Annotated in this window: 50 protein-coding genes, 2 pseudogenes and 1 riboswitch (1 of these 53 only partly in view); of the genes and pseudogenes, 33 read left to right on the forward strand and 19 right to left on the reverse strand. The window is 36.3% G+C overall.

Features of this window, described 5'->3' with window-relative positions; genetic code table 11:
* The 20 genes from Q0252_RS11985 to Q0252_RS12080 all read left to right on the forward strand — a co-directional run.
* A protein-coding gene (locus tag Q0252_RS11985; RefSeq protein WP_297986657.1) for a helix-turn-helix domain-containing protein crosses the window boundary here: on the forward strand, positions 1 to 155 show its final stretch. It extends 187 nt beyond the left edge of the window; the window shows 155 of its 342 coding nt (coding positions 188–342); the start codon falls outside the window, past its left edge; it ends in the stop codon at positions 153 to 155.
* Positions 156 to 160: 5 nt separating this feature from the next.
* The gene (locus Q0252_RS11990; RefSeq protein ID WP_297986658.1) at positions 161 to 1,330 is read left to right on the forward strand and encodes a VapE domain-containing protein; all 1,170 of its coding nucleotides are present in this window, start codon (positions 161 to 163) and stop codon (positions 1,328 to 1,330) included.
* Positions 1,331 to 1,465: 135 nt separating this feature from the next.
* Positions 1,466 to 2,587, forward strand: coding sequence for a toprim domain-containing protein (locus tag Q0252_RS11995; protein WP_297986660.1), 1,122 nt, complete (start codon positions 1,466 to 1,468; stop codon positions 2,585 to 2,587).
* Between the two features lie 259 nt (positions 2,588 to 2,846).
* Positions 2,847 to 3,320, forward strand: coding sequence for a special sigma factor (locus Q0252_RS12000; protein WP_297986663.1), 474 nt, complete (start codon positions 2,847 to 2,849; stop codon positions 3,318 to 3,320).
* The gene (locus Q0252_RS12005) at positions 3,313 to 4,224 is read left to right on the forward strand and encodes a relaxase/mobilization nuclease domain-containing protein (protein WP_297986665.1); all 912 of its coding nucleotides are present in this window, start codon (positions 3,313 to 3,315) and stop codon (positions 4,222 to 4,224) included. The genes Q0252_RS12000 and Q0252_RS12005 overlap by 8 nt, the downstream gene beginning before the upstream one ends.
* Position 4,225: 1 nt before the next feature.
* Positions 4,226 to 4,825, forward strand: a complete 600-nt coding sequence (locus Q0252_RS12010) for a hypothetical protein (protein ID WP_185241959.1) — start codon at positions 4,226 to 4,228, stop codon at positions 4,823 to 4,825.
* Positions 4,826 to 5,060: 235 nt separating this feature from the next.
* A complete protein-coding gene (locus Q0252_RS12015; RefSeq protein WP_297986668.1) occupies positions 5,061 to 5,621 on the forward strand; it encodes a restriction endonuclease subunit S in 561 nt (186 codons plus the stop codon).
* 6 nt (positions 5,622 to 5,627) lie between these two features.
* A complete protein-coding gene (locus Q0252_RS12020; RefSeq protein WP_297986670.1) occupies positions 5,628 to 7,160 on the forward strand; it encodes a type I restriction-modification system subunit M in 1,533 nt (510 codons plus the stop codon).
* Positions 7,161 to 7,162: 2 nt separating this feature from the next.
* Entirely contained in the window at positions 7,163 to 8,488 is a 1,326-nt protein-coding gene (locus Q0252_RS12025) for a Fic family protein (RefSeq protein WP_297986672.1), read from the forward strand.
* Positions 8,488 to 9,648: a restriction endonuclease subunit S gene (locus tag Q0252_RS12030; RefSeq protein ID WP_297986674.1), complete on the forward strand. Its 1,161-nt coding sequence runs from the start codon at positions 8,488 to 8,490 to the stop codon at positions 9,646 to 9,648. The genes Q0252_RS12025 and Q0252_RS12030 overlap by 1 nt, the downstream gene beginning before the upstream one ends.
* Before the next feature lie 18 nt (positions 9,649 to 9,666).
* Entirely contained in the window at positions 9,667 to 10,617 is a 951-nt protein-coding gene (locus Q0252_RS12035; protein ID WP_297986677.1) for a hypothetical protein, read from the forward strand.
* A 1-nt stretch (position 10,618) separates the two neighbouring features.
* Positions 10,619 to 10,855 carry a DUF2188 domain-containing protein gene (locus Q0252_RS12040; protein WP_297986680.1) on the forward strand — a complete coding sequence of 79 codons (237 nt, stop codon included), beginning with the start codon at positions 10,619 to 10,621 and terminating at the stop codon, positions 10,853 to 10,855.
* Positions 10,856 to 10,860: 5 nt separating this feature from the next.
* A complete protein-coding gene (locus tag Q0252_RS12045; RefSeq protein WP_297986681.1) occupies positions 10,861 to 11,553 on the forward strand; it encodes a DUF3800 domain-containing protein in 693 nt (230 codons plus the stop codon).
* A complete protein-coding gene (locus tag Q0252_RS12050) occupies positions 11,543 to 12,079 on the forward strand; it encodes a hypothetical protein (RefSeq protein WP_297986684.1) in 537 nt (178 codons plus the stop codon). The genes Q0252_RS12045 and Q0252_RS12050 overlap by 11 nt, the downstream gene beginning before the upstream one ends.
* Positions 12,080 to 12,489: 410 nt before the next feature.
* Positions 12,490 to 15,717 (forward strand): HsdR family type I site-specific deoxyribonuclease, encoded by a 3,228-nt coding sequence (locus tag Q0252_RS12055; RefSeq protein WP_297986685.1) that lies wholly within the window; start codon positions 12,490 to 12,492, stop codon positions 15,715 to 15,717.
* Positions 15,718 to 15,722: 5 nt separating this feature from the next.
* The gene (locus Q0252_RS12060; protein WP_297986687.1) at positions 15,723 to 16,427 is read left to right on the forward strand and encodes a M48 family metallopeptidase; all 705 of its coding nucleotides are present in this window, start codon (positions 15,723 to 15,725) and stop codon (positions 16,425 to 16,427) included.
* Positions 16,428 to 16,463: 36 nt separating this feature from the next.
* Positions 16,464 to 17,672 (forward strand): exonuclease subunit SbcD, encoded by a 1,209-nt coding sequence (locus Q0252_RS12065; protein ID WP_297986689.1) that lies wholly within the window; start codon positions 16,464 to 16,466, stop codon positions 17,670 to 17,672.
* A gap of 2 nt (positions 17,673 to 17,674) precedes the next feature.
* The gene (locus Q0252_RS12070) at positions 17,675 to 20,716 is read left to right on the forward strand and encodes an SbcC/MukB-like Walker B domain-containing protein (RefSeq protein WP_297986690.1); all 3,042 of its coding nucleotides are present in this window, start codon (positions 17,675 to 17,677) and stop codon (positions 20,714 to 20,716) included.
* A 207-nt stretch (positions 20,717 to 20,923) separates the two neighbouring features.
* Positions 20,924 to 25,285 carry a DUF4011 domain-containing protein gene (locus Q0252_RS12075; RefSeq protein ID WP_297986692.1) on the forward strand — a complete coding sequence of 1,454 codons (4,362 nt, stop codon included), beginning with the start codon at positions 20,924 to 20,926 and terminating at the stop codon, positions 25,283 to 25,285.
* Positions 25,286 to 25,315: 30 nt separating this feature from the next.
* Complete coding sequence (locus tag Q0252_RS12080; protein ID WP_297986694.1) at positions 25,316 to 26,605, forward strand: DUF3320 domain-containing protein; 1,290 nt, start codon at positions 25,316 to 25,318, stop codon at positions 26,603 to 26,605.
* 786 nt (positions 26,606 to 27,391) lie between these two features.
* On the opposite strand, the gene Q0252_RS12085 is transcribed toward Q0252_RS12080, so the two are convergent.
* From Q0252_RS12085 to Q0252_RS12095, 3 genes are all read right to left on the reverse strand, one after another.
* Positions 27,392 to 28,771 carry a hypothetical protein gene (locus tag Q0252_RS12085; RefSeq protein ID WP_297986697.1) on the reverse strand — a complete coding sequence of 460 codons (1,380 nt, stop codon included), beginning with the start codon at positions 28,769 to 28,771 and terminating at the stop codon, positions 27,392 to 27,394.
* A 6-nt stretch (positions 28,772 to 28,777) separates the two neighbouring features.
* Positions 28,778 to 29,056 carry a hypothetical protein gene (locus Q0252_RS12090; protein ID WP_297986700.1) on the reverse strand — a complete coding sequence of 93 codons (279 nt, stop codon included), beginning with the start codon at positions 29,054 to 29,056 and terminating at the stop codon, positions 28,778 to 28,780.
* A 544-nt stretch (positions 29,057 to 29,600) separates the two neighbouring features.
* A complete protein-coding gene (locus Q0252_RS12095) occupies positions 29,601 to 30,599 on the reverse strand; it encodes an LLM class flavin-dependent oxidoreductase (RefSeq protein WP_297986704.1) in 999 nt (332 codons plus the stop codon).
* 169 nt (positions 30,600 to 30,768) lie between these two features.
* Here Q0252_RS12095 and Q0252_RS12100 point away from each other — a divergent pair.
* A pseudogene (locus tag Q0252_RS12100) lies at positions 30,769 to 31,785 on the forward strand (nucleoid-associated protein).
* 106 nt (positions 31,786 to 31,891) lie between these two features.
* Here Q0252_RS12100 and cysK read toward each other — a convergent pair.
* On the reverse strand, positions 31,892 to 32,824 hold the full coding sequence (gene cysK / locus Q0252_RS12105; protein WP_297986707.1) for a cysteine synthase A: 933 nt from the start codon (positions 32,822 to 32,824) through the stop codon (positions 31,892 to 31,894).
* Between the two features lie 142 nt (positions 32,825 to 32,966).
* Positions 32,967 to 33,794: a serine O-acetyltransferase EpsC gene (gene epsC, locus Q0252_RS12110; RefSeq protein WP_297986710.1), complete on the reverse strand. Its 828-nt coding sequence runs from the start codon at positions 33,792 to 33,794 to the stop codon at positions 32,967 to 32,969.
* Positions 33,795 to 34,007: 213 nt separating this feature from the next.
* Between epsC and Q0252_RS12115 the strand changes: the two genes are divergently transcribed.
* Positions 34,008 to 34,934, forward strand: coding sequence for a malate dehydrogenase (locus Q0252_RS12115; protein ID WP_297986712.1), 927 nt, complete (start codon positions 34,008 to 34,010; stop codon positions 34,932 to 34,934).
* A gap of 276 nt (positions 34,935 to 35,210) precedes the next feature.
* Entirely contained in the window at positions 35,211 to 36,857 is a 1,647-nt protein-coding gene (pafA, locus tag Q0252_RS12120; protein ID WP_297986715.1) for an alkaline phosphatase PafA, read from the forward strand.
* 241 nt (positions 36,858 to 37,098) lie between these two features.
* Here pafA and Q0252_RS12125 read toward each other — a convergent pair whose 3' ends face one another.
* Positions 37,099 to 37,629, reverse strand: a complete 531-nt coding sequence (locus Q0252_RS12125; protein WP_297986717.1) for a DUF4136 domain-containing protein — start codon at positions 37,627 to 37,629, stop codon at positions 37,099 to 37,101.
* A gap of 6 nt (positions 37,630 to 37,635) precedes the next feature.
* Positions 37,636 to 37,815 (reverse strand): DUF5522 domain-containing protein, encoded by a 180-nt coding sequence (locus Q0252_RS12130; RefSeq protein WP_297986719.1) that lies wholly within the window; start codon positions 37,813 to 37,815, stop codon positions 37,636 to 37,638.
* Positions 37,816 to 37,854: 39 nt separating this feature from the next.
* Between Q0252_RS12130 and Q0252_RS12135 the strand changes: the two genes are divergently transcribed.
* The 3 genes from Q0252_RS12135 (at position 37,855) to rpoN (ending at position 41,427) form a co-directional block, all read left to right on the forward strand.
* Positions 37,855 to 38,187 (forward strand): hypothetical protein, encoded by a 333-nt coding sequence (locus tag Q0252_RS12135; protein ID WP_297986721.1) that lies wholly within the window; start codon positions 37,855 to 37,857, stop codon positions 38,185 to 38,187.
* 215 nt (positions 38,188 to 38,402) lie between these two features.
* On the forward strand, positions 38,403 to 39,851 hold the full coding sequence (asnS, locus tag Q0252_RS12140) for an asparagine--tRNA ligase (RefSeq protein ID WP_297986723.1): 1,449 nt from the start codon (positions 38,403 to 38,405) through the stop codon (positions 39,849 to 39,851).
* 97 nt (positions 39,852 to 39,948) lie between these two features.
* On the forward strand, positions 39,949 to 41,427 hold the full coding sequence (gene rpoN, locus Q0252_RS12145) for an RNA polymerase factor sigma-54 (RefSeq protein WP_297986725.1): 1,479 nt from the start codon (positions 39,949 to 39,951) through the stop codon (positions 41,425 to 41,427).
* A 105-nt stretch (positions 41,428 to 41,532) separates the two neighbouring features.
* On the opposite strand, the gene Q0252_RS12150 is transcribed toward rpoN, so the two are convergent.
* Together Q0252_RS12150 and Q0252_RS12155 are read right to left on the reverse strand one after the other, a co-directional pair.
* Entirely contained in the window at positions 41,533 to 42,204 is a 672-nt protein-coding gene (locus tag Q0252_RS12150) for a beta-carotene 15,15'-monooxygenase (RefSeq protein WP_297986728.1), read from the reverse strand.
* Positions 42,197 to 42,736 (reverse strand): sigma-70 family RNA polymerase sigma factor, encoded by a 540-nt coding sequence (locus Q0252_RS12155; protein ID WP_297986731.1) that lies wholly within the window; start codon positions 42,734 to 42,736, stop codon positions 42,197 to 42,199. Before Q0252_RS12155 ends, Q0252_RS12150 begins: the two co-directional genes overlap by 8 nt.
* Positions 42,737 to 42,814: 78 nt before the next feature.
* On the opposite strand from Q0252_RS12155, the gene Q0252_RS12160 reads away from it, so the two are divergent.
* The 3 genes from Q0252_RS12160 (at position 42,815) to hemL (ending at position 46,132) form a co-directional block, all read left to right on the forward strand.
* Entirely contained in the window at positions 42,815 to 43,726 is a 912-nt protein-coding gene (locus tag Q0252_RS12160; protein WP_297986735.1) for a 1-aminocyclopropane-1-carboxylate deaminase/D-cysteine desulfhydrase, read from the forward strand.
* Between the two features lie 5 nt (positions 43,727 to 43,731).
* On the forward strand, positions 43,732 to 44,781 hold the full coding sequence (locus tag Q0252_RS12165; RefSeq protein WP_297986737.1) for a glucosaminidase domain-containing protein: 1,050 nt from the start codon (positions 43,732 to 43,734) through the stop codon (positions 44,779 to 44,781).
* A 67-nt stretch (positions 44,782 to 44,848) separates the two neighbouring features.
* Positions 44,849 to 46,132 (forward strand): glutamate-1-semialdehyde 2,1-aminomutase, encoded by a 1,284-nt coding sequence (gene hemL, locus Q0252_RS12170; RefSeq protein WP_297986739.1) that lies wholly within the window; start codon positions 44,849 to 44,851, stop codon positions 46,130 to 46,132.
* A gap of 49 nt (positions 46,133 to 46,181) precedes the next feature.
* Here hemL and Q0252_RS12175 read toward each other — a convergent pair whose 3' ends face one another.
* Together Q0252_RS12175 and Q0252_RS12180 are read right to left on the reverse strand one after the other, a co-directional pair.
* Complete coding sequence (locus Q0252_RS12175) at positions 46,182 to 46,511, reverse strand: CCC motif membrane protein (protein ID WP_297986742.1); 330 nt, start codon at positions 46,509 to 46,511, stop codon at positions 46,182 to 46,184.
* Positions 46,512 to 46,535: 24 nt separating this feature from the next.
* Entirely contained in the window at positions 46,536 to 46,814 is a 279-nt protein-coding gene (locus tag Q0252_RS12180) for a DUF2752 domain-containing protein (protein ID WP_297986745.1), read from the reverse strand.
* Positions 46,815 to 46,945: 131 nt separating this feature from the next.
* Between Q0252_RS12180 and cdd the strand changes: the two genes are divergently transcribed.
* Both cdd and Q0252_RS12190 read left to right on the forward strand, forming a co-directional pair.
* Complete coding sequence (gene cdd, locus Q0252_RS12185) at positions 46,946 to 47,425, forward strand: cytidine deaminase (RefSeq protein WP_297986747.1); 480 nt, start codon at positions 46,946 to 46,948, stop codon at positions 47,423 to 47,425.
* Positions 47,426 to 47,462: 37 nt separating this feature from the next.
* Positions 47,463 to 47,709: riboswitch (cobalamin riboswitch) on the forward strand.
* Between the two features lie 101 nt (positions 47,710 to 47,810).
* The gene (locus tag Q0252_RS12190; protein WP_297986749.1) at positions 47,811 to 49,724 is read left to right on the forward strand and encodes a TonB-dependent siderophore receptor; all 1,914 of its coding nucleotides are present in this window, start codon (positions 47,811 to 47,813) and stop codon (positions 49,722 to 49,724) included.
* 114 nt (positions 49,725 to 49,838) lie between these two features.
* Here the strand turns inward: Q0252_RS12190 and Q0252_RS12195 are convergent, their stop codons facing one another.
* The 8 genes from Q0252_RS12195 to Q0252_RS12230 form a co-directional block, all read right to left on the reverse strand.
* Entirely contained in the window at positions 49,839 to 51,260 is a 1,422-nt protein-coding gene (locus Q0252_RS12195) for an HD domain-containing protein (protein WP_297986751.1), read from the reverse strand.
* A gap of 101 nt (positions 51,261 to 51,361) precedes the next feature.
* Complete coding sequence (locus Q0252_RS12200; protein WP_297986754.1) at positions 51,362 to 51,910, reverse strand: L-threonylcarbamoyladenylate synthase; 549 nt, start codon at positions 51,908 to 51,910, stop codon at positions 51,362 to 51,364.
* Positions 51,910 to 52,362: a GNAT family N-acetyltransferase gene (locus Q0252_RS12205; protein ID WP_297986757.1), complete on the reverse strand. Its 453-nt coding sequence runs from the start codon at positions 52,360 to 52,362 to the stop codon at positions 51,910 to 51,912. Before Q0252_RS12205 ends, Q0252_RS12200 begins: the two co-directional genes overlap by 1 nt.
* Before the next feature lie 67 nt (positions 52,363 to 52,429).
* Positions 52,430 to 52,864, reverse strand: a complete 435-nt coding sequence (gene tnpA, locus Q0252_RS12210) for an IS200/IS605 family transposase (RefSeq protein ID WP_297986760.1) — start codon at positions 52,862 to 52,864, stop codon at positions 52,430 to 52,432.
* Positions 52,865 to 52,968: 104 nt separating this feature from the next.
* Positions 52,969 to 53,403, reverse strand: a complete 435-nt coding sequence (locus tag Q0252_RS12215; RefSeq protein ID WP_297986764.1) for a DinB family protein — start codon at positions 53,401 to 53,403, stop codon at positions 52,969 to 52,971.
* 111 nt (positions 53,404 to 53,514) lie between these two features.
* Positions 53,515 to 54,657: a cystathionine gamma-synthase gene (locus tag Q0252_RS12220; protein WP_297986766.1), complete on the reverse strand. Its 1,143-nt coding sequence runs from the start codon at positions 54,655 to 54,657 to the stop codon at positions 53,515 to 53,517.
* A gap of 106 nt (positions 54,658 to 54,763) precedes the next feature.
* Positions 54,764 to 55,090 carry a gliding motility protein GldC gene (gene gldC, locus Q0252_RS12225; RefSeq protein ID WP_297986769.1) on the reverse strand — a complete coding sequence of 109 codons (327 nt, stop codon included), beginning with the start codon at positions 55,088 to 55,090 and terminating at the stop codon, positions 54,764 to 54,766.
* On the reverse strand, positions 55,090 to 56,067 hold the full coding sequence (locus Q0252_RS12230; RefSeq protein ID WP_297986771.1) for a gliding motility protein GldB: 978 nt from the start codon (positions 56,065 to 56,067) through the stop codon (positions 55,090 to 55,092). The genes gldC and Q0252_RS12230 overlap by 1 nt, the downstream gene beginning before the upstream one ends.
* Before the next feature lie 140 nt (positions 56,068 to 56,207).
* On the opposite strand from Q0252_RS12230, the gene Q0252_RS12235 reads away from it, so the two are divergent.
* Positions 56,208 to 56,750: a GNAT family N-acetyltransferase gene (locus Q0252_RS12235; RefSeq protein ID WP_297986773.1), complete on the forward strand. Its 543-nt coding sequence runs from the start codon at positions 56,208 to 56,210 to the stop codon at positions 56,748 to 56,750.
* 3 nt (positions 56,751 to 56,753) lie between these two features.
* Positions 56,754 to 56,978 (forward strand): annotated as a pseudogene (locus tag Q0252_RS12240) (NAD(+) synthase); the annotation flags it as partial.

Genomic DNA, 56,978 nt, shown 5'->3' on the forward strand with positions numbered 1-56,978 from the left:
TAGTGAGAACTCGCCAGATTCCGTGTTACAAAAGTGGAAAGAAACTTTATTTTTTCGAAGATGAATTGCTTGAATGGATTCGCAACGGAAGAAGAAAAACGATGGTTGAAATTGAAGCAGAGGCTGCGAAAAATTTCAGACGAAATAGAGGTTAAAGGCTATGGATACTGAAGTAGAACTCTATAAAAGCAGTAAAGGTTCGGTCACGGTTTTCGACAAAATAATAAAATATATCGGAAAGAAATACCAACTCCGCTTCAACGAAATCGCCTTGGAATTCGAGATAAAGACAGATAATGACGATTGGACTGAGTTGAACTTGAACTCGCTGTACATCGAACTTACTCAGGCGGGAATCAACATCGCTTTCAACAAACTTGAAATACTGATGCGAAGCCATTTGATTCCGGTATTCAATCCATTCGAGAGCTACTTTCAAAACCTTCAAAAATGGGACGGCGAAAACCATATCCAAAGATTGACAAGTTTTGTCAAGACAACAGATACGGAATCTTTCCAAATCCATTTTGAAAAATGGTTGACAAGGTCAGTCTTGTGTGCATTGAAAAGAGGTTACATCAACAAACAATGCTTCGTCCTCTACAATACCAAGCAAAACAGTGGAAAGACAAGTTTTTTGAGATTCCTGATTCCGCCAAGTTTGGAGAAATACTACACAGAAGACATTGGCGTGGACAAAGACGGACTTATTGCGCTCTGCAAAAACTTCATCATCAATATCGATGAACTTTCGGTGATGTCCAAAACGGATGTCAATATTTTGAAGGCGTTTATTTCGAAGAACACGGTGAATGCAAGATTACCCTATGACAGAAAATCATCTTTGATGTTTAGAACTTCGTCTTTCTGCGGTTCAACCAACCGCTCCGATTTCTTGACCGATGAAACAGGAAGTGTGCGATGGATCATTTTTGAAGTCCTGGAAATTGATTTTGGTTATTCCAAAGAAATCGACATTAACCAAGTTTGGGCTCAAGCGTATCACAATGCTTTTGAAAGGAAAGATTACAATCCCGAACTTACTGCGGAAGACCTTATCGAAAATGAAAAACGAAACGAAAAATTCAAACAGGTCAGTTTGGAGCAGGAAATCCTCATCACACATTTTGAAAAATCAGAAAACAAAAACGACTTCCTCACCGCAACCGAAATTATGCTCGCAATGAGCAATGCTTTGGGAGTGAGAATGAACAATGTCAAAATCGGAAAAGCATTGACCGCCTTAAACTTTGAAAGGATAAAGCATTCTAAAAAGCAGGTTTATGGCTACTTAATCAAAAGAAAAATTGAGAACGAAAAAAATGAATGAAAAAATAATCAAAAATCCTCCTGCCTAATTACCTGCTTACCTAAAATTCTTTGAAACCATTATGAATAAACACTTTTATAAGAGGTAAGAATAGATGATAAAACTTACCTAAAGTTACCTAAATATTAAAGATTAATGAGAAGAAAATATCTAAAAAAAGTAGGTAGAAAGGTAAGTCGAGGTAAGTCAGAAAAATCACGCTCAACACTTTCTGCTAAAGGCTTAGGTAAGAAGGTAGGTAAAAACACCAAAAAACTTTATAAAACAAAACACAAACACAAAAATCCCAAAACCAAAAACCCCAACATTATGAACTGCAAACAGGCAAACGAAAATATCAGCATCAGGGAAATATTGGAGAGTTTTTCTCTTTTCCCGAGCAAAGACAACCGTAAAAGCGCCTTTTATTATGCCTTCGACCGAAAAGAAAGGACACCGAGTTTGGTGGTAAACTTTAACCAAAACACTGCTTTCGATTTTGGAACAGGAATGAAGTACGATAATGTTTCCTTGGTTCAAGGCATCAAGAATTGCTCGGTTTCCGAAGCATTGGAATATTTGAAAAGATTTGATAATTCAATTCCAACAACACAGAAAATTAATTCAAATGATTTTCAACCAAAATCAGGATATCAAATTTTGGAAATCAAAGAAGTCGAACACCCTAGTTTGATGGAATACTTAAAATCAAGAAAACTCGAATCGCAAAAATCTGAACTCAAGGAAATCCATTACGAACTCAACGGAAAAAACTATTACGGTTTGGGTTTTAAAAACGATTCGGACGGATATGAAGTCAGGAATCCATACATCAAAATTTGTTTGGGTAAAAAAGACCTCACTTCGATAAAAAATCAGTCCAAAATTTTAAGAATTTTTGAAGGATTTTCAGATTATCTGTCGTTCAAAATTCTGGAAAAACCACTCGAAAAAGAAGCTTCGGGTTACGTCATTTTGAATTCTGTTTCGATGATTTCAAAAGTAAAAAATCAACTTGAAAACTATGAAAATATTGAACTCTATTTGGACAATGACCGGACGGGAGATTCGGTGACGGAAACTCTAAAAAATGAAAATCCAAATGTATCAGACGAGCGGATTTTATTCAAAAATTACAAGGACTTAAATGAGTTTTTAATCAATGGGAACTTGCGCAAAAGAGATACAGGATTGGAAGAAAAAAACCTGCGTAAAATAGATACAGGTATCGAAAGTGAAGACCTGGGTAAAATAACTCCACGCAAAATCGGCAGATAGTTAGTGCAAAAAGTACCCAATGTTTACAATAAGCGTGTCCGCTCATCGTAAAATTGGAACATTTTGGTTTTCTCCTATCGTCGAAAACTTTAAAACAGAACGCAGATTTAGGAAAAAATCAGTCAAAATTTCAGTGGAAATTCAGCGAAATTTTCAATTGAATTTCAAAGAAAATCTCAAACAAAATTCAGACAAAATTCAAAAAATATTAACGGCAAAAAATAGAAATTTTTGCTTCAGAAAAGAAAAAAAATATCAAATGGAAAACAATCAAATAAGACAATTTGCGGAACAAATTTTCAGTGAACAGGAAAAGAAAATTGCGAAAGAAAAACGGAAAAACTACTTCAAAGAAATCGGCAGAAAAGGAGGTTTAAAAAAGAAAACTTCTAATCAATTCACCAAAGTGGTCTCGACGAGATTAACGCAGAAGGAATTTGATGAAGTCACAATAAAGGCAAAACGATTTAAACTTTCAGTTTCAAAATATTTTCGACTTCTGATTACTGAAAAAGAACTTAGAATTAATGAATTTAAAGAAGATGAAACTTTACTCAGTTACGGAAATAATTTCATCAGAATCAAGAATTTATTGAGACATCGGGAATTTTCACAATTGGACTATACAAAAGTAATTTTAAGAGAGGTTGAAACTATTACCAAACTAATATACGATTATCTCTACAATAAAATGAACGCAACAACGGAAGCGGAATTTCAAGAAGATGAATAACAGTGCTACCACAAGACGAATTTCCAAAATCGCTGTGGAATACAACGGAAATGATAAAGGAACTGCGGAATTGGTTTATAGCAATAATCTTTTGAGCGAAGATCCCAAACTACAATTCAAGGAAATGAAAGCCGTCGCCAACAGAAATAAGAATCTGAAAAATTGGGCTTTGACGGGATATATTTCTCCCGAAAAATCCATTGGCGACAAATTGACCAATGAAGAACTGACCGATTTGGCATTAAAGGCTTTAAGAAAAGTTGGCGTTACCGATGACAACCAAATCCGTTTGGATATTCATTCTTCCACGAAGCAAAAGCACATTCATTTCATTGTGAATCGAGTGAACACTTTTGGAGAAAACACGATTACAGCACATAAAATTGGAGAAAGTTTTGGAAAAGCCGTACGTGAAGTCTGTCAGGAACTGAATCTGAAAACCGACATCGAGATTGGAAAAGAGAAGAAACAGATGATGTATTATGCTTTGACAAACTCGCTGAAATACGCCAAAAGCTTCGATGATCTTGTAATGAAAATGCATCTGAAAGGTTATCAGGTAACACTTTCGCAAAATGTGATAGACGGAATTTCGGGAATGCGAATTGTGCGATATGAAGACATCAACCATCAAACCGAGCGACAATATAAACCTGGCTATAAGCTTTCAGAGATTACCAACAAACTGAAAATTGCAGACATAAAATCGACTTTGAACTCCAACTTTGAAAGAGCTGAACATATACAAACCTTACTCGGACAAATGAGGGAAAATGAAGAATCAGAAATCTCAAGAACCAATATTTCCAAAGAGATTGGAAAAACGGTTGATGAATTTTTGAAACCAACTTACACTACTCCCGACGACGAATTATTAAAACGCAAAAAACGAAAATTTAGATAAAATGGAAAATCAAAACACAACACCAAACGAACCACAAAACGATATTTATGAACTTCTTAGAAAGGTGGTTGAAACGAATGAAGAAAACATCAAATCCACGAAACAAACTGAATCAGTTCATTTAGAAGCTCGAAATTTTTATCAATCCGCACAGAATGCGATTATCGGTTCGACCAATATGATGCAGAAAGCGATGCAGCTTGTTAGAACAGAACTTGAATCTATCATAGGTTTCAAAACCTCAATTCCTGAAAGCATTCCTGCAGATTTGTCTGAAAAAACGATCAACTTTTTTGAAAAAATTGAAAAACACATCAAATTTATTTTTCCTGGAAGCATCGGGATTTTGACATTGGCGGCAATCATCTTGTTTGGTTCGGGACATTTTGCTTTCAAATGGTACTCCGAAAGCATCCGCGCCAAAAGTGAAATTCGGCAGGAAATTTTGGATGAAATCAAGAGAGGCGGAAAAGCGGTTTACAAAATTGAAGACTACAATCAGTTGAAGTATAATACTGATTTGATGAATAAATGGATGAATAAGAATCCGAAAGATGGGGAAAAGTTTTTGAAGTTTAAGGAGGGGTTTGAAAGTAAATGAGCCTGAAAAGGTGGATATTTTCTAAATCGTATTGTCTAATTATCAGATAATGAGCGTCTTAATTAAAAGTTTTCCACAAAATTTGTTTTGTAAATTTATCATTTCTACATTAATAAAAACAAATTAATTTAAATAAAATATAAATTTGAATAATTCTACAAAAAAATAAATTTGCATATTTTAGTTATTTTATTTTAATTTGCACTACTTTGTAGAGTACTTACAATACTATTTTATGAAAAAAGTTAAACTAAATGAAGTCTGCTCAATTCAGTTCGGTTCTTATCTAAAGCCGTCTGCAGAAGGTTCTTTGCCATTTCTTCAGGCAAAGAATTTTTCGGAAACCGGTACTTTGTTGGGCAATTTTGATGCTTTTGTTCCGGACAGAGAAAACACTCGCGCTTTTGCTTTGCAGGTGGGAGACATTCTCTTTGCAGGAAAAGGAAGCCGTTTTTTTGCTGCGGAATATGAAGAAAAATGGGGAGAAGTCATTCCTTCCTCATTATTTTATGTGCTTAAGGTGGATGAAAATAAAGTATTGCCGGGCTTTCTGTCAGCAGTGCTGAACCTTTCAAAAAACATTGCCTATTTTCAGCAGGCTGGAGCCGGAAGTAATATTCCTTCACTGCGTAAAAAAGAACTGGCAGATTTTGAGATTGAAATTCCGCCTTTGGAAATACAGAAAAAAATTGTCGCGATGAAAAAACTGCACGATGAAGAAATGAAACTTGCCGACGCTATTAAAGATGAGAAAATACTATTATACCAAACCGCCATTAATAACATTTTAAAATAACTTATAATGCCTGAAAATAAAATTACCCAAAAAGAAATCAACAATATCGTTTGGAAAGCCTGCGATTCCCTGCGTCCTGTTATGGGAAGCGGTTCTTATAAAGATTATGTCCTCAGTTTGCTCTTCGTGAAATACCTTTCTGATGTATGGAAAGATAAACAGGAGCAATACCGCCAAAAATATCCTGGCAACGAAGAAATGGTAAAAAGACAGTTGCAGCGCGAGCGTTTTCAGGTTCCGGAAATCAGCACCTTTGATTATCTTTTTGAAAACCGCAACGAAGCCAATGTGGGCGAAATTATAGATATGGGATTGGCGGCGCTGGAAGATGCCAACCGTGCAAAATTAAATATGGTGTTCCGTTCGGTTTCCTTCAATTCGGAAACGGCTTTTGGTCCTACCAAACAGCGTAACGCCATTTTGAAAAACCTGTTGGTAGATTTTTCTAAACTGGATCTGCAGCCTTCGCATTTGGATGGCAATGATGTAATTGGAGATTCTTACGAATTCCTCATTTCTCTTTTTGCCGGTGAAGCAGGTAAAAAAGCGGGAGAATTCTACACGCCGGCCGAAGTGAGCACATTGTTGGCCAAACTGGTAGATCCGCAACCGGGAAACCGTATTTCCGATCCTACTTGTGGCTCCGGTTCACTATTGATTAAAGTGGCCAAAGAAATTCCGGGAAAAAACTATTCGCTTTACGGACAGGAAAACAACGGAAGCACCTGGGCTTTGTGTAATATGAATATGTTTCTGCACGAGCAGGACAGCGCGACCATAAAATGGGGCGATACCATTAACAATCCTCTGCTTTTGGAGAATGATAATTTGATGAAATTTAATATTGTCGTAGCAAATCCACCATTTTCTCTGGATAAATGGGGGGCCGATAATGCAGCGGCTGATGAATTTGGGCGTTTTCACCGTGGTGTGCCGCCAAAAAGTAAGGGCGATTACGCTTTTATCAGTCATATGATTGAAACCGCCAACGAAACCGACGGTCGTGTTGGCGTAATTGTTCCGCACGGGGTGTTGTTCCGTGGAAGCTCGGAAGGGAAAATTCGTCAGCAACTGATTGAGGAAAACCTGCTGGATGCGGTGATTGGTTTACCGGCAAATCTGTTTTTTGGAACGGGAATTCCTGCGGCTATTCTCATTTTTGATAAAGCGAGAAGCGCTAACAAAGATGTGCTGTTTATCGATGCGAGCAAAGAATTTGAAAGCGGTAAAAACCAGAATGTTCTTCGCGAAAAGGATATTGAGCATATCGTTACCACCTACAAAAATTACAGAAACGGTGAACCTTTGCAGCAGGAAAAAGGCGAAGTGCTGGAAGACAAATACGCTTACCGTGCGACGATAAAGGATATTGAGGAGAACGACTTCAACCTGAATATCCCGCGTTATGTGGACACTTTTGAGGAAGAGGAAGAAGTTGACATAAAAACCGTGCACTCCAATATCCAATCGCTGAAACAGCAGTTAAGCGACGTGGAAGCACAAATGGAGAAATATTTAACAGAATTAAATTTAGTATAACTATGGCCAGCATCTTAGATAAAATTGACCAGCTTTCTTCGGAACTCCAGGCGCTACTTCCTATGAGTGAAGAGAACCAACGAAGATTGGATAAAAAATTCCGGCTTGAGTTTAACTATAATTCCAACCATCTGGAAGGAAACACCCTTACTTACGGCGAAACAGAACTTTTGCTAATTTTTGATGATACCAAAGGCAACCATAACTTCCGCGAATACGAAGAAATGAAAGCTCACGATGTGGCTTTCAATCTGGTAAAGGAATGGGCAGGAGAACCGGAAAGACCACTTACAGAACAGAGTATTAAAAATCTTAATGAAATTATCCTGGTAAGACCTTTCTGGAAAGATGCCATCACTGCAGACGGACAGCCAACACGCCGACAAATAAAAATTGGAAATTATAAAGAATATCCCAATTCTGTAAGGTTGGCCAACGGTGAAATCTTCCATTATGCAACTCCGGCGGAAACACCGCTGAAAATGCAGGAACTTATGGACTGGTATCGTGAGGAAGAAAATGCGTTGCATCCCGTTACACTGGCGGCTATGCTGCACTACAAATTTGTGAGCATCCATCCTTTTGATGACGGTAATGGCAGGATTTCCCGCCTGCTGATGAACTATGTTTTTCTAAAAAATAATCTGCCGCCGATTATCATAAAATCTGCCGACAAGCAAAACTATCTGAATGTGCTGCATCTTGCCGATTTGGGAGATTATGAACCTTTTATCACGTACATTGGCGAGCAATTGGCTTGGTCGCTGGAAGTTTCCATAAAAGCAGCAAAAGGTGAAGATATTTCGGAGGAAACGGATTTCTATAAAGAGATTGAGTTATTACAGAAAAAAATGCAGCAGAAGAAAATGCAACCAAAATTTTCGGAGGCAATGGTGTGGGATATTTTAGAATTTGCTTTCTTTCCGCTATCAGAAAAAATTGCATCGCAATTCTTCAAGGGAAATACTTTCTTTTCGACACAAATGCAATCTAATCTTATTTCTAAAACACAGGAGAGTAAAGGAAGTTTGCACTTGAATAAAGTTGAAAGAAATTCGAGAAATGAACAAGTTCTTGATTTTGTAAAGAACGCAAAATCTATGTGGTTTCTTTATGAAACTTCTGGTCCAAAGAATGAAGGTTTAAAAATTTTTAAATGGGGATACTCTTTTAGGATATTGTTTAATGCCGAAAACTATCAATTAATAACGCCAAGCATAGAAAAATCCTACAACTACGGCGAATTTCCAACCGAGGCAGACCAAAAGGAATTCCTGCAGGAAGCCCAACAGTCTTTCCTAAAAATGCTGAAAGAAAACATACAGTAATGGAACAGACTAAAATACCACAATGCTACAAACAAACTTCCATCGGGATTATTCCCGAAGATTGGGAGGTGAAAAGAATCGATGAAATTGCACCTTTACAAAGAGGGTTTGACTTACCTATGAACAATATAGTTTCTGGTAATCATCCAGTTGTTTTTTCAAATGGCATATTAAAATTTCATAATGAATTTAAAGCAAAAGCACCGGGTATTGTTACAGGACGCTCAGGTACAATTGGAAAAGTATTTTATATAACGGAAGATTATTGGCCACATAATACTTCACTCTGGGTGACAAACTTTATTGGAAGCAAGCCAAAATATGTTTTTTATCTTTTTAATTATTTAAATTTCAACAGATTTGGTTCTGGTTCAGGAGTTCCAACTTTAAATAGGAATGATGTTCATCCTTATAAAATCCCGCTTCCCCCACTTCCCGAGCAGCAAAAAATCGCCGAAATCCTTTCCACCTGGGACAAAGCCATAGAAACCTGCCAAAAAACCATTGAAGAACTTAGGTTGCGCAATAAAGGTCTTGCACAGCAGTTGCTTTCAGGGAAGAAAAGAGTGAAAGGGTTTGAAGAGACGATCTGGAAGACAGTGAAAATGCGAAATATTGGAAAAATTCCCAAAAAAGAAGCAATCACTGATATTGGAAATCATAGAACTCTAACCGTTCGTCTCTATGCAAAAGGTGTTGATTTTAATGACAGTGTGAAAACTGTTATTTCAACAAGTGGAAGACCTTATTATGTGAGATATAAAGATGAAATATTAATAGGCAGACAAAATATTCATAATGGTGGAATTGGAATAGTAAATGAAAAGCAAAGTGGAAATATTTGTTCTAACGCTATTTCAAGTTTTGTGGTAAATGAAAATAATGACTTGAAATTCATTTTTATAAAATTATCAACACCTTTTGTTTATAAAAGAATTGAAAACTTTATGGGTGGAACAGGACAAAAAGAACTTTCTGAAAATGAATGGTTGAAACTCGAAATCAAAATTCCTGAAAAAAGTGAACAAAAAGCCATTTCAAAAATTCTCGACACCGCTTCTTCCGAACTCAAACACTATGAAGAAAAACTCCAAAACCTAAAACTCCAGAAAAAAGGCCTGATGCAGCAGTTGCTTACGGGGAAAGTGAGAACAGTGTAAAAACAAAAAAAAAACAAAATGGATGTAAAGAAACTTATTGAAGATGTAATTAGTCATTTGGCAGAAAACGATTCATTTTCAGTTGTGGTTCCCAAACTGCAGGTAATAGCAAAATTATTGAAGAACGAAAAACTACAATCGTGGATTGAAAGTGAGTTCATTTATGGCTACAAGGATACCCATGGTGTACCAGATTATCGCAAGATTTCTGTTTCAAATGTAAAGGCGAGTTTTTTACATCACCAAGGATTTGGAAAAATTATGCAGTATACAAATTGGGATGTTCCAATTTCCAATTTAGGAATGGAACATTTTGGTGAGTTTATGAATTTGAATGTAAAACAAACCGTTTTTGCAATTGAAAGAATTTTAGATGATAATGAAGGAAATATACATTTAAGTTTGACGGCCTATGAAAAACTTTTAGTCCAGCAGAATATTCTAGATAACTGCGAAATCAGTAATATTCATAAGGTAGTTTCCCGAACCTACTTTCTTGATATTATTACAACTGCAAAAGCAAAACTTTTAGATCTGTTTTTAGAACTAAATGAAAGCATTTTTAATAATGAAATAAACTTCAACGTGATGGAAAAGAAAGAAAAAATTTCACAAATAGTCAATCATACAATTAACACTGGTGTTTACGTTGCGGATGGTTCTACCGCAAATATTCAAAACTCGAATGTGGTTGGTGGTTCACAGAATGAAGTCCATCTATCGGAGGAATTTAAAGATCAGGTTCTTGCTCTTGCGGAAAAAATTGAAGAATTGTCTCAAGATGTTGAAACTGAAAGAGAAGACATCGCATTTGAGATTTCTAAAATAAAACTTGGATTACAGAGAGATGAATCGCCAAAATTTATTAAATCTGCTTTTAATGCCATTAAGGGAATCGCAAGCAGTATTGCAGCAAATGAAATTACAGAAGTGATTAATAATTCATTACAAAACATAAATTTTCAATAAGATGGGAAATAGAAAAGAAAGGCACGTGGTTCCAAACTCTGGAGGGGGCTGGGATTCTAAAAAGAATAATGCGCAGCGTGCTTCAAAACATTTTAATACAAAGGAGGAAGCCATGCAATGGAGCCGTGAAAAAGCAAAGCAGGAAAAATCTGAACTTATCCCTCATAAAAAAGATGGAACAATTCAGAATCCAAACAGTTACGGCAAAGATCCAAATCCGCCAAGAGATAAAAATTGAAAAATATGGAAGCTCAAAATAAAACATTCAATCTTTATTGTGACGAAAGCACCCATTTGGAAAATGACGGGCAGCCATTTATGGTTATTGGTTACGTTAGCACGCCTTACCATCTGCTAAAGATGCACAACGAAAATATTCGGGAGATGAAACGCAAACATTTTCTGCACGGCGAGTTAAAATGGAGTGCATTGTCTAAATCTCAGTATCCATTTTATAATGAACTCATTGATTATTTTTTCAGCAATATCTCTTTGCAGTTTCGAGCGATTATTATTGATAAGTCTCAACTGAACCATACTAAATTTAAGCAGACTCACGATGAATTTTATGATAAAATGTATTACCAATTGTTAAATAAAAAAATTCACCTAAACAATACTTACAATATCTATATGGATATTAAGGACACCTACTCTTATTTAAAAGCAAAAAGTCTAAAAAAATATTTGGAAAGAGATTATACCAACATTCGTAATCTACAGGTAATTAAGTCCTATGAAAGCGAACTAATGCAGTTGGCTGATGTCCTTATTGGTGCAATAAATTACAGAATAAGAGGAATGAACCGCGTAACTGCTAAAAATAATATCATAGAGAAAATTGAGAAGCTTTGTGGTAAGCCATTAACTCAGCATACTCCGAAAGATGAAGAGAAGTTTAATATGTTTTATATTGATTTAAAAAATGGCGACTAATCTGCTTAAGAAATACAACGAATTTTTGGAGATTACACATTTGAATGAGAATCAAAGAACTGAATCCTTGAAAGGAGTTTTTAACAGAGATATTGCAGATAATCTAAATTTCAATTTTAGATCGAAAGTAATAAGACCTCTGAAAAAACAAGGGATAATTGATATGGAAAATCTTTTTGATCATCTTACCAAGAGATCTGAAGAAGTTGTTGATGAAGAAGGAAAAATACTAAAGTCCAGATCAGTATTTGATTATGACCGCTCCAAAAGATTACATTGGATTTGGTATCATATACAGGAAAAAAGAAAAACTAATTTTGAAGTTTTCTCTGTAAAGGAAAGAAAAAATGGTCATGATGTTATTCATACATATCTTTTTGACATAGATGAAGATTATGTGATTGTGTTGGAGCCGCAGCGTTCTAAACAGGACTATTATTTGTTATCTGCTTATTATCTTAATGAAGATTGGGCTAAGAAAAATATGAGAAAAAAACTTAAGAGAAAGTTAGATCAGGTATATTAAACCGCAAAGTCCGGTATGTATCAGGACATATCGGACTTCGAAATTCTTTTCTCCTATAGTGGTAGAATGAACAATGCAAATTTACAAATCAAAAATCATATGACAAAGAGTTCAATGAGAAAATTTAAAACTTTAACATTTTGATATTCAGAAAAGAATATGAATTTTGAATGAGAAAATAAGGAATAGAATGGTCTCTTAAAAAGTAAATTTTAAGAGAGATCTTAAGAGAGATTTTAAGAGAGTTTAAGAGAGAATTTATTAGAGGAAGTAATGTAACTTGTTGTTTTATAAGGGATTATTGCTCTGTTAAATTATAAATATATTAATTGAAATGTGCTAGAGTTTTGTTAGACTTCTCTTAGAGCAATTGTTAAACGACAAAATAGTAAATAGATAAAATAATAAAGATGTCCACACCATCATACATTGAAGATCATATCAGCCAGATTCCCGCTTTGCAGTTGCTGATGAAAATGGGATATACTTACATTTCGCCGGATGAAGCAATGGTTTTGCGTGGCGAAAGAACCGGCAATGTATTGCTGGAACCTATTCTGCGTGATCAGTTGCAAAAAATCAACAGTATTGAGTATAAGGAAAAGACTTTTGAATTTTCAGATGCCAATATATCTTTAGCCATAAACGAATTAAGGGATTTGCCTGTTCAGGATGGATATATCAGTGCCAATGAAGCATTTTATGATTTAATCACATTAGGGAAAAGTTTGGAGCAAAATATTTTGGGCGACAAAAAAAGCTTTTCCTTTAAGTATATTGACTGGAAGAACCCCGTAAATAATGCCTACCACATTACCGAAGAATATTCCGTGTTGCGTTCCGGCAGAAATGACCATTATCGTCCGGATATTGTCCTGTTTGTGAATGGTATTCCAATGGTGGTGATTGAATGTAAATCACCGGCAATTAAAAAACCTTTGGAAGAGGCAGTTTCCCAGCATATGCGCAATCAGCAGGAAGACGGTATTCGCGATTTATATCTTTATTCCAATGTGCTGATGTCATTGGCGGTAAACGAAGCAAGTTACGCAACTACAGGAAGTTCCAAAGAATTCTGGAATGTCTGGAAAGAAATTTTCCGAACAAAAGATCAGGGTGTGGCTTATGCTGATGCTTTGAAGTTACTTAAGAACAGTCCACTTCCTGAAGACGAAAGAACACAAATTTTTAAACAAAGATATTTCAGCGTTCTGCAACACTTTAACAACCTAGAGCAGGAAGATATTTTGGTAACGGAACAGGACAAGTTATTGTTCAGTTTGTGTCAGAAAAGCCGTCTTTTAGACCTTATTTTTAATTTCATTGTGTATGATGACGGTATTAAGAAAATCAGCCGTTACCAACAATTTTTCGCTATTAAAGAAACTTTGAAAAAAATCAGTGTTCAGGACGCTTCCGGAAAAAGGACGGGCGGTGTAATATGGCACACTCAAGGAAGCGGAAAATCACTGACAATGGTAATGTTGGCACAGTTGATAGCGTCTTTAAAATCAGTAAAAAATCACAAGATTATTTTGGTTACAGACCGTATTGATTTGGATGATCAGATTACCAAAACATTCCAAAAATGCCAGGTTCCGGTGGAAAATGCTCAAACAGGAAAACATTTGGTAGAATTAATAAAAGATCCTTCTGATGCGGTCATTACGACGATTATCAACAAGTTTGAAGCGGCAGTTCGCCAGCAGAAAGAGGGATTTCCATCTTCTGAAATTTTCGTACTGATAGACGAAGGTCACAGAAGTCAGTATGGAACTTTCAATGTAAAAATGCAAAAGACATTTCCGAATGCCTGCTTTATTGCCTTTACCGGAACACCTTTAATGAAAAAGGAGAAAAGCACTGCAAGTAAATTTGGTGGAATTATCGGCGATCCGTACACCATAATGGATGCGGTGGAAGATAAGGCGGTTGTTCCGATTCTGTACGAAGGCCGTCATAATCTGATCGAAGTCAACGAAAAACCGCTGGATACTTTCTTTGATAAAGTTTCCGAACCTTTAACGCCTTATGGTAAGGCAAAATTGAAAAAGAAATACAGCACCACAAGCCAGTTGAATAAGGCTGATCAGGTAATTTATGCTCGTGCCTGGGATATTTCGGACCATTTTGTTTCTAATTTTCAGAATACAGGTTTTAAAGGAATGTTGGTTGCACCCAATAAGACCAGCGCAATAAGATACCGAGAATACTTAAAGGAAATAGGAAAAGTTTCCTGCGAAGTTTTGATTTCTCCTGTTGATACACGAGAAGGAAATGATGACGCCTACGAGGAAAAGGAAGAGGTGGTGAAAAAGTTCTACAAATCTATGATGGATAAATATGGAACATCTCAGAAATATGAAAAAGCCATAATTAATTCATTTAAAAAGAAAGAAACTCCCGAAATTATTATTGTAGTGGATAAATTGTTGACGGGTTTTGATGCACCAGTGGCTCAGGTTCTGTATCTAACCAGAGGTCTAAAAGAGCACACTCTATTACAGGCAATTGCAAGAGTAAATCGTGTGGCTCCCGGAAAAGATTATGGCTATATCATTGATTATTTTGGCAATCTTGAAAACCTGGACAGTGCTTTAAATACCTACAGTGGTTTGGAAGGGTTTGATGAAGAAGAACTGGAGGGGACACTGATTAATATTCAGAAAGAAATTGCAAAACTTCCTCAGGCACATTCCGACCTATGGGATTTATTTAAGACCATTAAAAACAAATACGATGTAGAAGCCTATTCTACATTATTGGGTGATGAAAGCATTCGCCACAGTTTTTATGAAAAGTTGTCCTTCTTTGTTCGTTTGTTCAAAATGGCGATGTCCACAGTGGAATTCAACGATGTATCTAATGAAAAACTGATAGACCGTTATAAAAAAGACGCTCATTTCTTCTTGAAATTAAGAGTTGATGTTACCAGAAGATATTATGATGATATCGACTATAGAGAATACGAACCACAAGTGCAGAAACTTATTGACAAGCATATAACAACGGAAGGCGATGTTTTGAAAATCACCCAGTTGGTTAATATTTTTGATAAAGAAGAGCGCGAAACGGAAGTAGAAAAAATTACAGGTAAAGCCGCAAAAGCAGACCATATCGCTTCCCGGACGATTAGTGCCATAAATGTCAAAATGAATGATGATTCTGTGTTCTATAAAAAACTCTCCGAACTTATTAAGCAGGCAATTGAAGATTACCGTCAGCACCGTATTGACGAAGCAGAATATCTGAATAAAGTAAAAGATTATGAAAATCAGTTTTTAAGCGGCAAACAGTTAGGAATTCCTGAGGTTCTGGAACATAAGCCTGTAGCAACCGCGTATTATAATGTGTTGGACGTGGTTGCTAAAGAAGTTTTTGAAAATTTGGAAAATCATAAGGGTGTTGAAGCAGATTTGGCAGTAGAACTTGAAGCAGAAATTAAAGAAGTTATATACGAAGATGACGCACTAATCGTAGACTGGCAGACCAATACCGAACTGGAGAATGAATTAAAAATCAAATTGGATGATTTTCTTTTCGAATCTCAACAAAGGTACAATCTTTCAATTCCTTTTGATAAGATGGATGAAATCATAGAAGAAGTAATCAAAATCGCTAAAAACAGATACAAATAAAGGAAATGAAGGTGATGACGGTGGATTATGGTAAAATTGAAATAAACTTTAATCTGGAGTTTGCTGATAGAAAAACTTTGGGTATAAAGGTGTATCCTGATGCGTCAGTAAAAGTTATTGCTCCTTTGGAAACGAAAAAAGAAGAAGTTGTTGAGAAAGTCAAGTCAAAGGTAAAATGGATACTGAAACAGCAGAAAAAATATGAAAGTTTTCAGCCGGGCATTCCAGCAAGAATCTATAAAAATGGTGAAACACACTTATACCTTGGAAGGCAATATCTCTTAAAAATTGAAAAAGCAGATGTAGTTGCTGTAAAACTTTATCGTGGAAAAATGATGGTGTACACCCCGAAAACGAATTCAGAAACTGTTGAAAAAATAGTTAAAAACTGGTATCGTGAGAAAGCCATATCTTTATTTGACATCGTCTTAGAAAATAAACTGCCGTTATTCAGTAAATATGAAATAATCAAACCGGAAATTGTAGTAAGGTGGATGGAAAAGCGTTGGGGAAGTTGCACCAGGAACGGAAAAATAACTCTGAATCCGGAAATGATTAAAGCACCGAAAGCTTGCATTGATTATGTAATGATTCACGAATTATGTCATTTGGTACATCACAATCACACTCGTGATTTTTACGATTTGCAATCTAAAATATTGCCTGATTGGGAGAGATGGAAAGAGAGACTGGAGATGATTTTGGCTTGATTTCAAAAAAACACTTTAAAAAACTAAAATTAAAAAATGAAAATTCTTCACACCGCCGATTGGCATCTCGGAAAAAAATTAGACCGGTTTTCCCGAATTGAGGAACAGATCGACTTAATGAATGAAATCGTGGAAATTGCCGAATCGGAAAATGTGGATTTGGTGCTGATTGCAGGAGACCTTTTCGATACCTTTCATCCGCCGACAGAAGCAGTAGATTTGTTCTATAAAACACTGAAACGCCTTTCCAAAAATGGAAAGCGCCCTGTAATCGCCATTGCGGGAAATCACGATTCTCCGTCGTTGATTGACGCACCGGATCCTTTGGCAAGGGAATGTGGAATTATCTTGATTGGGCAGCCTAAAGCAGTTGTCGCTCCTTTGATTTTGGAAGATTTCAGAATTTCGAAATCCGATGAAGGTTTTCTGGAACTGGAACTCGAAGAGCATGACTTTCCAATCAGAATTATTCATACCGCATTTGCCAACGAAGTGAGATTGAAAGAATATTTTGGCGAGAATAAAGAAGATGAACTGAATCTGTCTTTGAAAAACAGTTGGAAAAGGACGGCAGAAAAATACTGTGATGAAAATGGTGTGAATATGCTTATGACACATCTCTATATGAACAAGCGAGGTGCTGTTCTTTTGGAAGAACCCGAAGGTGAAAAACCAATCAAAATAGGAAATGCAGATTTGATTTTCTCGGATGCAATTCCGCCGCAAATTCAGTATGTTGCTTTGGGACATCTTCACGGTCATCAAAATATAGGAACGGAAAATTGTCCTATCATATACTCGTCATCGCCTTTGACATACAGTTTTATCGAATGTGGACAACAAAAAGTAGTCACTATTATAGAAGCATTTCCCAATGAAAAAGTGAGTTTTAAAAACATGGAACTCAAAAATGGAAAGCGATTGTTTCGCAAAACTTTTTCTGTAATTGATGAAGCTGAACAATGGTTGCGCGAAAATCCAAATTGCTTGGTTGAACTTACAATGGAAAGCGATACTTATTTGAAAGCAGACGATAATAAACGCATTTTTCAGGCGCATAACGGTATCGTTCATTTAATTCCTAAGGTTAAGACACAAAGTATGTCGCAAAATTCTGCATCGAAATCTATTGATGTCACTGCGGATATCATGGAACTTTTTTCCGATTATTTCAAATCAAAAAATGCAGGACAGGAACCGAACGAAGAAATCATAGAACTGTTCAAGGAAATCCAAAAAAACTAATTATGATTCCATTAAAATTAACCATAGAAGGTCTGTATTCTTATCAGGAAAAGCAGACTATCGATTTCACATCACTCACAGATGCAGGTCTTTTCGGTGTTTTTGGCTCTGTTGGCTCTGGAAAATCGTCGATTTTAGAAGCGATTACTTTTGCACTTTATGGCGAAACCGAACGCATGAACAAAAGAGATAATAGAGCCTACAATATGATGAACCTGAAATCATCGAAATCTTTTATTGAATTTGATTTCATCAATTTTGAAAACAGAATTTTTAGAATTATCAGAGATTTTAGAAGAAACAGCAAAAAATTTGACGATGTAAAAACCCAAACCCCCACTTTTTATGAAAAAATAGATGGTAATTTCATTCCTTTGGCTCATACCGACGCTGCCAGAATCATCAATTTAAGTTATACGAATTTCAAAAGAACCATCATTATTCCGCAAGGTCAGTTTAAAGAATTTATAGAATTGGGCGCAACGGACCGAACCAAAATGATGAAGGAAATTTATCCCGAACTCGAAAAATTCGACTTCTATCACAAAGCAAGTAAATTAAACGATGACAACAAATCTGCTCTTGATGTATTGATGGGAACATTGGCAGGTTTTGAAGGAATTAGTCAGGAAAATATTGATCTTTTGCATGAAGATTTAGATAGGGATAAAAAAAATCTAAAAGAATTTCAGGTTGTTCTCAAACCAATTTCAGAGCATTTTACCAAACTTAAAACTTTGAAAGACGATTTTAATAAGCTTGAAACAAAGCAAAACGAATTGGGTGTTAAGAACGAAGAAAAAATAGCAATAGATGAACTGACGAAAGAAACTGCCGAATACGAGAAAATCCACAAAATATTTTTTCAGAAATTTGAAGACAGAAAGCGGACTAAAAAAGAATATGATGAAAAAAATGGTTTGCTGACTGCTGAAACAGAAAATTTGGGGAATTTAAACAAAGAACTTGAAAAAATAACCATGCAACTTGATGCTTTAAAACAAGATTTCGAAAACCTTCCCACGAAAAGAACAGAGGAGGTGGAATTGCAGAAAATAATCGAAATTAAAAGATTGGAAAAAGAGGAAAGTGATTTAGAGTCCGACAAAAAAGCAAAACTGGAAAATCAACCTGATTTACTTAAAAAGAAAGTAGATTTAGAAAAAAACATTGAAAACACAGAAAGCGAAATCAATGAATTAAACAAAAATATTCTGGATGCCGAACTTTTGCTGGTGATAAACAACTGGTTCAGCGCACGAAATAACTTTCAGGATGATTTGATTAAACTTAAAAACGATGGAAAATCGCGCAAAGATGAAATTCTTCGGCTTAACAGAGAACTCGAAATTCTTGAAATTGATCCCAAAAAAGTGGAAATAAATTTCGATTCGGAAAAAGATAAACTAAAGGAACGTCGGGAAACGATGAATCTTCGCAAATCAAATTTTGATTTGCGAACTCAACTTTCAAAATACGCTGAGCACTTGCACAATGGCGAAGCGTGTCCACTTTGCGGATCCGATGAACACCCGAAAATTATCGAAATAGAAGATTTAACGGCAGAAAAAGCATCTTTGAAAACGGATTTTGAAAATCTGGAAAATGATGAAACAAAATTGGCATATTTGGAAAAGAAAGTGGACAAGATTTTTCATGACCGAAGGTTTTATCAGGAGCAGTTCAATATTGCCAAAGAAAAATATGGCGAAACGGAAAAGGAACTGAATAAACATAAAGAAACCTTTATATGGAAACAGTTTGATGCTGAAAACGAAGACAATTTTATGGCTGCGAGAGATTTATCAAACAATAATCAAAAGGAAATTTCAACCCGACAAAAAGCAATCAAAAAAAACAGAGAAGACCTGAAAGATACAGACATAAAACTTCAGGAAATTACCGATGCTACCAAAGATATTGACATTAAAATTGGTCGAATTCAAGGACAGATTGCACAAAATAGTTCTCAAATTCAACTTCTTAAACTTCAAGATTTCAAAGAAAAAACTTTGGTGGAAGTCCAAGATTTATTCAATCAAAATCTTGCTAAAAACAATCAATTAGAAAAAGATTTGCTCGAACTTGAAAACTCCAAAAAGGAAATTCTACCCAAAATAACGGCTTCCGAAACAAGGAAAAACACTTTGGAAGATGATGTAAAAAGATTTGATGGAGAGAAAACATCAGTTCAAGATCAAATTTTGCAATTAATAAGTGACCATCAAATTGAAAGTGAAGAATTTATTTCAAATACCTTATCAAAAACAACTGATGTAAGCGCCAATAATGAAAAAATCAAAAATTTCAATATCGCGTATGGTATTTTGAAGTCATCTATCGCTGAATTAGAGAAGAAGTTGAAAGATTTGTCATTCAGCGAAGAAGAGTTTTCCGCATCAGAAACGAAATTCAACGAAGCAAGTAAAAATGTAGATGAGGCAAATAGAGTAGTCATTCAAAAAGAAGCCGAATTGAGCCGTCAAAAAGGCGAGTTGCAAAAAATGAAAGAACATCTGGACAAAAAAGAGGCGCTGGAAAAACGGGCATTAAACTTATCCAAAATGATTAATCTCTTCAAAGGTTCTGGATTTGTAGAATATGTTTCTTCCATTTACCTCGGCAATTTGTGCGACAACGCCAATGAACGCTTTCACAAAATGACGAGAAATCAACTCAGTTTGCGTGTCAACGAAAGCAACGATTTCGAAATTATAGATTACTTAAACGACGGTAAATCGCGCAGTGTAAAAACTTTGTCGGGAGGGCAATCTTTTCAGGTTTCGCTTTCGCTTGCCTTGGCTTTGGCTGAAAGTGTGCAGAGTCATGCAAAAGCCGACCGAAATTTCTTTTTTATAGACGAAGGTTTCGGAACCCAAGATCAGGAATCTGTGAATATTGTTTTCGAGACATTAATGAACTTACAGAAAGAAAATCGAATTGTCGGCATCATTTCTCATGTGGAAGAACTGAAGGAAAAAATTCCTGTTTCGCTTTCCATTACCAAAGATGCAGAACGAGGAAGTTTGATTGAAATGGTTTAAGTAATTTCGTATTCCAGCTCTTCAATAACTTTCTCATTCCGCAAAAAAACACTAACTTCAAAAACTAATTTTTCCCGCAAAACTATGACTCAAATTAGTATTAGGAAAGAGCTTTTTCCCTTTCTCAACATTTCTCTTTATCTCAATCAAATCAAGCCGATTCGCTCGATTTTTGTCCTAAATTCATCAGATGAGCCCAAGGAAAACTTGGAATTGAATATCACTTCGGATCTTCCTGTAATGGAGCGGTTCTGTTTTAAGGTAAATGAAATTCCTGCTAATTCAGAAGTGAAAATTCCGTTGGAGCAACTTAAGATAAACAGAGATTTTTTTAATACCATTTCCGAAACGGAAACAGCGATTATAAAAATAGAAATTGTCCAAAATGAAGAAATAATTTTCTCTGAAAACTGGAATTTAGATGTTCATCCTATTGAGTATTTTGGAGGTTTTGAAATTTTGCCGGAACTGATAGCATCTTATATCACGCCAAACCATCCTTATGTTTATAAAATAAAAAGAAAAGCCATAGAAATTCTTGAAAAAGAAGGTTTGTCGACAGCTTTTGAAGGATATCAAAGCAACGATCCGGAGCGAGTATTGCAAATAGTTTCGGCAATTTATACTGCGGTTCAAAATGAGCAAATTGTCTATAGTTCACTACCTCCAGGTTATGAAATCACGGGGCAAAGATTACGGTTGCTCAATACTTTGCAAAACGAAAAATTTGGAAACTGCATCGATTTAAGTTTACTTTTTGCTGCGTGTTTGGAGGCGGTTGATTTAAATCCGATTGTCATAATCGTTCGTGGACATGCTTTTGTAGGTTGTTGGCTGAATGACGACCGGTTTTCGGAAACAATAAACGATGATAAATCTGCAATTACAAAAAGAATTTCGAAAGGAATTCGAGAAATTGCCGCTTGGGAAGCAACGAGTATTTGCAAAGGAAATAATATTGTATTTGGAGAAGCGTTGAATTTGGGGGAATCTCAGTTGGTTGAGAAGGAAGATTTTCTTGTTTCGATTGATTTGAAAAGGGCTAGAACTTTCCGGATTCGACCTTTGCCACTGGTTGCAGAATCTAACAGGATTGAGATTGATGAAGAAAAAATTGAACAGTTGGAGGCAGAACGCATGCAAACCGATTTTGAAATTGGAAAAATTTATGCGGATGAGTTGCAGAGTGGTACGGTAGTAACGACCAAGCAGAAAATTTGGGAGCGAAAACTTCTTGATTTATCCCTACGGAACAATTTGCTCAATCTTCGGATAACAAGAAATATGCTGCAATTGGTTGATATTAATATCAACGATTTGGAGGATGTATTGTGGGAGGGAAAAACATTCACAATTCAGCCTAATCCTAAAGCAGAAATATTAAGAAAATACAATCTTTTTACACAACCATTACATCAGTCGTCGCCTCTTTATCAGATGGCAAATGAAGATTTGAAATACTTCAAACTACATACACATTATCACCGTCAGGATTTAGAAAGCATTTTGTCTTATATCCACAAAAATGCGAAACAGGCCATTGATGAAAATGGTTCCAGCACACTTTATCTCGCTGTTGGTTTATTGAAATGGTATGACCGAAAAACACCAACACAGCCAAGATTTGCTCCTATTCTACTGATGCCGGTTGAGATTAGCCGTAGATCCGTAAACAGTAATTTTACTTTAAGAAGCAGGGAAGAAGAAACGATGATCAATATAACCTTGCTTGAATTTCTTCGGCAGGAGTACGAACTCAACATACAATCGCTGGAAAACTTGCCTTATGATGAAAAAGGTGTTGATGTTGCAAAAGTTATGGGGATTTTACGCCGAGCAATTATGCAGATGGAAGGTTGGGATGTTGAAGAGCAGGTGGTTTTAGGGAATTTTTCCTTTAGCAAACTTATTTTATGGAAAGACATTGTGTCCAATCAGGAAAAGTTGTTGAAAAGCGATATGGTGAAGAGTCTTGTGGACGGAAAACTTGCGTTTACGCCTAAGTTAGAAAATGAGGATCAGGAATACGACGATATTCCAGCAGAAAGCATCACGCTAGCAATTCCAACAGATGTATCGCAAATGGAAGCGGTACTTTCTGCACAAAAAGGAAATACATTTATCTTGCACGGTCCTCCTGGAACAGGAAAATCGCAGACGATTACCAATATCATTGCAGATGCATTGCACCGTGGAAAGCGAGTTCTGTTCGTTGCTGCCAAAAAAGCAGCATTGGATGTAGTACACCGTAGACTGGAACAAATTGGGCTTGGAAATTTTACATTAGAATTACACTCCAACAAAGCAAAAAAATCAGACATTCTTGCGCAGTTAGAACGGTCTCTTCAAGCGCAACGAACTTTGCCCGATACTCAATTTTCCAGAGAATCTATGCGACTTGATGTCGCTAAAAAAGATTTGAATGGCTATGTTTCAGTTTTGCATCAAAAGCAAAAAATTGGCTGGTCTTTGTATGAAAGTATCGTGAATATTGAACTTTTTGATGGTCAGAATCTTTCAAAAGATGCAGTGCCTGAAGATGTCCTAAAAAATGTAGATGAAGAAAAATGGCTACAGTGGAAAGATTGGTTGCATCAGTATCATTCGTTGATAAATATACTAATTCATCCTAACGAAAATCCGCTGCGAAATCTGGACATTAAGGAGTATTCTTATGATTTAACAGAGAAAATTGCAGCAAAATCTACTTCACTTTCTCAGATACTTTCCAAATTGCAAACAGCAACAGAATCTGCAGTTTTTAGTAGTTATTACCCTGCATCGGTTTTAGAAAAAGAAAACTGGACAAATTTTGTGAAACTTATTGCTGAGGTTGAAGTTGCTGAAGATGTTCCGTTGGAATTGCTCCAGTTCCTTTCCAAAAAAGAAAATGCAGATGTTTTTGATGAATGGAAAAGCGTATTTGAAGACTATCAGAAATCATTAAATTCAATTCTAAACAATTACCAACGAAATGTTTTAGACCAAAATATCTTCGAGTGGGAAATGCTATGGAAAAAAGCAGAACAAACTTGGTTTCTTCCAAAATGGCTACAAAAAAACAAACTCAAGAAAACGATTTCACTTTATCGAAAAAATCCTGTAAAAGATAATAGAGAAGTGTTAAATCTTTTTAGGGACTATCATCAATATTCAGAAAATATTCGTTTGGTGCAGCAAGATAGATTTTCTATTGTGAAATCAACTTTGAAAAACTTGTATAAAGATGAGCAAACTGATATAAGATTAATTAGTAGAATAAGCCATCAGTCTTCAAAAATCATCCAACTCTGCAATACTTGGGGAGTGGAAATGATTCATCAATGGTGCAAATTTCTTTCGGAAAATCAAATTGCAAACTTGTCCGAACTGAAAGATAAAAACCGTGAAATTTATCTTTCATTTAAACAGTCGGTTGTTGAATATCAAAATGAAGCAAGGAATTTATATGAAATTTCGAAAATCAATTTTGTAGAAAGTGAAAACTGGATTAAAGGAGTTCAACAGCAATTAAATGAAATTAATCTCCATTTGCCCAATCTTAAAGATTGGATTTTGTATGTGCAGTTGGTGGAAAAAGGTAATGAACTTCAATTGAATTGGTTTACAGATGCTTACCTTCAAAATAAATTTACCAAAAGAAATTGTTTGGATTATTTTCATTATACAGTAAATCGTTCTGTTGCCAAAGAGGTTATTTCTGCACACGAGTCTTTGAATTTATTCAATGCATCACTGTTTAATTCGAAAATAGAGCAATACAAAAAAATAGCCACTAATTATCGGGTGCTTACATTAAACGATTTGAAAGCAGACCTTTCCGCAAGATTGCCCAATCCCACTTTAGAAGCGATACAAAGTTCGGAAATTGGAATATTGCAGCGGAATATCAAAAACCGAGGAAGAGGAACCAGCATCAGAAAACTGTTTGATCAGATTCCGACATTGCTGCCAAGGCTTGTACCCTGTATGTTGATGAGCCCGATTTCGGTTGCACAATATTTTGATGTAAATCACGAGTTATTTGATTTGCTCATTTTTGATGAAGCATCACAGTTGCCAACATTTGAGGCGGTAAGTTCGTTAGCCAGAGCTAAACAGGCAATTATTGTTGGAGATCCAAAGCAAATGCCGCCAACTTCTTTCTTCAGTACGATAAAAATTGATGAAGAAAATATAGATATTGAGGATATGGAAAGCATTCTTGATGATGCGCTGTCGCTATCCATTCCGTCCAAATATTTATTGAGACATTACCGCAGCAAGCACGAAAGTTTGATTGCCTTTAGTAATTCCAATTATTACGAAAATAAACTATTAACTTTCCCTTCACACGATGATTTAGATAAACAAGTGAAATTCCACGAGATTTCTGGATTTTACGATAAAGGCAAAACCAGAACCAACCGTTTTGAGGCAGATGCAATCGTGAAATTTGTCGAAGCACATTACGCCAATCCAGAAAATAGAAAAAGAAGTATCGGAATCGTAACATTTAGCCAAACCCAGCAAAACCTTATTGAAGAAAAATTGCTAGAGGTTTATTCAAAAAATACGGAATTGGAATGATGGGCAACCGAATCTGAAGAACCACTTTTTGTGAAAAACCTTGAAAATGTACAAGGTGATGAACGGGATTTTATCCTTTTTTCCATCGGTTACGGTGCCGATGAAAATGGAAAAGTAAGTATGAATTTTGGTCCGTTAAACAGAAATGGAGGTTGGCGCAGGCTGAATGTTGCGGTTACACGCTCGCGTTATGAAATGCACGTTTTTTCTACTTTGAAATCCGAACAAATTGATTTGGCAAGAACATCTGCAGAAGGTGTTGCCGGCTTAAAGGCTTTCCTGAATTTTGCTGAAAAAGGACATTTACCAATAAATGCTGATGAACAGAGTGTCTCAAATAGAAAATCATTGGCTAACAGTATTGCGACAAAACTCAATGACATTGGTTTAGAAGCAAAGACTAATATTGGAACTTCCGACTTTAAGGTGGATATTGGAATTGTAAACCCCAAAAATCCCGCACAATATATACTTGCAATTTTAATAGACGGGTATTATTATCTTGAAGCGAAAACCAGCAACGACAGGGAAATGGTAATGCCATCCGTATTGTCTGCATTGGGTTGGAAAATCCATAGGATTTGGACAATGGATTGGTACGAAAACAGTGATAGGATTTTGAACGAAATCAAAGAAAAAGTCCAGTCGATTTCAGAAGACAATTTTAAGGAGGAAGAAATAATCCCATCTGATATTGAACATTTCGAAGTTGAAGAAGCCGCAGTTCAAAATACTTCTCATGGTGCAGAAGCGGTTCACGCAAACAAAAAACAAGAGTATGTCGCAACGGTTTTAGATCTTGTTCCCAATGCAAATAGTGAGACCATTTACGATTTTGGAAACAGAAACTTACTTCGCTCACAGATTAACCAAATTGTAAATACGGAATCCCCGATTAGTAAAAATTTACTTTACAGAAGATTATTAAATGTGTGGAATACAAGCAGAGTAGGAGCAAAATTGGACAGATATTTACAAGAGATTATTGATGAAACTAATATTAAAAAAAGTACTCATCATCAAGATTTTTATTGGATAGATAATTCCGATTTTTACTGCACATTTTACCGAAATAATGATATTGAAAAGCGGTCAGTAGAAGACATTGCACCCGAAGAGGTTTTAATAGCATTAGAAGAAATATTAATCAATAATTTGAGTATTGAAAAAACCGATTTAATGCGATATCTCACTCGAACATTTGGCTACTCTAAAATGGGTATGCAAATTGAAACCTTGATGGATAATGCAATCAAATTTGCCGTAGAAAAAAAAGTGGCAGAGATAGATGGAAGTAGGGTGAAGATTGCGAGTAATTAACAAAGGAGTGTGAAATTAATTTTTTTATTTTGACGAGGATTGCATATTTATGATTATAGCAATTAAAACAACCAAAATATTCAATAATTTCACCCGTTTAATGTCAATGAACATCCATTTTTATTGAACAAAACCCTGTTTTTTGATAAAATGAATAAATTTTATTATTTTTGGTCGTAAACGGATGATGTATAGTGTGTTACTTCACAAATTGCAAAATTTTTGACCGATTTTTATCAATCATATTTGTACCATAAAAATTGTAACTAATTGACTACTATACATGTTCATTTTTGAAGAGGTGAAATAATTTTTCATAGAGATTAAATGGCAGAACATTGAAGATGTTCATAAGATAATTGAAAGTCCCCACTTTGGTGGGGATTTTTTGTATTTTTAATGAAATAATTATCCATGGGGTTTTTGGCAATGAAGTATCCTGGATTTTGGAAGCCTTCAGGATTTCAGTGGAAAAGTTCAGAAATGTTCCTTTGGATGTAAGAATTGTAAGTTACGGAAATACAGATCCCAAAGTTGCCAATTTTATACAATGTTATAATTGTTTTTAACCCAGTACGAATCCTTTCGCCAACATTTCATATTCTTTCAGTTTTAAATCCTGTGCAAATTGAAATTGTACGGACTGTCAGTTCGTCAAACCGGTGCACTTATTGTTCTTTTTAAAGATAATCAACCAACCACTTTTCCACCTTCCCTTTTTTTGTCAAAAAAAAAACTGACTCGATTTTGAGACAGTTTCATTTCAATATGCTATTGTGCTTATTTTTATTTATTATAAGAAGGCAGCGATGGGTTTGTAATAATGCTGCATTTTCGCGCAAACACGACAGTGGTTGCAGTATTGTTCGTGAGATCGGTGTCTGTAATTTCGGTACTGTTTACCGTAGAAACACTTTTGAAACTCTGATTGGTTGGAATGGATCTTTTATAGTAGTTCCCAGTGATCGTGATAATTCCTGAAGAATTGCTTGCCAAACCTAACTTACCAGTAATACTGTTGGAAGTAAAATTGCTTGTTGGCAAGTTGGAACTTGTAAATCCAGTAGTTGACAAGCTTGTAATTTTAAATTTGGTGATATCTAAAAGATTTCCTGCCGCATCCTGTATCTGATTGGTATAATCAATATTATTTAGATTTGCTGCCGTATCGTTTGTTACTTCAATTTGAAAAGTAACAGGGTTCTCTTTTATATCGTTACACAGTGATGCAGAATTGGATCCGCTGTCCACACGAAGGTTTCCCGGCGTTGTCAGTAAGACATTTCGGATTTCATGGAAATTAAATCCTCCGCCAGTCGAAGCAGCAAAGCCTAACTTTAAGGTAGGTGGCAGTGGGTAAGTGGTACCACTCATTGTATAATTGAGTACCTCGGTGAAGGTGGTTTCGTTTTGTTTTCTCCACTTTACGTTGATTAAATAATCATTTCCGGATTTTGTAACGTAAACTTGCACCCTTCTGTAGAAAGCAGTAGGAGATGGTCGTGAAGCTACAATGGTATTGTAATCAATTTCATCCCGGGCTCTTATGGCATTAGCTCCTCCTGTTCTGTCGCCCAATTCAGTGTGGGTTAAATAAGGGTTTGATGCATTAGGCGTTGCTGAGGTTGGCCCACGCAGTACAATTGCATTTGGGACCATACCAGAGGTTCCTCCGTTCCTGCCTTCTGCTGCACGAGCGAAATTTCCGTATTCATCAAAACCTACACCGATATATCCTCCACTTAGGCCCGTGGTATTGCTATTGTTGGCATAACCTAAAGATCCACCGTATCCTCCCAATTTGAAGTTGGCATCAGTGATACTTCCGTCAAAAAGAAATAAAGAAAGTCCGTCAGCACCTAAGTAACTATCATTTGAAGATCTCCAAGACACATATTCAAAATCAGCAATAATACCCAAGCTTGTAGGAAACGACTCTTGTACGTACATGTAACCTCTTTGGCTAGGTGAACTGTTGGTAAGCCGCAGCCAACCACTTCCGTTGGGATCAACTCCTGTGGCCGCTGTAAGGGTCGCGTTATCTCCAATTTTTAATCCGGTAGCGTCATTTGTTTTTAGGGTATTGGTAATGGTAAACTGAGCGAGAACCATTCCGGAACTGAACAGTAGAGCCCCACAAAAGGTTTTATAAAATTGCTTCATCATCATCGGTTATTTTACCACAAATACAATATTCATAAAACTTGCATCAGAAGCGTTCCCTATCACGTTGTATGACATTACGCCATCAGCAGTTATAGATACATTGTTCATCAGAGAAGTATCGTAATAGGTAACATAATATTCCAGTTCATTTTTTGGAAGAGTAGGAATACTTCCTACCGATCCGGAGCTTTTTACTGGTGGAGAATTAAACTGATTGTAGTACAAATTATACAAATCCATCGATTTTGCTCCCAAAGTGGATGTGTTTACCAATACCGATGGCATGTAGAAAAATTTTGGGAAATTGTTATTTCGAAAAGCGCCTACCCATTTGCTGATGGTGTTATCATAGTAATAAAATCCCGGTGATTTAATGTTGGAAGTTTTTGGAGATGTAGTCGTCGGAATGCTGGTAACATAAACTAAAGTAGCATGCTGATTAGTACTATAGTTAGCATCCTTGGCTTTCAGTTCGTCACCGGAAATTAGTGGATGGCGATGTAGTGTTGATTCCTACCTGTGCATGAGCATAAAGCGCAGATAGAATCCCAACAAGGCAGATAATTTTTTTCATTAATTTGGTTTATTTTATATATTGTTTATGCTTACAAATTTAAACATTTTTATTAATTATAAAAATTCAGAAAAATTAATTAAAAATTATATATTCTGTGTTTCAAAAGCTGTTTTTGTAAATAGCGGGTACATTTACAGATGAAAATTTCGGAAAAACATAGTTGCTTTTCATTAAAGAAAAGAGACGGGCTAAGAAAATCTTACGACAACCATATCTCAAAGTCGCCAATTTTATCCAATTTCATAATTGTTTTTAACTCAGTCCAAATCCTTTCGCCAACAATTCATATTCTTTAAGTTTAAAATCCTGCGCAAAAGGAGTCGTACAAATCATCAGTTCATCAAAACCGTAGATTTCCTTTTCGTGTTTTAATCTTTCAACCACTTCATTAATTTCTCCTCGAATGTGCCAGTTTGAACCTTGCTCGATGAAAAGTCTTTCAGCATCGGTTAAAGGAAAAGTTTGTGCTTCTTCAGGAGAAATTCTGCGGATTCTTTGTCCGGTATGAAGCTGCATTCTGGTAATATCCGAAACACGAGCCTGAAAATCGGCTTCTTCTTTAGTTTCCGCAACAGTTACCATATAACACGCTAAAACATTGGGTACTTTTTGAAATTCAGACGGTTGAAAATTTTCGCGGTAAACGTCAAAAATATTACGGTCTATAGTTCCGGTAAAAAACTGAACGTAGCCGTAACTTAAACCCATTTTTCCGGCTTCCATGGCAGAATTTCCGGTGGAACCTAAAAGAAAAACTTCCGGCAAAACGATATTTATTGGATGGGCAATAACATTGTGGTTGTAATACTCTTCGCCGTTTTCGTCTTTCAGCAGATGTAAAGTTTCCGACAGTTTTTTATATAAATCCTGAAATCTCGTGTCTTTTCCTTCCGAAAGTGCCAAAATAGATTTTCCGTCTCCTCCAGGAGCTCTTCCTGCGCCAAAATCAATTTTTCCGGGAGCATATGCCGACAAAGTTTTGAAAATTTCCGCCATTTTGTAAGGGGAATAATGCATCATCATCGTTCCACCAGAACCTAAACGAATATTTTTTGTTAAAGCAGAAAGATGTGCCATCGAAATTTCAGGAGCTGAACTGGCAAAAACTTCTGTATTATGATGTTCTGCAAACCAAAAACGATGATAGCCAAGTTTGTCCGCCAATTGAACGGCTTCACGCATATTTTCCAGTGCCTGTTGTGGAGATTGTCCTTGTGAAATTGGTCCTTGATCCAGTATAGAGAGTTTCATTTTTTATTTTTTACAATTTTACAGAAATTAAGATTTTAAACTTTAAAAAATCGTTCGATTGTTTCTATTATATGCATTCTTATAATAAGAAAGTGTTGATAAAAATAGTTTTTTACTTTTGCGAAAAGGGTTCAAAACTTTATCTTAGCATCGCTAAATTTTTTAAAAAATGCTCACCAAAATCATTGTTCACAGAGTAGGAAACCGTATCAATCAGGAGGCGCTGATTCTTTCTTCAGAAGAACTGCAACTGGAAGAAGATATGAAAGAACTGTTATCCGATTTTTTCCTGAAATCCTTCAAATCTGAAGAACAGTTTCAGTTTTACAGCGATACCTATTTGGTGAATAATCCGGTGTATTCTGCGGTTTCTGAAATTTTTGAAGACCAACAAAAATTCGTTTGGGAAAGCGAAACCATTGCAAAACATCTGTATGAAGTTGCCGAAAATCCACGTGTTCAAAGTGGGGAAGTGTTTATTTGTTATTTTGAAGGGGAAGAAAATGCAGACGGAAATAAAATTGACAAAATCGGAATTTTTAAAACCGAAAACAAAAACCCATTCCTCAAAATTTTCCCTCAAAACGAAACCTTTGAAATTGAAAAAGATTACGGAATCGGACTGTCAAAACTGGATAAAGGTTGTTTGATTTATAATAATTTCAAAGAAACGGGATTTGCAGTTTCTGTGGTAGATAATAATAAAAACGGTGATGAATATTATTGGTTTGAAGATTTCCTGAAAGTTCGCCAAAGAACTGATGAATATTTCCATACGCAGGAAACTTTGCAGGTGTATAAAGATTATATCACAAAACAACTTCCCACAGAGTTTGAAGTTTCCAAAGCCGACCAAGCCGATTTTTTGAATAAATCCATCAATTTTTTCAAGGAAAAAGAACAGTTTGATTACGATGAATTTACGAAAGAAGTGCTTCAGGACGAACATGTTATTGAAAGTTTCGGGAATTTCAAATCCGATTATGAACAGGATATGCAGGTTTCCATTGAAGAAAGTTTCCCGATTAACACAGCTGCAGTGAAAAAAAACCAGCGTTATTTCAAATCAATCATCAAACTTGACAAAAATTTCCACATTTAAGTTCACGGCGACCGTAAAATGATTGAAACCGGACAGGACGAAAAAGGGAAATTCTATAGACTTTACTTCGATAAAGAAGATTAATTTTTGCCACGATTGCTAGATTATCTGCGTAATCCGAGAAATCTGTGAGAGAATTATTCTTGCATTCATATCAACAAAAAATCCCGAAACAATCGGGATTTTATATTTACATTTTAAATTCTTTCTCTTCAAATAAACCTTCAACAGACCAATATCTTTCACCAGTATCGTAATTGAAAGTCAAAATTTTTGAACCTTTCGGAATTTCGTTGAGTTTCTTCGCAATCGCGGCAACTGAAGCCCCTGTAGAAACTCCGGCCAAAATTCCTTCTTCCTGCGCAAGACGTTTTGTGTATTCGTAAGCTTCGTCTTTTTCCACCTGAATCGTTCCGTCCAATATTTCGGTATCCAAAGTTTTCGGAATAAAACCTGCGCCAATTCCCTGCAAAGGATGCGGACCGGGATTTCCGCCCGAAATTACCGGAGAAGCAGTAGGTTCAACAGCAAAAGATTTCAGGTTAGGATTTTTTTCTTTTAGAATTTTTGAAACACCACTAATGTGACCACCTGTTCCGACACCTGTAATTAAGTAATCGAAATTTCCTTCGAAGTCGGAAGTAATTTCTTGTGCCGTCGTTGCAGCGTGAATTTCGGGATTGGCCAAATTTTCAAATTGTTGCGGCATCCACGAGTTTTCAATTTCTGCAACCATTTCAGTAGCTTTTTTTACCGCTCCCCCGGTTCCGTTTTCTCTTGGCGTCAAAACGAATTCTGCTCCGTAAGAAGACATCAGTTTTCTGCGTTCCACACTCATGCTTTCAGGCATCACGAGAACTAATTTGTAACCTTTCACGGCACAAACCATCGCCAAACCGACACCGGTATTTCCTGAAGTGGGCTCGATGATGAGGGTATCTTTATTAATTAAGCCTTCTTTTTCAGCTTTTTCAATCATGGCCAAAGCGATTCTGTCTTTAATGCTTCCACCCGGATTTTGTTTTTCGAGCTTCATCCAAACTTCATAATCACCGCCAAAAATTTTGTTGATTTTTACCAATGGCGTTTTGCCGATAGTTTCTAATATTGTGTTTGCTTTCATATTTTTTAATGTTTTTGTCTTTTAATTTTAACGCAAAGGCGCAATGAATATTTTTTATTTTTCTATGTTTTTAAGGCGCAAAAATTTTTGACTTCGTCAAAATTGAACAACTTTTGTCACACTGAGGTTCTCGAAGCGCTTTTTAAATAAAATAATTAATGGGTTCGTTTTGAGGATTTTTATTCTTCATAATAACCTGTCCTTTATGATAAACCACAGAATTTGCAGGGATGCTTGAGGTTATCCAAACATTTCCGCCAATCAAACTACCTTCACCAATGACTGTTTCTCCACCTAAAATAGTAGCGTTGGAATAAATGGTGACGTTATCTTCAATGTTTGGATGACGTTTAGTGTTCGCAATATCTTTTGAAACTGAAAGTGCTCCCAAAGTCACCCCTTGATAGAGTTTTACATTATCGCCAATCACGGTTGTTTCGCCAATCACAATTCCGGTTCCATGGTCGATAAAGAAATTTTTTCCAATTTCTGCGCCGGGATGAATGTCGATTCCGGTTTTGCTATGCGCAAATTCAGTCCAAATTCTTGGAATTAGCGGAACGTTTTTCAAGTGAAGTTCATGCGCGAACCTGAAAATAGCAATAGCGTAAAATCCTGGATATGCGTAATAAATTTCTTCTATATCAGTTGCAGCAGGGTCGTTTTTCAACAAAGCTTTTGCATCGTTTTCAAGTTCAAGATAAATTTTTGGAAACGTTTCAAAAAAGTGTTCAGCTAAATTTTCAGTGTTCAGATTTTCGTTGGAAACAGATTTCAGAATTTCAGAAAATTCAGCCTTAAACCCATCAAGACGGATTCCGATTTCATTCTTCGTGGAACATCGGTGATAATCCAATAAGAAGACGAAATGAAAAAATTCATCAATAAAATTTTCAATCTTTTTCTTCTGAATATCAAATCTTCTGCGGTGATAACCTTCGTGCAAATGTTCCCTGAAATCAAACTCCATTACAAAATTGTTTATACAAATGTAGCGAACAAAAAACGGATAAGAGATTGATTTATGTTAAGAAAATTCAATGACGCTATTTAATATTTTAAATCAGTTCACGGAAAATTAATAAAAAATTTCAGGCTTCAATTGTCTAAAATTGTAGTTATTCGTAAATTTGGACTTCTACAAATTTAAAATCAAAAATTCAAAATTTAAAATCAAAAGTATATGAAAGTTACCGTAGTTGGAGCAGGAGCAGTAGGAGCTTCTTGTGCAGAGTACATCGCAATGAAAAACTTCTGTTCGGAAGTAGTTTTGGTGGATATTAAAGAAGGTTTTGCCGAAGGTAAAGCGATGGATTTGATGCAGACTGCATCTTTGAATGGTTTCGATACCAAAATTACAGGAACAACCGGAGATTACAGCAAAACTGCAGGTTCGGATGTTGCCGTTATCACTTCAGGTATCCCAAGAAAACCGGGAATGACGCGTGAAGAATTGATTGGAATCAACGCTGGAATCGTAAAAGAAGTAACTGAAAATTTAGTAAAAAACTCTCCAAACGTAATCATCATCGTGGTTTCAAACCCAATGGATACCATGGCGTATTTGGTTCACAAAACTTCAGGATTACCGAAAGAAAGAATCATCGGTATGGGTGGAGCTTTGGACAGTGCACGTTTCAAATACAGATTGGCGGAAGCTTTAGAAGCACCAATTTCTGATGTAGACGGAATGGTAATTGCCGCACACAGCGACACCGGAATGCTTCCTTTGATGAGCAAAGCAACAAGAAACGGAGTTCCGGTTTCTGCATTTTTGAACGAGGAAACACAAAACTACGTTATCGAAGAAACCAAAGTTGGTGGTGCAACACTTACCAAACTTCTGGGAACTTCTGCTTGGTATGCTCCAGGTGCAGCGGTTTCCGTAATGGTACAGTCCATCGCTTGCGACCAAAAGAAAATGATTCCTTGTTCTTTGATGTTGAACGGCGAATATGGCGAAAGCGACATCTGTCTTGGAGTTCCGGCGATTATCGGTAAAAACGGTGTCGAAAAAATCGTAGAAATCGAACTTACAGAAGCTGAAAAAGCAAAATTCGCAGAAGCTGCAAAAGCGGTAAGAGAAGTAAATGGTGATCTGAAGGTATAATAATTTCGTCAATAATAAATACAGGAACGTACCTTTTGGTGCGTTCTTTTTTATTTGGGCGCCATTCTCCGCCTTCCGCTCCCGCTTTTTTGTTCCGCTGCGCTTCACAAAAAGAGCTCCGCTCAAGTCGGGGCGCATTTCGGGAAAAGTTTAACAGTAGGTTCATTCAAAGAAATGTTTATTTCATTACTTTTGTCTCAGAAAAAATTAAATCTGAATTGCGGAGCAATCACGAACTCCAAAAAATAATAAAATCGTGAATAAATCTTAAAAATTATGTTCAGAAAAATACAAATCTTAGGATTATTAGCGCTTTCAGCATTATCACTTAATGCTCAAAAAAATAAGAGCACTCAACTCGAAAGACCAAAACTCGTTGTCGGTCTTGTTGTCGACCAAATGCGTTGGGATTACCTCTACCGTTATTACGACAAATTTGGTAACGATGGTTTCAAACGATTGTTGAATCAGGGATATTCTTTGAACAATGTTCATATTAATTATGTTCCTACCGTTACGGCTTTAGGCCACACCTCAATTTATACAGGTTCCGTTCCTTCCATCCACGGAATTGCCGGAAACGATTGGTTCGACAGAAAGACCGGGAAAAACGTTTACTGTACCACAGACGAATCCGTAAAACCTGTGGGAACAACTAACGCAAAAGTTGGAAGCCACTCTCCAAAAAATTTGTGGAGCACAACCATTACAGATGAACTCAGAATGGCCACCAATTTCCAGGGAAAAGTAGTGGGTGTTTCTTTGAAAGACAGAGCTTCCATTCTTCCTGCAGGACACAATCCAACCGGAGCATATTGGTTTGATGATTCCACCGGAAATTTCGTAACAAGTTCTTACTATATGAACGATTTGCCGCAATGGATGAAAAATTTTAATGCTCAAAATTTACCGGATAAATTGGTAGCCAATGGTTGGAGTACTTTATTGCCAATTAATCAGTACACAGAAAGTTCGCCGGATAATTCTTCATGGGAGGGTCTGTTAGGGAGTGCAAAAACACCAACATTTCCTTACAGTAATTTAGCTGCAGATTACGCTTCAAAAAAGGACAATATCCGTTACACGCCTTTCGGAAATACTTTAACACTTGAAGTGGCAAAAGCTTCTTTAGAAGGCGAAAGTTTAGGAAAAGATAACATTACAGATATTTTAGCCATCAATATTGCATCAACGGATTATGCAGGTCATAAATTTGGCCCGAATTCTATTGAAGTAGAGGATGTATATTTAAGACTGGACAAAGATTTGGCAGAGTTTTTCAAATATCTTGATGCCAAAGTTGGGAAGAATCAGTACACAGTTTTCCTTTCAGCAGACCACGGTGGAGCTCATGCACAAGGTTTTATGGAAGAACATAAAATGGCAACCGGATTTTTTGGTGAGGGTGCAGAAAAAAGTCTGAACAAAGTTTACAAAGATAAATACGGTGTAGAAAACCTTTTAACTTCCATCGACAATTACCAAATTTATCTTGACCAAAACGTCATTAAACAAAATAAATTGGATGAAGCCAATGTTGTTGATTATTTAGTGGATGAACTAAACAAAGACCAAAGTGTTTTATATGCTGTCAATCTTAAAAAATTAGGTCAGGCTCCAATTCCGGAACCTATTAAAACCAGAATTATTAATGGTTATAATTGGCAAAGAAGCGGAGATATTCAGTTGATTTCCCATGATTCTATGCTGCCACCTTACGCAAAAACCGGGACAACGCACAGTGTTTGGAATTCTTACGATTCGCACATTCCGTTAATTTTTATGGGATGGGGAATTAAACACGGCGAAAGCAATGCGGATTACAATATGACGGACATTGCTCCAACACTTTCAGCATTATTGAAAATTCAGTTTCCATCAGGAAATATCGGAAATCCTATTACTGAAGTTTTAGGAAAATAATTTACTGAATTTTTTGAAGATATTAATTCGGGCGCGGCAAAGCCGCGCCCGAATTTTTTAATTTTGGTATTATTTGATATGCTTCTTTTGTCGCGCGCCTGCGGCGCGCAGAATTGTTTTTAAAGCCATTTTCAAACTATATTTCTCATTTGCAATAATTCGTGCATTCTTGGCAATTGTAACCAAAAAAAATCGCCGCGGCAAAGCCGCGGCGATTCAATACATTCATTATTAAATAAAACTATTTCCCTTTTTGTGGAGGGTAATTAGCCATAATTTCAGCAACAATTTCCGGAATCTGCTTTTGTTTCGCTCTCGGAGAATCTACAGAAATTCCGCTTCCGCTTCCCTGCCAAACCAATTTCTGCGTTCTTGCATCAATCAAATCCAAAATCAAAGCGCCTTGGTTGTAATTGGAAGTCCAGGTTCTGTTCATGCCGACACCCCAACCGAAAGGTCCACCCCAACCGTACATTCCGAAAGGTCTGTTGGATTGTACATCCTGAATTTTTTTGTGGTTTGCTTTCACATTCACAATCAAATCAGGATTTTCCCCCGACTGTAAACCTTTTGTCTGAAGCTGTTTCGAAACTTCGTTCAACACTCTGTCTTTATCGATGTCGTTCAGTTTAAGGTCGTCAATTCTTAATTTATAAGTTTTGTAGGCGTTAAAATTGGCAGTTTCAGCGTAGTCCGACTGTACTTGAAACGGGCTGCATGAAGTTAATCCCAAAGTAGCCGAAGCCAAAAGAAGGAAAAAATATTTTTTCATTGTTTTTTATTTTTTAATCTGTTTTTTAATGAAGGTATCGGTCTTTTTATCATAACCGTACGGACAGTGTTTACAGCCACTTTTGCAGCAATAGCCGCGCTTCAGGTGGAATTTTTCTGTAAAAACTTTATAACCTTGCTCGTTATAATAAAAGTCTTCATTTTCTTTGATTTCAGAATTTTGCATAAGTTAAATTGCAATCAAAATTTTTTTAATTTTGTTTATATGATAATCGTGTGCCAAAAACTACTCAAAAATACAAAAATTAACGGCATTACACTTTTTCCCTTTATTCTGCTGCGGAAACCGGAACACCGCACTAACATTGTGCTCATTAATCACGAAAAAATACATCTGCGTCAGCAATTAGAGCTTTTAATCGTCTTCTTTTACCTTTGGTACGTCATCGAATATTATTATTGGTATTTCCGCCTCAACGACAGTTTTTTGGCCTACAAATACATTTCTTTTGAACGCGAAGCTTACGCGCAGGAAGAAGATTTAAACTACCTTGAAACGCGCAAATTGTGGAGTTTTTGGAAATACATTTCAGAATAATTCTTTGGGCGCCTTTTTCCGTCTTCCACTCCCGCTTTTTTACAAAATTTTGCCAAAGCTATTTCCGTATAAAAAATTTGTAAAAAGAGCTCCGTTCAAGCCGGAGCGCGGTTTCCGTATGCTTTACACAAGGCGGTTTTAGCGTCAAAAAACCGTTTCTTTTCCACAAAAATTACGCCAAAAAAACTTACCTTTGCCGTTACGATTAAGATTTTATGGAAAAGAAAACAATCAACGATTTATTAACCGATTATAAAAAATTACTTCATCACGACGTTACCATTCAAGGCTGGGTTCGCGCATTCCGTTCGAACAGATTTATCGCTTTGAACGACGGTTCTACCATCAACAATTTGCAGGTTGTAGTAGATTTCGAAAACTTCGATGAAGTAACCATCAAAAATATCAGCACTGCAGCTTCCCTAAAAATTGTAGGAGAAGTGGTGGAAAGCCAAGGTTCCGGACAGAATATCGAAATTATTGCGAAAAAGATTCAGATTCTTGGAGATAATTTCACCGAGGAAAGAGACAAAACTATTCTTCAGCCAAAGAAACACTCTTTGGAAGTGCTTCGTGAACAGGCGCATCTAAGATTCCGTACCAATCTTTTTGGTGCGGTTTTCAGAGTGAGAAGTGCGGTGAGTTTTGCGATTCATCAATTTTTTAATCAAAATCAGTTTTTCTATATCAATACACCAATTATTACCGGAGCCGATGCAGAAGGAGCCGGAGAAATGTTTGGCGTAACCAATTTCGATTTAAATCAGATTCCGCGTGACGAAAACGGCGATATCGATTTCGAACAGGATTTCTTTGGTAAGAAAACCAATTTAACGGTTTCCGGACAGTTGGAAGCAGAAACTGCTGCAATGGGATTGGGAAGAGTATATACTTTCGGACCAACGTTCCGTGCAGAAAATTCGAATACAACGCGTCACCTTGCAGAGTTTTGGATGGTGGAACCGGAAGTGGCTTTCAATAATTTGGAAGACAATATCGATTTAGCGGAAAATTTCCTGAAATATGTGATTAATTATGTTCTTCAAAATTGCAAAGACGATTTGGAATTCTTAGACAAGCGTTTCGAGGAAGAACAAAAGCAAAAACCGGAAAAAGACAGAGCAAAAGAAGGCTTAATCGAAAAATTGCAGAATGTTATTCAGAAAAGATTCAAAAGAGTTTCTTACACAGAAGCTATTGAAATTTTGATGAACTCCAAAGAAAATAAAAAAGGAAAATTCCAGTTCCCAATTGAAGCTTGGGGTGCAGATTTACAGTCGGAACACGAAAGATTTTTGGTGGAAAAACATTTCGAAAGTCCGGTAGTTCTTTTCGATTATCCAAAAGACATCAAAGCCTTCTATATGCGTTTGAATGAAGATCAGAAAACGGTTGCTGCAATGGACGTTCTGTTCCCGGGAATCGGCGAAATTATCGGTGGTTCGCAAAGAGAGGAAAAATTAACAGTTCTGAAAGAAAAAATGGCAGAAATGCATGTTGACGAACACGAATTATGGTGGTATTTGGATACCAGAAAATTCGGTTCAGTTCCTCACGCAGGTTTCGGTCTTGGCTTGGAAAGATTGGTACTTTTCGTAACGGGTATGACGAACATTCGCGACGTAATTCCTTTCCCGAGAACGCCGAAGAATGCGGAGTTTTAGATAAATTTTATAATAAATTTAACAAAACTTATAATTTAAAAAATCAAAATCCGCCTATTTTTGTTCGCGAGATTTAGAAAAAGAAGAAGAGAAAAGAATGCTAAAACAGAACCTACAGCTTAAACTTGGCCAAAAGCTGGCGCCACAGCAAATTCAGTTGATGAAACTGATTCAGCTCCATACTTTGGAGTTTGAAGAAGAACTGGAGCGCGAGTTGGAGGAAAATCCGGCTTTGGAAAAAGTTACCGAAGACGGCAAGGAAGAAAGCTACGATGAAATTGGAGACAGCTATGAAGATGAAGGTTCCGAAAGTATTGAAACAGATTTCGATGTTAATGAATATCTTTTTGATGACGAGCCTTCTTACAAAACAGCTTCCAGTAATTATTCCGCAGACGACGAAGAATTCGATAACGAAAGTCTTTTAACTGAAGGTCAAACTTTATACGATTATTTAATTGAGCAGATTCGCTTAATCAACATTGATGAAGACGAACTCAAAATTGCAGAATATATCATCGGAAACCTTGATCCAGACGGTTATCTAAGAAGAGAACTGAAATCTATTGTGGACGATTTGGCTTTTTCGCAGGGAATTTATACTACCCAAGAAAAAGTTCAGGATGTTCTGGAAAATTATGTTCAGAAACTAGATCCGGCTGGAGTTGGAGCAAGAACTCTTCAGGAATGTTTGCTTCTGCAGATTGAGAAAAAAGTTAGCGCAGATAAAGCGGTTTCTTTGGCTGCGAATATTTTGAGAAATCAGTTTGATGCGTTAACAAATAAGCACTATAACAAAATCATCCAGAAATACGATATTGATGAAGATGACTTGAAGGATGCCTTGGACGAAATCTCTAGATTATCTCCAAGAGTAGGCGGTAACTTTGATACACAAACGATTACAATTAATCAGGAAATTATTCCGGATTTTGTGATTCAAATTAAAGAAAACGGAAAAAAAGAACCGGAAGTTATTCCATTATTGAACAGCAAAAATGCTCCAACTTTAAGAGTTTCAGATGAATACAAAGATATTCTTTCCACGTATTCTCACGATAAAAATTCTGCGGATCACAAACAGGCCGCGCTGTTCATCAAACAAAAACTGGATGCCGCAAAATGGTATATCGACGCAATTAATCAAAGACAGAATACCCTGCTTCAAACCATTACTGCAATTGTAAAACTGCAAAAAAATTATTTCCTTACCGGAGATGATAAATCTTTAAAACCAATGATTTTGAAGGACGTTGCAGATATTACAGGGTTTGATATTTCAACAATTTCGCGTGTGGTAAAAAGCAAATATGCTGATACGCCAAACGGAATTGTTTACCTGAAAGACTTATTCTCTGATAGTTTGACTAACGACGACGGTGAAGAGGTTTCAACAAAAGAAATCAAAACCCATCTTCAGGAAGCGATTGACAAGGAAAACAAGAGAAAACCTTATACAGACGACGCTTTGGTGGGAATTCTGAAGGAAAAAGGGTACAATATTGCGAGAAGAACCATTGCAAAATACCGCGAACAGCTTAATATTCCAGTTGCGCGACTCAGAAAAGAATTATAAAAAATCCGGAAGAAAACTTCCGGATTTTTTTATGTCAATAGTGAATGGTCAATTGTCAATTTTTTAACAAGGTGAAATTCACAATTCACTTTTGATATTTCACCTTCAATCATTTTCCTCAATTTTTTTCAACTGCTCCAAACTTCTTCCCAATCTCCTCAAAATTATACCGTAAACAATTCGGTAATACAGCCAAATTAAAGCTACACAAATTAAAACCATCAGAACAAATCCTGTGATAAATCCCGCCAAAGTTGAGTTATCCATATGAATGTGTTGTTCTGAAAGCAAGTATAAAGTAAATCCGGTGATGACAAACGTGAAAAGAACAAGTAAGGCAATGTTCATGAAGATAAAAGCGTTTACTGTTTTTTTAAATTTGATAATCTGAAGGATAAATTTTTTCAGATTTTCTTCCACATTGATTTTTCGGTAACTGTCGAAAAACAGGTAAACGAAACCAGCCGTCATTAAAATGCTGAATATTTTTAGCAGGAAGTAAAGATGAGTCAGGTTTTTCTCCACCGCAAAAGTTTTCTTCACGCCGATTTTCTCCAAAATATTCATAAAACTGGTGGTGTCATCACCATAAAATACGTAATAAGCATTCATCAGAAAAATTGCAATCAGTTCCGCAATGCTAATCCACAGAATATATTTCACATAATTCCGCGATTTTTTGTTCAGCATTTCTTCAATTTCGGAGCTGTTATATTTTGGCTGAACTTCCTGTTCCTGCCACGTTTTTTTAAACTGGTCTATATCGAATTCAGGCATGTTTTTCCATTAGTTCTTTTAAGGTTTTTTTCAAACGGTTCATTTTAACACGCGCATTCACCTCAGAAATACCAAGGTTTTCGGCGATATCTTTGTACGGTAAATCGTCCAGATACATCATTACGATTGCTCTTTCCACTTTCGGCAGCATTTTCACCACTTTATAAAGCAGCGAAACCTGTTGCTGTCTTTCATCATCATCTTCCATGAAATTTTTCTGATGAAAATCCATGAGTTCATCCGTTTGGGGAGATTTCGTTTTTTTGCGGAAAAGCGTAATGGCAGTATTCAGTGCGACACGGTACATCCAGGTGGAAATCTTGCTTTGCCCTTTAAATGAGTCGTAGCTGCGCCATAATTGTAACACGATTTCCTGGAAAAGATCCTGTTCATCTTCAAGAGAGTTCGTATAAAGCCGCGAGACTTTGATAATCAGACCCTGATTATCTTTCACAAGCTGCGAAAATTCTTTCTCTTTAGATGTTTGCACGGTAATTTTTTCGAAAACGAAGATAATTAATTGATTCCACAAATTTTAAAAGTAATTGCAATTTCGTTCGCTTTTTCTTTGATTTTTGATGAAATTTAATTTGTTTTGAATTGATAAGTCATGAATGATCTAAATAAACATATTCCCATCACCGAAATTCCTTTGAAGAAAAACATCAGGCTTTTCATCAAAAGAGAAGACCTTATTCATCTTGAAATCTCCGGGAACAAGTATTGGAAACTGTTTCACAACGTTAATCTTTACCTTTCCAAAAACCCTGAAAACCCATTCATCATTACATTCGGTGGTGCTTTTTCCAATCATATTGCCGCAGTTGCAGCCTTAGGAAAAGATTTAAAAATAAAAACTTTAGGAATTATTCGCGGCGAAGAACTGAAAGAAAAATGGAACGAAAATTCAACCTTAAAAAAGGCATCAGAAAACGGAATGCATTTTCGTTTTGTTGATAGAGAAAGCTATCGCAATAAAGAAAAGTTGGCTTCAGATTTACAAAACGAATTTCCGGAAAGTTTAATAATTCCCGAAGGTGGAACCAATGCAGGAGCGGTTTTAGGAGTCCAAAACATGCTCGGAAATGCTACCAAAAGTTTTGATTATCTTTGCACCGCTGTTGGAACAGGTGGAACTTGCGCAGGTTTGTCTGCATATGCGGAAGAAAATCAAAAGGTTATTGGTTTTAAAGTAGTGAAAGATGATTCATTGGAATCTAAAATCTCATCGCTTTCAAAAAGAGATAATTTTGAACTTATTGATGCTTCTTTTGGAGGTTATGGAAAAATATCTGATGAAAATATCCGTTTTATAAATGATTTTTTTTCTGAATTCAAGATTCCGCTCGAACCGATTTATACAGGAAAAATGATGATGAAACTTTTTGAAATGATTGATGAAAATTTTTTCCCGGAAAATAGCAACATTTTAGCATTTCACACCGGTGGTTTACAGGGAATTGAAGGCGCCAATGAAATGCTCAGAAAACAGAAAAGAAATTTATTGCTTACCAATAATTAAGATTTATGAAAAAAATATTTTTTGCTTTTGCACTGATTATTTTATCAAAATTCAACGCACAAACCTGGAAAACAGAAGACCAGTACGTGCAAAAATTCGCAGCTTATGCTGTGGAAGAAATGGAAAAATATAAAATTCCAGCTTCTATCACTTTAGCACAGGGACTATTGGAAACCGGAGGCGGACAAAGCAGACTGGCTGTTGAAGGTAAAAACCATTTCGGAATTAAATGTAAAGAAGATTGGACGGGTAAAACAATGAAGCACACCGATGACGCTCCCAACGAATGTTTCCGTGTGTACGACGACCCGAAAGAATCGTACGAAGATCACTCCAAATTTTTAGCGTTCAGAAAATATTATGTGAACTTGTTTAAACTCGATCCAAAAGATTACAAAGCTTGGGCACATGGTTTGAAAAAAGCAGGATACGCAACCAATCCTCGTTACGCTTACATTTTAATTGATAAAATTGAAAAATACAGGTTGTACGAATTCGATAATACCAATTCCAAAGAAGCTTTGTACACCGTTTTAAAACTGTATCCTGAGTTGCGAAATGACAAAATTTTCATGGCTCAGGTGGACCAGAGCAAAGCACCTGCAAAACCTGTAACAGTAAAAGTTCCGTACGAACAGACTTCCTATGCAAAACAACAGGAAAAGGTAGAGAAAATTAAAACCAGCACAGAAATGCTGAGTAATATTTTGGTGAAAAATCATCCGAATGGCGGTAAAAAGTTCCTGATTGTTCCTGCAGATACAGATGTTGCTTTCCTTTCCAAAAAATACGGAATTAAAGAAAGCAAAATCATGAAGTGGAACGAATTAAGCAGTTCCAAACTGGATAAAAACGACGTCATTTTCCTCGAAGCAAAATCTTCCGAAGGAAATGTGGAAACATACCGAGCAAAAGTGGGAGAGTCTATGCACGATATTTCACAAAAATTCGGGGTAAGAATGGATAAACTTTATTCCAAAAACCGAATGGATTTTGGAGAACAGCCTAAACCAGGACAATTAATTTATCTTCAGGGCAAGAAACCGCGAGGATAACCACAATATTTTTCCTAAATTTGTAGAACGCGCCTTTGGTGCGTTCTTTATTTATAAATCCTTGATAATGAGATACGAAAGAAGTTCAAAGCTGTTTGATGAAGCTTATAAATATATTCCGGGTGGCGTTAATTCTCCGGTTCGCGGATTCAAATCTGTCGGAGGTGTTCCTGTATTTATGAAAGAAGCGAAAGGGGCGTATTTAATTGATGTGGATGGAAATCAATACGTTGATTACATCAATTCTTGGGGACCGGCAATTTTAGGTCATACTCATCCTGAAGTTTTGGAAGCCATTCAAAAACAGGCAGAAAAAGGATTTTCTTACGGAACTCCAACCGAACTCGAAACCGAAATCGCAAAATTCATCATCGAAAATGTTCCGAATATCGACCAAATCAGGATGGTTTCTTCCGGTACCGAAGCTTGTATGAGTGCGATTCGTTTGGCGAGAGGTTTTACGGGAAGAGATAAAATTGTGAAGTTTGAAGGTTGTTATCATGGTCACTCGGATTCGTTTTTAATTAAAGCCGGAAGTGGAGCTGCCACTTTTGGAAATCCAAATTCTCCGGGAGTTACAGCCGGCACTGCGAAAGATACTTTATTGGCGAGATACAACGATGTGGAGCAGGTAGAGAATTTATTCAAAAATAATCATGGCGAAATTGCAGCAATTATTATAGAACCTGTTGCCGGAAATATGGGCTGTGTTCTTCCTGAAAACGATTTTCTTCAGAAATTGAGAAAACTGTGCGACGAAAACGGAAGTTTGTTGATTTTTGATGAAGTAATGACCGGTTTCAGATTGGCTTTTGGAGGAGCTCAGGAAGTTTTTGGGGTAAGGGCAGATTTAGTGACGTACGGAAAAGTAATCGGAGGTGGACTTCCGGTGGGAGCTTTTGCCGGCAGAAACGAAATTATGGATTGTCTTGCTCCGAAAGGCGCAGTTTATCAAGCCGGAACTTTAAGCGGAAATCCTTTGGCAATGAGAGCGGGTTTAACAACGCTTCAGTTAATTAAAAATGACGAAAATTTCTATCAGAATATCAATAGAACAACCGAAACTTTAGATTTCGAAATCGGTAAAATTCTCAATTCAAAAGGAATTCAGCACCGCATCAATAGAAAAGGTTCGATGATGAGTGTGTTTTTCCATATTGCTTCGGTTTCAAATTTTGATGAAGCAGCGAATGCGAATCACGCATTGTTTAATAATTTCTTCCATCAGCTTTTATCGAACGGAATTTACCTTCCGCCAAGTGGATACGAAACTTATTTTATTTCCGATGCCATTAAGGAAAAGGAAATTGATATGACGCTGGAAGCCATCAGAAAATTCGAATATTCTTAAATAAAAAAATCCCCGAAATTTCGGGGATTTGCTTTTTAAGTTTCAAAAATTATTGTCCGATTCCCATATCTTTCAATTTTTCCTGCATAATTGCCGGATCTGTCATTGCTTCCCAACCAAGAGTAGAAATCATTACCACCATATAGATGATGTAAAGTGCACTAAGAGCAATTCCAATGTAGCAAAGGATTTTTCCGGTTTTAAGATTCTGGAAATCAGAATAATTTCCAGGATTCGCAGCATAAAGAGCTTCGTCCTTCTTCGCAAGATTTAATCCGATAATTCCGCAGATTAATCCTACAATTCCGTAACAGCAACATCCAACAATAGACACAATTCCAAGTACAAGAACGGTGGTTGCATTAGGTAATTTTTGCATAATAATAGTTTTTTAAAGTTAGTTTCAAAAATGTTTAATAAAATAGGAAACTACCATAATAACAGTGTTGATAATCGCTAATGAAATCAACAGAGTGGAGTAGTTTCTTTTCTTGTCAATAAAATTAATCACAACAAAACCGATAAAAAGCAAAAGAGTGTAAATGGCAGGAAACATGTGAAATGCTTCTCCGAATTTTCCGTCAAGAATCAGGAAAAATGCCCTTTGCGAACCGCAGCCGAAGCATTCAACTCCGAAGAGTTTTTTGTTCAGACACGGCAACATATAATCCTCAAGTTTCATCGTTTGTTTTCTTACTCAATGTTACGAAAAAAATTATAATCTCAAAACTATTTTTAGCATACTGCACGAAACGGTTTCATATTGTCTCTATCTTAAATAAAATCTGTATCTTTAGTCCCCGAATTTTATAAATGGAAAAAGAATTCAATGTGAAGTTTGAGGTTATTGCTTCTAAAAATGACCTTAACGAAACCGAAATAAAACTATACGATAAAGCCTTTGAAGCACGCCAGAAAGCGTATGCACAGTATTCAAATTTTTGGGTTGGCTGTGCATTATTGCTCGAAAACGGTGAAATCATTACAGGTTCCAATCAGGAAAATGCTGCATATCCTTCCGGTTTGTGTGCAGAAAGAACTACTATTTTTTGGACTTCTGCCAATTATCCCGGTGTAAAAATTAAAAAACTTTTCGTGATTGGCGCTCCGAAAGATGCCTTAAGTTCTTCGCCAATTCCACCTTGTGGCGGATGCAGACAAAGCATTTTAGAGTATGAAGTAAAGCAAAAAGAAGAAATCGAAATTTATTTCGCTTCATTGGACGGAGAGATTTACAAAACCAAATCGATCAGAGATTTACTTCCATTTTCATTTGATGCATCATTTTTATAAAAATACAATCGGGTTTTCGCCCGATTTTTTTATTGAAAATTTTAAAGCTATCTTTGCAGCGCTTTTAGAAAAGGGAATCACGTGAAATCCGTGAACTGTCCCCGCAACTGTAAATCACAAATTTGTTAGAATGAGGTTCTCGAACTCTGAACAAATTTTAAAAATTTTCTGCTATCAATTATTAATTATTTCTTTTTAATTATTAATTGAAAAAGCCACTGAGCAATCGGGAAGGCGCAGAAAAAGTGAAAGTCAGGAGACCTTGCTGAAAGCAGTATTTATCAACACTTTCGGAGGAAAAGTTGTCATTTCTGAACAGTTCTGTTCAGCATTTGCCCTTATTTTTTCCGGTAAGTAAAACTTTAACTAAAATTTTAATTTTTAAATGAAAAAGAAATTAATTTTTGTTGGAGCAATGCTTGTCGTAAGTTCAAACATTTTCGCTCAACAGGAAGAGGAATTCAAAATTGAAGAAGTAACCATTGCTTCGAAAACACCGCAGCAACTGCACAACACAGGTAAAAACGTAAAACTGATTACTTCAAAAGATTTGGAGAAATACAAAGGACAAAACCTCAATGATGTTTTGGACCAGGTTGCCGGATTTCAGATTACCGGAAATTTCAACAATCAAACAGAGCCTAAATCCATGAAAATTCGCGGTGGAAAATCTGCAAACGTGTTGATTTTGTTGGATGGAGTTCCTTTGAAAGATGTTACCGGAAATGATTACACAGTTTCAGATTTGCGTTTAATTGCTCTCGAAAATGTAGAATCTATAGAGGTTCTGAACGGAGCGAGTTCAGTTTTGTACGGCTCTAATGCTACAGTTTCTGTCATTAATATTAAAACTAAAAAATTAGGTCAGAAAAAAATTGAAGGTTTGCTTTCCGCAAGAGGTGGCTCTTTCAACACTTTTGCACAAGATGCAGTTTTGAGAGGTAAGGTTGAAAAAATTAACTATCAACTTTCAGGTTTTAATGAAAAATCAGAAGGGCTTTCTTCGGCAATCGGAGAAAATTTTGACAAAGACGGTTGGGAAAAACAGAATGTTGCAGCAAACGTTGGATTTCAGGACAATAATTTTGAAATCGGTTTGAATTCAGGGTGGAATCACAATCTTTTCAAGTATGATGGCGGCGCTTTTACAGACGGGAATCAGCGCGGTGACGATGAACAGTTTTACCTTGGAGGAAACGCAGGTTTCACTTATAATAAAGGAAAATTAAGTTTTAATATCCGAAATTCTACCACAAACCGTCTGCTTGAAAATTTGGTTGGAAGCGATTATCAGGACCAATATCAATACAAGGGAAAAAATCTTTTCGCGGAACTTTTCAACGCCTACAAATTTTCTGAAAATGTAAATATTGTTGCCGGAGTTTCATATGAAAAACAGGCGATGAGTTATTCGGAATTACCATGGGGAGGAACATCCATGCAGGAAGTTCTGCCATCGGACGATACGAAAATTGAAAATTTTGATGCCTTTCTGAATGCGAATTTCCAGTACAGAAATCTTCATTTGGACGCAGGAGCAAGAATGACGAACCATTCCAAGTTTGGAAATCACTTTGTGTACAGCGCGAATCCGTACTTTCTGAAAAATTTCGGAGCATTGTATTTTAAACTCGGTTATTCTTATGCGACAGCCTTTGTTGCGCCAACTTTATATCAAAATTACGGAGCGCTTCCTTACGTTTTACCGAATTTCGACCTGAAACCGGAAACCAATCAATCTCATGAAATCGATTTAAGTTTTGGGAAAGTTGACAGAACTTTAAACTTTACAGCAAGTGTATTCCAAAGAAGTGAAGAAGATGTTTTTGCCTACCAAACTGTTGATTTCAATACCTACGCCGGAAAATTTGTGAATGTTGATCAAAATAAAGTAAAAGGCTTTGAATTGGGATTTGATTATAAGTTAAACGAGGTTTTTAGTTTTGGAGGAAACTTTGGTTTTGTGGAAAAATACAATGCTGCAACCATGCTGCGTCAACCCAAACAGAGAATTAATTCGTATGTGGACATTCTCCCTTTTAAAACTACCAGAATTTATCTTACACATCAATATGTTGGAAAAAGAAGCGATGCCTATTACGATTCTGCAACGTACAGCGTGAAAAATGTTGAGAATGAAAGTTTCAATTTGTTTAATTTAAATGTGAATCAGAAAATCAATAACAAAATTGAAACGTATGTGAATGTCGGAAATCTTTTCAATACTTCGTATGTAGATGTTGTGGGATACACAACGAAACCGAGAAATTACACTTTGGGAGTTTCTTATAAGTTTTAAGCGATTCTATCACACAAATTTTTTATTAAAAGCCCTTTCAGTGTTTCAAACGCTGAAAGGGTTTTGTTTTCCACACTTTATCAAAGTTTAAAATCTTTGACAAAGTTTTTTATATTATTGAATTTTCAATCCTAACTTCGCCGCTTCAGCAATCACAAAATTTCTTGCTTCATCTTTATCATTGGCAATTTCGCCTTCCAAAATGGCTTCCTTTACTTTTTCTTTTAAAGTTCCGATTTCTTTTCCAGGTTTTAAAGAAAACATCTCCATAATTTCTTCCCCGGAAATGGGTGGCTGAAAATTTCGAACATGGTCTTTTTCTTCTATTTCTGCAATTTTCCTCAGAACTTTATCAAAATTTTTCTGGAAACGTTCTTTCTTGAAATCGTTTTTAGTCGTGATGTCCGATTTACAAAGCGTTATCAAATCATCCAATTCTTCACCTGCATCAAACAGCAATCTTCTTACCGCAGAATCTGAAACGTTATCCGAAATGACAGCAATTGGACGCGCATGCATTTTTACAAGCTTTTCCACGAATTTTTTTTCGTTTCCTAAAGGAAGTTTCAGGCGTGTAAAAATGTTTTTGATGAGTTTTGAACCTAAAAATTCATGTCCGTGAAAAGTCCAACCCGTTCCTTCAACGAATTTTTTAGTTGGCGCTTTTCCGATGTCATGAAGCAGAGCAGACCAACGCAGCCAAAGATTTTCGGTGTTCTGAGAAATATTATCTACAACTTCTAAAGTATGGTAAAAATTATCTTTGTGCGATTGTCCGTCGATTTCTTCAATACCTTTTAAAGCAGTTAATTCTGGAAGAATCTTTTCTAAAAGGGTTGTTTCTTGGAAAAGTTTCAGACCAACCGAAGGTTTTTCCGACAGCATAATTTTGTTGAATTCCACCATAATTCTTTCCATCGAAACAATCTTGATTCTTTGGGCTTCGTCTTTAATTGCTTTCAAAGAATTTTCTTCAATTTGAAAATTTAAAGTTGAAGCAAAACGAATCGCACGCATCATTCGCAAAGGGTCGTCGCTGTAAGTTTGATGAGGTTCTAAAGGTGTTCGTAAAATTCCTTTCGTTAAATCTTCTCTTCCGTTAAAAGGGTCAATCAGTTCTCCAAAATTTTCTTTGTTCAAAGAAATTGCCATCGCGTTGATGGTGAAATCTCGGCGTTTTTGGTCGTCTTCCAAAGTTCCGTTTTCAACTGCCGGTTTTCGGGAATCTTCAGAATAACTTTCTTTTCTTGCACCGACGAATTCCAAATCCAAATCGTTGTGTTTGAACATCGCCGTTCCATACGTTTTGAACACCGAAATTTTTAGTTTTGGATTAATCTCTTCGGCAACTGCTTTTGCAAGGGTGATTCCGTTTTGTTCGGTAACGAAATCAATGTCAGTTGGTGCTTTTCGCGACATCAATAAATCCCGAACGTAACCACCAACAATATAAACAGTTTGCTTGTTTCGCGAAGCAACTTCGGAAATGGTTTTGAAAAGTTTGAGGTTTCTGTTCTGATTGAGGTTGATTTGCATGCTTTAAAAAACGCTCGCAGATTGTGCTGATTCAGCAGATAAAAAAATCAGCGCAATCAGCGTAATCTGCGAGAAATATTGAACAAAGATAAGAAATCTAATTATTCTCTGAGAACTTTTACTCGACCATCACTCCAAATCCTAATCACGGAAGAACCTGAATATTGTGACACTTTTTCGCGGTTTTCTTCAACAGCATAATCCACCAAATCCACAATTTCGGGATTGATGTCGGAGAATTTCAGGGGACTTTTATCACCACTAAAATTCGCGGATGTAGAAACCAAAGGTTTGTTGAGTTTTGAAATGAGTTTTTTGCAGAAATCATCTTTAATCAAACGGATTCCGATGCTTCCGTCTTCAGCCAGTATTTCTTTGGGCAAACCACGTGGATTATCATAAACTAACGTCACAGGTTTTTCCGAAAGGTCAATAATTTCCCAGGCCATTTCCGGAACGTCCACCAAATCCTGCAATCGTTTTTCGCTTTCCACGAGAATAATCATGGATTTGGTTTTCTCACGTTTTTTGATTTCAAAAATTTTGTTGATGGCTTCAATATTGGTGGCATCACAGCCAATTCCCCAAATCGTATCGGTTGGATAAAGGATAGTTCCGCCGGATTTTAGTGTTTCAAGTGCTTTTTCCATTATGCTTCAGGATTTGTCCATTCGTAAAAATTGCTGTGTGTATTGAGTTCAAAATCCGTTCTTGGATGTAATTGATTTCCGATGTCGTTGGTTTTATCGGTTTCAAGCAAAACTCCACATGCTTTGTTGCTTCGGCAAAGTTGCTTCGCTTCCTCAATCAATGCTTTTGAAAACCCTTTTCCACGATAGTTTTCATTCACATAAAGGTCGTTCAGCAACCAATAAGTTTTCATTCTTGTCGAAGAAAATAGAGGATAAAGTTGTGTAAAACCCACCAGTTCTCCATCGTGTTCTGCAACAAAAATTTCGGATTGATTTTTTTGAAGTCTTTCCGACAAAAATTGTTTTGCACCTTCCAAATCCGATTCTTTGTGATACCAAACTCTGTATTGGTCAAACAACGCTGAAAGTTGAGCTGAATCTTCTATTGTTGCTATGCGAGTTTTTTTCATTTTATCAATAGGAACGGGCTTTAGCCCGTTTTCAAATGTTCATTTGTTAATTGGCTTTAGCCAAAATTTATTTTAAGATTTTGAAACCATAATGACCAATAAATTTTTCATATTCTTCGATGAAAGAATGTTTGGTGTGATGGCTTTCTTGGTTTTTAATGTAATTTCTAACTTTTTCAATATGGCTTTCTGAAATTGAAACGGCTAAATACTCATCCTGCCAAGAAAATTTTTCAGATGAAAAATTTTGTTTATTAAACCAAAACGAACTTTCACCTTTTATCATTTGCGCAACTTTTTCAACAGTTTGATTTGAACCTAATGAAACTAAACAATGACAATGGTCTGAAAATCCATTAATCATATCAATGAAAATTCCCTTCTCTTCAGAATTTTGTTTAATGTGTGTCCACATTTTTATTCTCAAATCTTTAGAATTGAGAGAAGGTTTTCTTTCATGAGTTGAAAAAACGAGATGGATGTATATTTTAATGAAAGACATAATTTATATTCAAAAATACGGAATTTAGATTTTGGCTAAAGCCAATGGGAATTGTTTCAATAAAAAAAACGGGCTAAAGCCCGTTCCTATTGATTTTATAACCTTTACATTTTCGGCAAATATCTTTCTTTAATAATGTTCAAGTGATGAATATTATGTCCGACAATTAATTTTCCAAGAGTTTCAACGGAGATTTCGTTTTTGTTGGCAGTTCCCGTTCTTTGAAGCGTTTCGGTATTCAAATTTTTGAAAAAAGAAACTGAAATTTTTCTGCTGAGTTTGAATTCTTCAATCAGTTCAATTAAAGAATAATCTGCTGCATTATTATTTTCTCCGTATAATTCCTCATCCCAACCTGCGAGTTCCGTTTGATCGTTTCTAGAAAAACGGAGTGCTCTGTAATTGAATATTTTTTCAGCATCAATTAAATGCTGAAGCAAAATTTTCAGCGTCCATTTTCCTTCAGCATAAGCGAAATCGGCCTGTTCTTCAGATAAATTTTCGTAAATTTCCAATGTTTGACTTCCCGCTTTTTCCATTTCAGAAAGCTAGTTTTCGCAGGGAATTAAATCCAGATAACGCTGGATATATTTTTGAAATTCTGTCATCTTAAAAATTATAAAAAAAACGGGCAAAAACCCGTTTCAATTTTATGCAAATGCTCTTTCGAGGTCTGCAATTAAATCATCAATGTCTTCAATGCCGACACTTAATCTTACCAAATCGTCTGTGATTCCGATCTCTGCTCTTTTTTCTGCAGGAATCGACGCGTGTGTCATCAAAGCCGGGTGATTGGCCAAAGATTCTACACCTCCTAAAGATTCAGCCAAAGTGAAGACTTTCAATTTTTCCAAAAATTTCACGGCATCATCTTTTTTACCGGACTTAAAGTTGAAAGAAACCATTCCGCCAAATCCGTTTTTCATTTGAGATTTCGCCAATTCATGTTGTGGATGAGATGAAAGTCCAGGATAAATTACATCTTTCACTAAAGCATGATTTTGAAGATATTCCGCAATTTTTTGTCCGTTTTCAGAGTGACGCTGCATTCTCAGAGCCAACGTTTTAATTCCTCTCAAAACCAAATAAGAATCGTGAGGTCCTAAAATTCCACCGCTCGCAAACTGAATGAAGTGCAGTTTTTCTCCCAATTCCGTGTCTTTTGCAATCAAAGCACCTGCAATAACATCAGAATGTCCTCCCAAATATTTCGTTGCAGAGTGCATCACAATATCTGCTCCCAAATCCAACGGACGCTGAATGTATGGCGATGCAAAAGTATTGTCAACGGCGACCAAAATATTTTTTGCTTTTGCGATATCGCAAACTGCTTTAATGTCAATCAGCTTCATCAAAGGATTGGTTGGAGTTTCCAGCCAAATGAGTTTAGTATTTTCCGTGATGTGGTCTGCAACTTTTGAAGCATCATCCATATTTACGAAAGTGAATTTCAACTGATATTTGTCGAAAAGACGTGTAAACATTCTGTACGTTCCGCCGTATAAATCGTCGCAGGCAATTACTTCATCACCCGGATTTAATAATTTCAGAACACAGTCGATTGCAGCCAAACCAGAACCGAAAGCCAAACCTCTCGCTCCGTTTTCGATGCTTGCCAAACCGTCTTCCAAAGCCTGTCTCGTAGGATTTGCCGCTCTGGAATATTCGTAGCCGGAATGTACTCCAGGAGATTTCTGAGCAAAAGTGGAGGTTAAAAATACCGGAACATTTACCGAACCTGTTGCAGATTCGTGGTGTTGTCCACCGTGGATTACTTTTGTATTGAAGTTCATAATTGTTGCTTTCTGCTTTCAGCCATCTGCTTTCGGCAAAACAAATGCTGAAGATTAAAGAAAATTTTTAAAGCTGAAAGCCGACTGCCGAAAGCCGACTGATGTTTTACATTTTTATTGCTGATTTCTGTGCAAATTCTTCTGCCATTTCTTCCATCCAAGCTGCAACGTCATCTTCTCCGGAAGCTCTGTGGTAAGTGTTTCCCAAAGAAACTAAAATCTGGTGGATGAACATTTTCATTTGGTCTAAAGGCATATCTTTTGTCCAAAGGTCGATTCTTAAAGCTTCCATCGCTTTATCATCCCAAACTGAAATCATCGTGGCTTTTGTTTCCTGTTTTTCAACGCCGCCGTCTTCGGCATTCCAGGTCATTTTTTCAGGAATATGGTTTTCGTCGAGTTCGACGTCAATTGTTATCTGGGTTTTTCTCATTATTGCTGAGGTTTGTAATTACTTTCGTTAAATATCTGTTCTGAATTCATTTTCAGGAAATCCTGAAGTTTGGTCTCCGGTTTTTCATTGAAAAAAACGCGGCAAATCTGCCATCCTGTAAAAATACCGATTTGTGGCGATGACTGATTGTCGATTTCGGTATAAAATTTTGAAAACGGTCCCGGTTTGATGAAACGCTCATTCAAACGCTGATCGTCACTGAAAAGTAAATCGTTTTCCACAAAGAAATTCCAAATATTAGCTTCGTTTGATTTTGCCCAATCGTATTGCTTTTGGGTGTAATTGATTTTTAAATAATCAGGTTCATTAGGAAGGAAAGCGTCCTGAAGCGTCATCAGTTTACCGTTATAAATCAGTTCATCAATAAATTTTTGATGGTCGCCGTTGTATGGAACTAAATTTTCCGCCAAAATTTCAGAAACTTTCGGAACAATATTACTAGAATTCATGGATTTTTGGATGTACAAATCCAAACCTTTGTAATTGGCGTTGCTTTCACCCATAAAACCTGTTACATCAATGAAAAGCATGTTGGCTTCCGGTTGCAAAAAAATAGGTTCTGTCGCCATTTGTAATGCTGATGAATACAAATTTACTTTTGGGGTTTTAAATTCAGGAAAATAAAATTTTACTCTCGAAAACAAAGCTGCTAAATCTTTATTGAGTTTATTGATATCAATTTTTGAAATAGCTTCTTTATAGATTTTGATTTCGTCGGCATCCTTTCTTCTGGCTTCAAAAACTTCATCAGTATTGCTTCCCTGAAACCAAGGGTATTTCGCTTTAAATTCCTCTAAAGAAATGGAAGGATTGTACAGTTCACTAGAAATATCGGTGATTTCAACTTTCTGAATTGGAGCATCGATTTCCGTTTTCCAAAGATTGGGATTTTCCTTTTTGCAGGATGAAACTGCGAAGAAGGATGTTAGCGTTGCTACTACAATGATTTTTTTCATGAAAACCAATATGTCGCAGCTCTGCTGCTTCCTTTTAATTATATAATGTTTCTACCAATATTTCGCGGCTCTGCCGCTTTAGATGCGAAAATTTATTTATATTTTTACATCAAATTAAGGTGTACAAAAGTAACGAAAAAATGCCAAAAAAAGTGATTGAAACGCCAAGACTCATCATGAGGGAAATTGTTCCCGAAGATTTGGAGCGTATGTTTTTGCTTGACAGCAATCCTGAAGTGATGCACTATATTGGAGTTGCACCCCTTACAAAACTCGAAGAATCGGAAGAAGTTATCCGAAAAATCCGAAAACAATACGAAGAAAACGGCATCGGAAGATGGGCAGTTGTAGAAAAGGAATACGGACTTTTAATTGGTTGGAGCGGACTGAAATATTTAACAGAAGAAATCAACGGGTACAAAAATTTTTATGATTTGGGTTACCGTTTTTTGCCGGAATATTGGGGAAAAGGTTACGCAACTGAAGCAGGAAAGGCTTTCGTAGAATACAGTTTTGAAGAAATGAATCTTCCAGTCATTTACGCTTATGCTCATTGTGGAAACGATGGTTCAAACAAAATTCTGAAAAAATTGGGGCTTAATTTGGTTGGGAAATTTGTTGATGACCTTGATGGAGCCGAATGTTACTGGTACGAACTGAAGAAAGAAGATTACAAAAAATAAATTATGCAGACACAAAAAGTTACTGAACATATTGTCAACTGGCTGAAAGATTATGCGGCGAAAGCCGGAGTAAAAGGTTATGTTATCGGAGTTTCGGGTGGAGTAGATTCCGGAGTGGTTTCTACGCTTTGCGCAATGACCGGCCTAGAAATTTTGGCCATGGAAATGCCGATTCGTCAACAAAAAGACCAGGTGAACCGTGCTTTGGAGCATTTGGATTTTCTCGCT

It is taken from the genome of uncultured Chryseobacterium sp. (assembly GCF_936933875.1).
Classification (GTDB): domain Bacteria; phylum Bacteroidota; class Bacteroidia; order Flavobacteriales; family Weeksellaceae; genus CAKZIK01.

Excerpts from the sequence above, each read along its gene's own strand:
- rpoN (WP_297986725.1), top strand. The coding sequence starts at position 39,949 with ATGCTAAAACAGAACCTACAGCTTAAACTTGGCCAAAAGCTGGCGCCA.
- Q0252_RS12200 (WP_297986754.1), bottom strand. The coding sequence starts at position 51,910 with ATGGAAAAAGCACTTGAAACACTAAAATCCGGCGGAACTATCCTTTAT.
- Q0252_RS12190 (WP_297986749.1), top strand. The coding sequence starts at position 47,811 with ATGAAAAAGAAATTAATTTTTGTTGGAGCAATGCTTGTCGTAAGTTCA.
- Q0252_RS12020 (WP_297986670.1), top strand. The coding sequence starts at position 5,628 with ATGCCTGAAAATAAAATTACCCAAAAAGAAATCAACAATATCGTTTGG.
- Q0252_RS12220 (WP_297986766.1), bottom strand. The coding sequence starts at position 54,657 with ATGAACTTCAATACAAAAGTAATCCACGGTGGACAACACCACGAATCT.
- Q0252_RS12095 (WP_297986704.1), bottom strand. The coding sequence starts at position 30,599 with ATGAAACTCTCTATACTGGATCAAGGACCAATTTCACAAGGACAATCT.
- Q0252_RS12125 (WP_297986717.1), bottom strand. The coding sequence starts at position 37,629 with ATGAAAAAATATTTTTTCCTTCTTTTGGCTTCGGCTACTTTGGGATTA.
- Q0252_RS12000 (WP_297986663.1), top strand. The coding sequence starts at position 2,847 with ATGGAAAACAATCAAATAAGACAATTTGCGGAACAAATTTTCAGTGAA.
- Q0252_RS12010 (WP_185241959.1), top strand. The coding sequence starts at position 4,226 with ATGGAAAATCAAAACACAACACCAAACGAACCACAAAACGATATTTAT.
- gldC (WP_297986769.1), bottom strand. The coding sequence starts at position 55,090 with ATGAGAAAAACCCAGATAACAATTGACGTCGAACTCGACGAAAACCAT.
- Q0252_RS12195 (WP_297986751.1), bottom strand. The coding sequence starts at position 51,260 with ATGCAAATCAACCTCAATCAGAACAGAAACCTCAAACTTTTCAAAACC.
- Q0252_RS12115 (WP_297986712.1), top strand. The coding sequence starts at position 34,008 with ATGAAAGTTACCGTAGTTGGAGCAGGAGCAGTAGGAGCTTCTTGTGCA.
- Q0252_RS11990 (WP_297986658.1), top strand. The coding sequence starts at position 161 with ATGGATACTGAAGTAGAACTCTATAAAAGCAGTAAAGGTTCGGTCACG.
- Q0252_RS12160 (WP_297986735.1), top strand. The coding sequence starts at position 42,815 with ATGAATGATCTAAATAAACATATTCCCATCACCGAAATTCCTTTGAAG.
- cysK (WP_297986707.1), bottom strand. The coding sequence starts at position 32,824 with ATGAAAGCAAACACAATATTAGAAACTATCGGCAAAACGCCATTGGTA.
- Q0252_RS12070 (WP_297986690.1), top strand. The coding sequence starts at position 17,675 with ATGATTCCATTAAAATTAACCATAGAAGGTCTGTATTCTTATCAGGAA.
- Q0252_RS12235 (WP_297986773.1), top strand. The coding sequence starts at position 56,208 with ATGCCAAAAAAAGTGATTGAAACGCCAAGACTCATCATGAGGGAAATT.
- Q0252_RS12150 (WP_297986728.1), bottom strand. The coding sequence starts at position 42,204 with ATGCCTGAATTCGATATAGACCAGTTTAAAAAAACGTGGCAGGAACAG.
- Q0252_RS12005 (WP_297986665.1), top strand. The coding sequence starts at position 3,313 with ATGAATAACAGTGCTACCACAAGACGAATTTCCAAAATCGCTGTGGAA.
- Q0252_RS12065 (WP_297986689.1), top strand. The coding sequence starts at position 16,464 with ATGAAAATTCTTCACACCGCCGATTGGCATCTCGGAAAAAAATTAGAC.
- Q0252_RS12025 (WP_297986672.1), top strand. The coding sequence starts at position 7,163 with ATGGCCAGCATCTTAGATAAAATTGACCAGCTTTCTTCGGAACTCCAG.
- tnpA (WP_297986760.1), bottom strand. The coding sequence starts at position 52,864 with ATGTCTTTCATTAAAATATACATCCATCTCGTTTTTTCAACTCATGAA.
- Q0252_RS12175 (WP_297986742.1), bottom strand. The coding sequence starts at position 46,511 with ATGCAAAAATTACCTAATGCAACCACCGTTCTTGTACTTGGAATTGTG.
- Q0252_RS12035 (WP_297986677.1), top strand. The coding sequence starts at position 9,667 with ATGGATGTAAAGAAACTTATTGAAGATGTAATTAGTCATTTGGCAGAA.
- pafA (WP_297986715.1), top strand. The coding sequence starts at position 35,211 with ATGTTCAGAAAAATACAAATCTTAGGATTATTAGCGCTTTCAGCATTA.
- Q0252_RS12060 (WP_297986687.1), top strand. The coding sequence starts at position 15,723 with ATGAAGGTGATGACGGTGGATTATGGTAAAATTGAAATAAACTTTAAT.
- Q0252_RS12215 (WP_297986764.1), bottom strand. The coding sequence starts at position 53,403 with ATGGAAAAAGCGGGAAGTCAAACATTGGAAATTTACGAAAATTTATCT.
- Q0252_RS12230 (WP_297986771.1), bottom strand. The coding sequence starts at position 56,067 with ATGAAAAAAATCATTGTAGTAGCAACGCTAACATCCTTCTTCGCAGTT.
- Q0252_RS12055 (WP_297986685.1), top strand. The coding sequence starts at position 12,490 with ATGTCCACACCATCATACATTGAAGATCATATCAGCCAGATTCCCGCT.
- Q0252_RS11995 (WP_297986660.1), top strand. The coding sequence starts at position 1,466 with ATGAGAAGAAAATATCTAAAAAAAGTAGGTAGAAAGGTAAGTCGAGGT.
- Q0252_RS12040 (WP_297986680.1), top strand. The coding sequence starts at position 10,619 with ATGGGAAATAGAAAAGAAAGGCACGTGGTTCCAAACTCTGGAGGGGGC.
- Q0252_RS12085 (WP_297986697.1), bottom strand. The coding sequence starts at position 28,771 with ATGATGAAGCAATTTTATAAAACCTTTTGTGGGGCTCTACTGTTCAGT.
- Q0252_RS12165 (WP_297986737.1), top strand. The coding sequence starts at position 43,732 with ATGAAAAAAATATTTTTTGCTTTTGCACTGATTATTTTATCAAAATTC.
- Q0252_RS12135 (WP_297986721.1), top strand. The coding sequence starts at position 37,855 with ATGATAATCGTGTGCCAAAAACTACTCAAAAATACAAAAATTAACGGC.
- Q0252_RS12205 (WP_297986757.1), bottom strand. The coding sequence starts at position 52,362 with ATGAAAAAAACTCGCATAGCAACAATAGAAGATTCAGCTCAACTTTCA.
- Q0252_RS12130 (WP_297986719.1), bottom strand. The coding sequence starts at position 37,815 with ATGCAAAATTCTGAAATCAAAGAAAATGAAGACTTTTATTATAACGAG.
- Q0252_RS12180 (WP_297986745.1), bottom strand. The coding sequence starts at position 46,814 with ATGAAACTTGAGGATTATATGTTGCCGTGTCTGAACAAAAAACTCTTC.
- hemL (WP_297986739.1), top strand. The coding sequence starts at position 44,849 with ATGAGATACGAAAGAAGTTCAAAGCTGTTTGATGAAGCTTATAAATAT.
- Q0252_RS12045 (WP_297986681.1), top strand. The coding sequence starts at position 10,861 with ATGGAAGCTCAAAATAAAACATTCAATCTTTATTGTGACGAAAGCACC.
- Q0252_RS12050 (WP_297986684.1), top strand. The coding sequence starts at position 11,543 with ATGGCGACTAATCTGCTTAAGAAATACAACGAATTTTTGGAGATTACA.
- asnS (WP_297986723.1), top strand. The coding sequence starts at position 38,403 with ATGGAAAAGAAAACAATCAACGATTTATTAACCGATTATAAAAAATTA.
- epsC (WP_297986710.1), bottom strand. The coding sequence starts at position 33,794 with ATGGAGTTTGATTTCAGGGAACATTTGCACGAAGGTTATCACCGCAGA.
- cdd (WP_297986747.1), top strand. The coding sequence starts at position 46,946 with ATGGAAAAAGAATTCAATGTGAAGTTTGAGGTTATTGCTTCTAAAAAT.
- Q0252_RS12090 (WP_297986700.1), bottom strand. The coding sequence starts at position 29,056 with ATGCCATCGGTATTGGTAAACACATCCACTTTGGGAGCAAAATCGATG.
- Q0252_RS12015 (WP_297986668.1), top strand. The coding sequence starts at position 5,061 with ATGAAAAAAGTTAAACTAAATGAAGTCTGCTCAATTCAGTTCGGTTCT.
- Q0252_RS12030 (WP_297986674.1), top strand. The coding sequence starts at position 8,488 with ATGGAACAGACTAAAATACCACAATGCTACAAACAAACTTCCATCGGG.